The organism is Acinetobacter sp. YH12255, from assembly GCF_013417355.1.
Classification (GTDB): Bacteria; Pseudomonadota; Gammaproteobacteria; order Pseudomonadales; family Moraxellaceae; genus Acinetobacter; species Acinetobacter pseudolwoffii.
This window is the reverse complement of the sequence record NZ_VPEC01000008.1, coordinates 1-57671: the sequence shown is the minus strand read 5'-3', so window position 1 is coordinate 57671 and position 57671 is coordinate 1. Positions and strand designations below refer to the sequence as shown.

The 57671-nt window shown below is 43.1% G+C and carries 54 protein-coding genes and 1 pseudogene (1 of these 55 running past the window's edge); 27 read left to right on the top strand and 28 right to left on the bottom strand.

The window, feature by feature from the left end; all coding sequences use genetic code 11:
• Positions 1-327 carry the 3' portion of a 2-polyprenyl-3-methyl-6-methoxy-1,4-benzoquinone monooxygenase gene (coq7, locus tag FTV30_RS05200; RefSeq protein ID WP_100355338.1) on the top strand. It extends 309 nt beyond the left edge of the window, so the window shows 327 of its 636 coding nt (coding positions 310-636); its start codon lies beyond the left edge, outside the window; its stop codon occupies positions 325-327.
• 142 nt (positions 328-469) lie between these two features.
• Here the strand turns inward: coq7 and FTV30_RS05195 are convergent, their stop codons facing one another.
• Complete coding sequence (locus tag FTV30_RS05195) at positions 470-1171, bottom strand: DUF1003 domain-containing protein (protein ID WP_005097208.1); 702 nt, start codon at positions 1169-1171, stop codon at positions 470-472.
• A 277-nt stretch (positions 1172-1448) separates the two neighbouring features.
• Here FTV30_RS05195 and FTV30_RS05190 point away from each other — a divergent pair, with 277 nt between their 5' ends.
• Positions 1449-2150 carry a VIT family protein gene (locus FTV30_RS05190; protein ID WP_005097209.1) on the top strand — a complete coding sequence of 234 codons (702 nt, stop codon included), beginning with the start codon at positions 1449-1451 and terminating at the stop codon, positions 2148-2150.
• 597 nt (positions 2151-2747) lie between these two features.
• Here the strand turns inward: FTV30_RS05190 and FTV30_RS05185 are convergent.
• From FTV30_RS05185 to FTV30_RS05170, 4 genes are all read right to left on the bottom strand, one after another.
• Positions 2748-3185, bottom strand: a complete 438-nt coding sequence (locus tag FTV30_RS05185) for a 2-amino-4-hydroxy-6-hydroxymethyldihydropteridine diphosphokinase (protein WP_005170538.1) — start codon at positions 3183-3185, stop codon at positions 2748-2750.
• The gene (folB, locus tag FTV30_RS05180; RefSeq protein ID WP_074383219.1) at positions 3142-3522 is read right to left on the bottom strand and encodes a dihydroneopterin aldolase; all 381 of its coding nucleotides are present in this window, start codon (positions 3520-3522) and stop codon (positions 3142-3144) included. Before folB ends, FTV30_RS05185 begins: the two co-directional genes overlap by 44 nt.
• A 169-nt stretch (positions 3523-3691) precedes the next feature.
• On the bottom strand, positions 3692-4990 hold the full coding sequence (locus FTV30_RS05175; protein WP_180001144.1) for an AarF/ABC1/UbiB kinase family protein: 1299 nt from the start codon (positions 4988-4990) through the stop codon (positions 3692-3694).
• Between the two features lie 58 nt (positions 4991-5048).
• Positions 5049-5819: a HesA/MoeB/ThiF family protein gene (locus FTV30_RS05170; RefSeq protein WP_034608477.1), complete on the bottom strand. Its 771-nt coding sequence runs from the start codon at positions 5817-5819 to the stop codon at positions 5049-5051.
• A 510-nt stretch (positions 5820-6329) separates the two neighbouring features.
• On the opposite strand from FTV30_RS05170, the gene FTV30_RS05165 reads away from it, so the two are divergent.
• Together FTV30_RS05165 and FTV30_RS05160 are read left to right on the top strand one after the other, a co-directional pair.
• A complete protein-coding gene (locus tag FTV30_RS05165; protein ID WP_005096218.1) occupies positions 6330-7199 on the top strand; it encodes an IS982 family transposase in 870 nt (289 codons plus the stop codon).
• A gap of 82 nt (positions 7200-7281) precedes the next feature.
• Positions 7282-7818: a pyridoxamine 5'-phosphate oxidase family protein gene (locus FTV30_RS05160; RefSeq protein ID WP_180001143.1), complete on the top strand. Its 537-nt coding sequence runs from the start codon at positions 7282-7284 to the stop codon at positions 7816-7818.
• 243 nt (positions 7819-8061) lie between these two features.
• Here the strand turns inward: FTV30_RS05160 and FTV30_RS05155 are convergent, their stop codons facing one another.
• From FTV30_RS05155 to FTV30_RS05145, 3 genes are all read right to left on the bottom strand, one after another.
• Positions 8062-9708: an AMP-binding protein gene (locus tag FTV30_RS05155; protein ID WP_180001142.1), complete on the bottom strand. Its 1647-nt coding sequence runs from the start codon at positions 9706-9708 to the stop codon at positions 8062-8064.
• A 267-nt stretch (positions 9709-9975) separates the two neighbouring features.
• Positions 9976-11112: an acyl-CoA dehydrogenase family protein gene (locus tag FTV30_RS05150; protein ID WP_100355343.1), complete on the bottom strand. Its 1137-nt coding sequence runs from the start codon at positions 11110-11112 to the stop codon at positions 9976-9978.
• Positions 11113-11359: 247 nt separating this feature from the next.
• Complete coding sequence (locus FTV30_RS05145) at positions 11360-12130, bottom strand: 3-hydroxyacyl-CoA dehydrogenase (RefSeq protein WP_005097220.1); 771 nt, start codon at positions 12128-12130, stop codon at positions 11360-11362.
• 137 nt (positions 12131-12267) lie between these two features.
• On the opposite strand from FTV30_RS05145, the gene FTV30_RS05140 reads away from it, so the two are divergent.
• A complete protein-coding gene (locus tag FTV30_RS05140; RefSeq protein WP_180001141.1) occupies positions 12268-13290 on the top strand; it encodes an AraC family transcriptional regulator in 1023 nt (340 codons plus the stop codon).
• Positions 13291-13517: 227 nt separating this feature from the next.
• The gene (locus tag FTV30_RS05135; RefSeq protein ID WP_005170516.1) at positions 13518-13871 is read left to right on the top strand and encodes a hypothetical protein; all 354 of its coding nucleotides are present in this window, start codon (positions 13518-13520) and stop codon (positions 13869-13871) included.
• A gap of 173 nt (positions 13872-14044) precedes the next feature.
• Here FTV30_RS05135 and prmC read toward each other — a convergent pair whose 3' ends face one another.
• Both prmC and prfA read right to left on the bottom strand, forming a co-directional pair.
• Entirely contained in the window at positions 14045-14863 is an 819-nt protein-coding gene (gene prmC, locus FTV30_RS05130; protein WP_005097223.1) for a peptide chain release factor N(5)-glutamine methyltransferase, read from the bottom strand.
• A complete protein-coding gene (gene prfA / locus FTV30_RS05125) occupies positions 14863-15951 on the bottom strand; it encodes a peptide chain release factor 1 (protein WP_180001140.1) in 1089 nt (362 codons plus the stop codon). The genes prmC and prfA overlap by 1 nt, the downstream gene beginning before the upstream one ends.
• 346 nt (positions 15952-16297) lie before the next feature.
• Between prfA and FTV30_RS05120 the strand changes: the two genes are divergently transcribed.
• The 4 genes from FTV30_RS05120 (at position 16298) to FTV30_RS05105 (ending at position 19436) form a co-directional block, all read left to right on the top strand.
• Positions 16298-16729, top strand: coding sequence for a glycine zipper 2TM domain-containing protein (locus tag FTV30_RS05120; RefSeq protein WP_005097225.1), 432 nt, complete (start codon positions 16298-16300; stop codon positions 16727-16729).
• A gap of 233 nt (positions 16730-16962) precedes the next feature.
• Complete coding sequence (locus FTV30_RS05115) at positions 16963-17415, top strand: hypothetical protein (protein ID WP_005097226.1); 453 nt, start codon at positions 16963-16965, stop codon at positions 17413-17415.
• A gap of 155 nt (positions 17416-17570) precedes the next feature.
• Complete coding sequence (locus FTV30_RS05110) at positions 17571-18575, top strand: LLM class flavin-dependent oxidoreductase (protein WP_100355348.1); 1005 nt, start codon at positions 17571-17573, stop codon at positions 18573-18575.
• Positions 18576-18872: 297 nt separating this feature from the next.
• A complete protein-coding gene (locus FTV30_RS05105) occupies positions 18873-19436 on the top strand; it encodes a hypothetical protein (protein WP_005097230.1) in 564 nt (187 codons plus the stop codon).
• A 233-nt stretch (positions 19437-19669) separates the two neighbouring features.
• On the opposite strand, the gene FTV30_RS05100 is transcribed toward FTV30_RS05105, so the two are convergent.
• A complete protein-coding gene (locus FTV30_RS05100; protein WP_180001139.1) occupies positions 19670-20506 on the bottom strand; it encodes a pyruvate, water dikinase regulatory protein in 837 nt (278 codons plus the stop codon).
• Between the two features lie 154 nt (positions 20507-20660).
• On the opposite strand from FTV30_RS05100, the gene ppsA reads away from it, so the two are divergent.
• The 12 genes from ppsA to alr all read left to right on the top strand — a co-directional run bounded on the left by ppsA (position 20661) and on the right by alr (position 33761).
• Complete coding sequence (gene ppsA / locus FTV30_RS05095) at positions 20661-23039, top strand: phosphoenolpyruvate synthase (RefSeq protein WP_005097232.1); 2379 nt, start codon at positions 20661-20663, stop codon at positions 23037-23039.
• A 400-nt stretch (positions 23040-23439) separates the two neighbouring features.
• Positions 23440-24234, top strand: a complete 795-nt coding sequence (locus FTV30_RS05090) for an RDD family protein (RefSeq protein WP_180001138.1) — start codon at positions 23440-23442, stop codon at positions 24232-24234.
• Between the two features lie 300 nt (positions 24235-24534).
• On the top strand, positions 24535-25638 hold the full coding sequence (gene cyoA, locus FTV30_RS05085; RefSeq protein ID WP_005097235.1) for a ubiquinol oxidase subunit II: 1104 nt from the start codon (positions 24535-24537) through the stop codon (positions 25636-25638).
• A gap of 3 nt (positions 25639-25641) precedes the next feature.
• On the top strand, positions 25642-27630 hold the full coding sequence (cyoB, locus tag FTV30_RS05080) for a cytochrome o ubiquinol oxidase subunit I (protein WP_074383225.1): 1989 nt from the start codon (positions 25642-25644) through the stop codon (positions 27628-27630).
• A 4-nt stretch (positions 27631-27634) separates the two neighbouring features.
• Complete coding sequence (gene cyoC, locus FTV30_RS05075; RefSeq protein ID WP_005097238.1) at positions 27635-28252, top strand: cytochrome o ubiquinol oxidase subunit III; 618 nt, start codon at positions 27635-27637, stop codon at positions 28250-28252.
• Positions 28252-28578 (top strand): cytochrome o ubiquinol oxidase subunit IV, encoded by a 327-nt coding sequence (locus FTV30_RS05070; protein WP_005097239.1) that lies wholly within the window; start codon positions 28252-28254, stop codon positions 28576-28578. Before cyoC ends, FTV30_RS05070 begins: the two co-directional genes overlap by 1 nt.
• Before the next feature lie 10 nt (positions 28579-28588).
• On the top strand, positions 28589-29467 hold the full coding sequence (cyoE, locus tag FTV30_RS05065) for a heme o synthase (RefSeq protein WP_005097240.1): 879 nt from the start codon (positions 28589-28591) through the stop codon (positions 29465-29467).
• A 433-nt stretch (positions 29468-29900) separates the two neighbouring features.
• Positions 29901-30287 carry a 30S ribosomal protein S6 gene (gene rpsF / locus FTV30_RS05060; protein WP_004278789.1) on the top strand — a complete coding sequence of 129 codons (387 nt, stop codon included), beginning with the start codon at positions 29901-29903 and terminating at the stop codon, positions 30285-30287.
• A 12-nt stretch (positions 30288-30299) separates the two neighbouring features.
• Complete coding sequence (rpsR, locus tag FTV30_RS05055) at positions 30300-30527, top strand: 30S ribosomal protein S18 (protein WP_005097242.1); 228 nt, start codon at positions 30300-30302, stop codon at positions 30525-30527.
• Positions 30528-30536: 9 nt separating this feature from the next.
• The gene (rplI, locus tag FTV30_RS05050) at positions 30537-30983 is read left to right on the top strand and encodes a 50S ribosomal protein L9 (RefSeq protein ID WP_004645413.1); all 447 of its coding nucleotides are present in this window, start codon (positions 30537-30539) and stop codon (positions 30981-30983) included.
• 216 nt (positions 30984-31199) lie between these two features.
• Positions 31200-32642 carry a replicative DNA helicase gene (dnaB, locus tag FTV30_RS05045; RefSeq protein ID WP_180001137.1) on the top strand — a complete coding sequence of 481 codons (1443 nt, stop codon included), beginning with the start codon at positions 31200-31202 and terminating at the stop codon, positions 32640-32642.
• 48 nt (positions 32643-32690) lie between these two features.
• Positions 32691-33761, top strand: coding sequence for an alanine racemase (gene alr, locus FTV30_RS05040; RefSeq protein ID WP_100355351.1), 1071 nt, complete (start codon positions 32691-32693; stop codon positions 33759-33761).
• A 47-nt stretch (positions 33762-33808) separates the two neighbouring features.
• Here the strand turns inward: alr and FTV30_RS05035 are convergent, their stop codons facing one another.
• The 5 genes from FTV30_RS05035 to FTV30_RS05015 form a co-directional block, all read right to left on the bottom strand.
• Positions 33809-34240, bottom strand: a complete 432-nt coding sequence (locus FTV30_RS05035) for a BLUF domain-containing protein (RefSeq protein ID WP_100329597.1) — start codon at positions 34238-34240, stop codon at positions 33809-33811.
• A 78-nt stretch (positions 34241-34318) separates the two neighbouring features.
• Complete coding sequence (locus FTV30_RS05030) at positions 34319-35053, bottom strand: proteasome-type protease (RefSeq protein ID WP_180001136.1); 735 nt, start codon at positions 35051-35053, stop codon at positions 34319-34321.
• A 13-nt stretch (positions 35054-35066) separates the two neighbouring features.
• Positions 35067-35846 (bottom strand): transglutaminase family protein, encoded by a 780-nt coding sequence (locus FTV30_RS05025; RefSeq protein WP_074383227.1) that lies wholly within the window; start codon positions 35844-35846, stop codon positions 35067-35069.
• Positions 35843-36445, bottom strand: coding sequence for an alpha-E domain-containing protein (locus FTV30_RS05020; RefSeq protein ID WP_005097250.1), 603 nt, complete (start codon positions 36443-36445; stop codon positions 35843-35845). Before FTV30_RS05020 ends, FTV30_RS05025 begins: the two co-directional genes overlap by 4 nt.
• A 22-nt stretch (positions 36446-36467) precedes the next feature.
• Positions 36468-38027, bottom strand: a complete 1560-nt coding sequence (locus FTV30_RS05015) for a circularly permuted type 2 ATP-grasp protein (RefSeq protein ID WP_180001135.1) — start codon at positions 38025-38027, stop codon at positions 36468-36470.
• Between the two features lie 239 nt (positions 38028-38266).
• Between FTV30_RS05015 and FTV30_RS05010 the strand changes: the two genes are divergently transcribed.
• Together FTV30_RS05010 and FTV30_RS05005 are read left to right on the top strand one after the other, a co-directional pair.
• The gene (locus FTV30_RS05010; protein ID WP_005097252.1) at positions 38267-39274 is read left to right on the top strand and encodes a YafY family protein; all 1008 of its coding nucleotides are present in this window, start codon (positions 38267-38269) and stop codon (positions 39272-39274) included.
• 497 nt (positions 39275-39771) lie between these two features.
• A complete protein-coding gene (locus tag FTV30_RS05005) occupies positions 39772-41442 on the top strand; it encodes an FMN-binding glutamate synthase family protein (RefSeq protein WP_005097253.1) in 1671 nt (556 codons plus the stop codon).
• Positions 41443-41505: 63 nt separating this feature from the next.
• On the opposite strand, the gene FTV30_RS05000 is transcribed toward FTV30_RS05005, so the two are convergent.
• Genes FTV30_RS05000 through FTV30_RS04985 form a run of 4 tightly spaced genes read right to left on the bottom strand, consistent with a single transcriptional unit; the run spans position 41506 to position 45240 of the window.
• Positions 41506-42549, bottom strand: a complete 1044-nt coding sequence (locus tag FTV30_RS05000) for an alpha/beta hydrolase (protein WP_180001134.1) — start codon at positions 42547-42549, stop codon at positions 41506-41508.
• Positions 42549-43688: a YdcF family protein gene (locus FTV30_RS04995; RefSeq protein ID WP_180001133.1), complete on the bottom strand. Its 1140-nt coding sequence runs from the start codon at positions 43686-43688 to the stop codon at positions 42549-42551. Before FTV30_RS04995 ends, FTV30_RS05000 begins: the two co-directional genes overlap by 1 nt.
• A gap of 1 nt (position 43689) precedes the next feature.
• A complete protein-coding gene (murB, locus tag FTV30_RS04990; RefSeq protein WP_180001132.1) occupies positions 43690-44730 on the bottom strand; it encodes a UDP-N-acetylmuramate dehydrogenase in 1041 nt (346 codons plus the stop codon).
• Positions 44731-44733: 3 nt separating this feature from the next.
• Positions 44734-45240, bottom strand: a complete 507-nt coding sequence (locus FTV30_RS04985) for a low molecular weight protein-tyrosine-phosphatase (protein ID WP_180001131.1) — start codon at positions 45238-45240, stop codon at positions 44734-44736.
• A 120-nt stretch (positions 45241-45360) separates the two neighbouring features.
• On the opposite strand from FTV30_RS04985, the gene FTV30_RS04980 reads away from it, so the two are divergent.
• On the top strand, positions 45361-46521 hold the full coding sequence (locus FTV30_RS04980; protein ID WP_180001130.1) for an iron-containing alcohol dehydrogenase: 1161 nt from the start codon (positions 45361-45363) through the stop codon (positions 46519-46521).
• 44 nt (positions 46522-46565) lie between these two features.
• Positions 46566-47000 carry a thioesterase family protein gene (locus tag FTV30_RS04975; protein WP_005170474.1) on the top strand — a complete coding sequence of 145 codons (435 nt, stop codon included), beginning with the start codon at positions 46566-46568 and terminating at the stop codon, positions 46998-47000.
• A gap of 8 nt (positions 47001-47008) precedes the next feature.
• Here FTV30_RS04975 and dnaX read toward each other — a convergent pair whose 3' ends face one another.
• From dnaX to FTV30_RS04950, 5 genes are all read right to left on the bottom strand, one after another.
• Positions 47009-49126 (bottom strand): DNA polymerase III subunit gamma/tau, encoded by a 2118-nt coding sequence (dnaX, locus tag FTV30_RS04970; protein WP_005097263.1) that lies wholly within the window; start codon positions 49124-49126, stop codon positions 47009-47011.
• A gap of 133 nt (positions 49127-49259) precedes the next feature.
• Positions 49260-49703 carry a copper resistance protein NlpE N-terminal domain-containing protein gene (locus FTV30_RS04965; protein ID WP_034608473.1) on the bottom strand — a complete coding sequence of 148 codons (444 nt, stop codon included), beginning with the start codon at positions 49701-49703 and terminating at the stop codon, positions 49260-49262.
• 78 nt (positions 49704-49781) lie between these two features.
• On the bottom strand, positions 49782-51035 hold the full coding sequence (locus tag FTV30_RS04960) for a serine hydrolase domain-containing protein (protein WP_373683705.1): 1254 nt from the start codon (positions 51033-51035) through the stop codon (positions 49782-49784).
• 71 nt (positions 51036-51106) lie between these two features.
• Positions 51107-51961 carry a MaoC/PaaZ C-terminal domain-containing protein gene (locus FTV30_RS04955; protein WP_100535292.1) on the bottom strand — a complete coding sequence of 285 codons (855 nt, stop codon included), beginning with the start codon at positions 51959-51961 and terminating at the stop codon, positions 51107-51109.
• A 148-nt stretch (positions 51962-52109) separates the two neighbouring features.
• A complete protein-coding gene (locus tag FTV30_RS04950) occupies positions 52110-53501 on the bottom strand; it encodes a 3-oxoacyl-ACP reductase (protein WP_005097268.1) in 1392 nt (463 codons plus the stop codon).
• Between the two features lie 240 nt (positions 53502-53741).
• Here FTV30_RS04950 and FTV30_RS04945 point away from each other — a divergent pair, with 240 nt between their 5' ends.
• Positions 53742-55259, top strand: coding sequence for an acetyl-CoA C-acetyltransferase (locus FTV30_RS04945; protein ID WP_159516011.1), 1518 nt, complete (start codon positions 53742-53744; stop codon positions 55257-55259).
• Positions 55260-55316: 57 nt separating this feature from the next.
• Here the strand turns inward: FTV30_RS04945 and FTV30_RS04940 are convergent.
• The 3 genes and pseudogenes from FTV30_RS04940 to FTV30_RS04930 all read right to left on the bottom strand — a co-directional run.
• A pseudogene (locus FTV30_RS04940) lies at positions 55317-56135 on the bottom strand (hypothetical protein); the annotation flags it as partial.
• Positions 56136-56138: 3 nt separating this feature from the next.
• Positions 56139-57020 carry an IS982 family transposase gene (locus tag FTV30_RS04935; protein WP_159515998.1) on the bottom strand — a complete coding sequence of 294 codons (882 nt, stop codon included), beginning with the start codon at positions 57018-57020 and terminating at the stop codon, positions 56139-56141.
• Positions 57021-57075: 55 nt separating this feature from the next.
• The gene (locus FTV30_RS04930) at positions 57076-57432 is read right to left on the bottom strand and encodes a hypothetical protein (RefSeq protein ID WP_257221931.1); all 357 of its coding nucleotides are present in this window, start codon (positions 57430-57432) and stop codon (positions 57076-57078) included.
• Positions 57433-57671: the final 239 nt, after the last annotated feature.

Genomic DNA, 57671 nt, shown 5'->3' with positions numbered 1-57671 from the left:
CTGGATAGCCATACCAGTCTGCTCAATCCGGTCTGGTACGGCCTGTCCTTTGGTATGGGCGCGCTGGCCGGAATTGCCGGTGATAAATACAGTCTGGGTTTTGTCGCAGAAACTGAACGTCAGGTGAGCATGCATTTGCAGCATCATATCAGTCAGTTGCCGCCGCAAGATGAGCGTTCTCGGCGCATTCTGGAACAGATGAATGAAGATGAGCTGCATCATCGGGATACAGCGTTGAAGGCAGGCGGTGTAGATCTGCCTGCTCCGGTCAAAATCACCATGACAGCTATTTCCAAACTCATGACCAAGACCAGTTATTTTATTTAAAAAGATCGATCCGATCTCAGCCCACGCATTGTGGGCTTTTTATTACGCTTCAAATCTTGAGCGAGATAATAAACTCAAGGCATCTGGCGATCTTATTACTTATAAGCTCTATAAAATGATAGAGATTCTCCACAGCATCCTTTTAATCTTTTTTGCTCATTTCAGAAAGTAGGTCTAACTGGATTTCCTGGATTTGCGCCAACCGTTCCCATTGATGCAGCAGCAGATGATCTAATTTTTCATGTAAATGCTGAATTTCCAGTTCAGCTTTTAAGTTGATCTGATAATCATTTTGCGAACGTAAGCGGTCTTTTGCTTCCTGTCTGTTCTGGCTCATCATAATAATAGGTGCCTGAATCGCCGCAAGACAGGAAAGGATTAAATTCAATAGAATAAATGGATAAGGGTCTGCAGGCTGAGTCACCATCACCACAGTATTTATCGTAATCCATAGACCTAGAAAAATTGCAAAACAGATCAGAAAGACCCAGCTTCCACCAAAAGTTGCAACTTTATCGGCCAGCCTTTCACCCAAGGTCCACTTTTGCTCTAATTCCGTTTCCACATTTTTGGTGATCAGTTCATGCTGATGCATGCTATGAATCACTTCGACCTCAAGATCTGTGACCTCACCCTTTTCCAAACTTAATAATGAATGTACATACTGCATGCGATAGCGGGTTAGATCTGTCTGACAAATATAATCTTGCGGCGTCCAGACTGGAATATCCTTGCCAATCTCTTCAGTAATGACTTTTCTGACCGTTCCCATCGGAGTAAGATCTTTCAGAAGAAAGTGCTTGCCGCACACCAAACATTTATGGCTCTCATTTTTTTCTTTCATGATAATTCTCTTTTTAAACCAGCTCACTCAGCTATAATTTTTATATAATTGTTTTTATTAAATAAATTTGATCCCTTGGATATCAATTATATATCAAGTCCGTCTGGTCTTTTGAATAAATGAATTTCACCTCGGTTTTATTTTGGATTGATAAAATACTTAACCAAGCGCACTATGATCTGATCATTCAAGGTAATTTTCAGATCGATTCAATCCTACTATCTATACATGACTTAAATTTACTATAATCATAATGATAATAAAAAAGGGCTTCATTGTGCGCCATTCATACCATCTTGAAAAACATTATATCGAACGTGCGGGCTGGCTTCGTGCAGCTGTACTGGGGGCAAATGACGGGATTATTTCGGTCACCAGTCTGGTGGTGGGTATCGCAGCCAGTGGAGCATCCACTGAAATTTTATTGGTAACCTGTGTTGCCGGATTGATTTCTGGCGCCGCATCAATGGCAGCTGGTGAATATATTTCAGTAAAATCCCAGCAAGATATTGAAACCAATGATCTACTCATGGAAGAGCGCGAACTGCAACGCCATCCCACCCATGAATTAAATGAGCTCAAAACGATTTATATACAACGAGGTCTGGAACCCGCTTTGGCACAACAGGTCGCTGAACAGTTGACCGACCATAATGCCTTGGATGCCCATGCCCGGGATGAAATTGGTATTTCAGCACATACCTCGGCTCAGCCCTTTCTCGCTGCATTTTCTTCGGCTATGGCATTTACGGTAGGTTCATTATTTCCTTTAATTTCAATCATGATTCTACCGGAACACTATCTGGATAAAGGCGTCATGCTGATTGGCGTTTTAAGTTTGGGGATGATGGGTGCACTGGCGAGCTATGCCGGTGGAGTGAGCGTCTGGAGAGGTGCAGTTCGGGTGATGCTGTGGGGAATTATCGCCATGTTATTCAGTGCGTGGATCGGATCATTATTTAATGTGTCTGTTGCCTAAATATGGGTTTATTTTTTAGTTAAATACAGAATAGGATTGAGCGGTTCTTCTATTAACATCACTGAAAAATGTTTTTTCGAAAAACTAACGGCTCTAACAAAACTTGAGTTTATTTTAATTTACGTTCAGTTTTAATTTAGACGCTTAAACCTTAAGATCTATGTCTGAGAGGTATTGTTATGGAAACTACGATCATTCTTGCCATCTTGGCGATCATTATCGTATTGCTGATCATTTTTTATAACAAGAAAAAGTGAAATAGCGATGATTCATTTCTTGCTACTTTGAGGTTTTTTATCGAGCTTAAAATAAATTCCAGAGCTTTAAATCAATCAAATATTAATTCCCTGTCGGAAAACCATGAAATCCCCATTGGATCACATAAAGGATCCCAAGGATTAAAATCACCGAAACCACAATTTCCAATATTTTCATTTTTAAATGATTCCTAAACTCCACCTGAGCCATCTTATCTGAATTTTTCTTTTCATATAAAAACAAAAAACTGCATCATAAAAAAGCCTGATATTGCTTGATCAGGCTGGTTAATTATTCTTACTGGATAAATTGTATTAGCAGAAAATCATGTGATTCGATTTAAATCAACTGTTCAACTCTTGGGAAACAATGTAACTCATGCTCGAATACAGGGTCTTGCCAGATATCAAACATGGGAACTTTTACATCCAAAGCCAGGGGCAATTTTTTTTCATTAAACTGCATATCTCGAAGATCTGATCCCCAGGCAATCAGATCTACATCCAGGGTAATTTGATGCGATGGACGTGTCCGCCCTGATGCCTGTTCCAGCTGTTTGAGCAGCTCAATAATTTCTGCACTCGACACCGAACTTTTTAATAGACATGCCGCATTCCAGTAGTCAGCTCCAATGCCATCCCGGCAAGGAATCCTATAAATGGGAGAGAACTGGACTTCTCCCCATTCAGAAATACCTTGCTGTGCAGCTTGAAAATGTTGCTGAGGATGACAATTACTCGCTAATGCTAGAGCGAAAATCGTTTCGGTGGCGTTCAAGACGTATCCCTACAGAATTGGCTTGCGCGATAATGGCAGGCTTACGGATCGTAATATTAATCGATTCAATTGCTGTAAAGGTAGTAAAAAGTGCATTCAGCACTAACTTTGCTGCATGTTCAATCAATTCAGGCTGAGCTTCTTGAATGACCTTGGCTGAAATCTCACAAATTTCTGCATAATTCAGCGTATCTGCAAGTGCATCTGAATTTGATGCCTGTTCTAAATCGGTTTGAATGGTCAAATCCAGCATTAAAGGCTGAATAATTTGACGCTCCCAGTTAAAGCAGCCCACGACTGTTTCAACCTTTAAACCTTCAATAATAATGGCGTCCATTGGATTGCTCGAGAATATGATATTTACAACTAATCCCCCTAAATCCCTCTTTTATAAAGAGGAACTTTTATCACTTATACTTTATCAAGCAGTGAAACACTCCTCCCTGAGCTATTTTAAAGCGCTGCTTTAAAATTTGCGCAAGGAAGGGAGGTCGGGAGGGATTAAATTAATGCTTTAACAGCAGATTCGGATCCATGCTCTGCACCATTTGCAAACGCTGATCGGCATAGATATCGGTATACGGCGCCAGAATTCGCATGAAACGGTCGAAATACAACATTTGCTTGAACAGCAAGGCAAAGTCACGCGGGAACCGAATCCCATGACGTTCACCCACAGCCACCATATCCATCATGATATCGTTCAGGTCAGCAGGATTTGAAGTGAGCAGTTCCTGTGGATCTGCCATCAATACACCACTAAATAAACGTTCCAGATCAGCAGCCAAGACTTTGGTATCAATCTGCACAGCGGTCATGCCCATTTTCAGCATGTTTTGCGCCATCAGCTCATAATTGGTATGTTGCAATGAATCCATAAATGCCATACATGCCGTCCATACCTCAGGCTTGAGCTGACCGACAATACCGAAATCAATAAAACCGACACGGCCATCTTCGAGCAGCATCAGGTTGCCTGCATGCAAATCGGCATGAAAACTGTTACACATCATCAGGCTGCCAAACCAGGTGTTCATTGCGGTAATGAGTACTTGAGATGGATCTTTGGATACTTTTTTGACCACTTCAAAATCGGTCAATGGCACACCATACAAGCGTTGCATGGTCAGCACACGACGGGTCGAATACTGATGATAAACCTTAGGTGCAGTCGCTGCCTTATTATTGGTGATATTCAGATAATTGACAAAATCATCCAGATTCTGTGCTTCTTCGATAAAATCAACTTCACGTACCATCCGGGTTTTGATTTCATCAACAATATCGGCCAGCGAAGCGAATTTGACTTTGGGCACGGCTTTTTCCAGCACTTTGGTCGCCCAGTGCAGTACATTTAAATCGGTGTATAAAATGGTTTCCACACCCGGTTTTTGTACCTTAATCACGACATCTTTGCCAGACACCAGCTTGGCCGCATGCACCTGTGCAATAGACGCAGAGGCCAATGGCGTTTCATCAATCGAGGCAAAGATCTCATCCAGATTACGCCCTTCAAATTCAGAGGCCAACACTTGCTGGATATAACTGAACGGCAAGCGTGGAGTCTGATCCAGACAGCCCTGAAATTCTTCTACATATTCACGCGGAAATAGAGACGGCGTACTGGCAATAAACTGCCCCAGCTTGATATAAGTTGAACCCAGAGATTCAAAAGTCTCCCGCATGAGTTTGGCATTGCTTGGCTTTTCAGTAGCATATTTAAAGCCCGCCTTTGCCGCAACGACCGCTGTTTCTCCCATGCGGGCAACTGAACGTATTCCATCTAACCAGATATTGTTTTTCATAATGTCTTAGGAAAAATTAATTACATGCAGTGTAGCAAAAAAATATTAATTTGCAGGCTTATCTTGCCTGACAGATCGGACAATCTGTATCTTTTTCGAAAGCGAGAATCCGCTGCTTAAAACTCAATCCATCCCATAACAGCAGTTTTTGTCTGAGTGGCATCAATCCCAAACCCAGATATAACAAGGCATGATGGGCTTGCAAGCTGGCCATCACGTTAGGCGTGGTCGCCAGTACTCCGGAATCTGCACAGCGCAGACTTTCATCGGCCTGATTCTCGGGTGGGAACAGGCAGGCATAGCAGGCCGAATCCCCTTCGAGCATAAAAAGTTGCCCTTGCAGGCCAATCGCCGAGGCACTCAACAAAGGTACATTCAGTTCTACACAGCGCTGATTAACCAGATAACGTGTCGCAAACTGGTCGCAACCATCCAGCACCAAGTCCTGATGCCGAATCACACTGACTGCATTTTCAGCCGTTAAGGCCTGATTAATATATTCAACCTGTACGTTTGGATTAATTTGGCCCAGTCGTTTCGCCAGAATTTCTGCTTTGTAAAGTCCAAGATCCTGCGGTGTAAATGCAAGTTGTCGCTGTAAATTGCTCATCTCGATCGTATCTGGATCGATTAGGGTAATTTTTCCTACACCGGCACGTGCCAAAAGTTCTGCCAGTGCACAGCCAATTCCACCACAACCAACAATGCAGACATTAGAAAATTTTAACCGTTCTTGAGCGTCAATATCCCAGTCATCTAAGAGAATCTGACGGCTATACAAATGTAATTCAGCATCGGTGAGTTCGAATTCTGGGGATATGGCATCCATATTAAATGTAGACAACGTCTTTCCTTGTTTCGAAAATTTTTAACAATGATCGCAAAATTGGCTTTACTGATGTTTCTAAAGGCTAAAAATCTTTGGAAGATCAATTTCACAGTCAATTCACAGCACATCAATAAATGGTTTGGCCATCGCTGAGCCAAATAGCATATCAGCTAAACGCTCGGTATCAAGCTGCAGCCACTAGAGCTTGGCATGATTTTTTTGAATCACCTCAATTAAACAGTTCCGGCAAATGGCTCTCCAGTTTATAAAAGGCGTCAGACCTGCTGTTATTAAAATCTTTGCTATTAAATTACCCTGTACATTAAGTTGCCTTGTTTAGCGATTCTGTAGTCTCTGCCTGCATTTGCGTATAAAAATGTATGAGTTCAGTGAGACCTCAGGCATCTGTCTCTAAATATACCCGAATCGCGGATAAGAAATTGACTTGAAAAATAAGAGGACTAGAGCCATCAGTTGAGTTACCACACCAAACTCACAACTCTCGTCCTGATGTTCAATAGTACCGAATTATTCTGCGTAATTGATGATTTTTTTCTTAAATTTGAATCAACTTATTGGGAGTTTCTCAAACAAAACCGTGGTTCCTTAAGAATCAGAACTGCTCAACTTACAATTTCAGAAATCTGCTTTATTGCCATTTGGTACAAATGCTCTCATTTCAATAATTTCAAAGCCTTTTTCAGCTGGTTAAAAGAAGATAAAAGCCATTTATTTAAGTACTTGCCTTGCTATCAAAGGATGATTCATCTGATCAATATGCATGAATTAGCTCTACACGCTTTACATGTGGCACTGATGAAAGGCCAAGGTACACAATATTTATGGATTGATTCAACAACTCTGCCAGTTTGTAAAAATCAACGTATTCAGCGTCATAAATCATTAATCCAAATTGCATCACGTGGTAGAAGCTCAATGGGCTGGTTTTATGGCTGTAAATTACATATTGCAATGAATCAATTTGGTGAAATTGCCTGTTCTGCTTTATCGAATGGACATGTTGCTGACATAAAAATGGTTGAGCAATTGGTTGCTGGTATAGAAGCAAAACTTTACGGGGATCGGGGCTACATCAGCCAAGAATTAAAAATTAGATTGAAAGATCAAGGTATTGATTTAATTACTTATCATCGGAAGAATATGCAGGCTATTCAACTCTGTGCATCAGATGAATATCACCTAAGACAACGCAATAAAATAGAAACATTATTCAGCTTATTGAAGGGGCAATACAATTTAGTGACGAGTAAAGCACGTAGTCTTCATGGATTTCTGAGTGGAATTTACGCCTCACTATGTGCATATCAATTAACCCATCGAAATAAGCCAACAATTCAAATTAAGGAATCATCGGCTTAAGCAGGATTCGGGTTAAATATGATTAATCTGAAAATACCAAGCAATCTTTTCAAGTTTTCATAAAATCGTATGGAGAACATACATGACCGAGCATAACAATACTCAACATGATAATCGTGAAAAATTATGGGAATTGATCAAGGATGTCCGTTACACCATGATCAGCCATTTAACTGACACCCATGAAATCCATTCCCAGCCAATGACCATGCTGAACTCCGAACAGATGAATGAACGTCAAAATTTATATTTCATCCTGCGTAATACCAATGATCTGGTCAAAGCAGCAGAAACAGGCCGTGGTCAAATTGGATTGTCTTTTGCAAAACCATCAGATGGTATTTATGTGTCGATTAGTGCACATGCTCAGATCAGTACTGACCGCATCTTGATTGAGCAATTATGGAATCCCTGGGCTGAAAACTGGTTTGAAGGCAAGGATGATCCGACTGTACGGGTATTGATTGCTGAAGCGGTCAGCGCTGAATACTGGAATGTGACCGACAATAAAGTCACCCAGCTCTTTAAAGCTTTAACTTTAAAAGGTGGCGTTACCGGTGAAGCGGGTGAGCCACATGCGGAACACCAAAAAGTAAATTTACAAACCAATATTTGGTAATGGATACATTTAGCCTCTTAAGACTAAGAGGCTAAATTTTTGATATATTTAATCTTAAACCTTGTCGTAATTTCAATGTAATTACATCAACAATGTATTTCGCTTAATTTAATTCGTACTTTTGAAAATAAAATCTTGTAAAAATCAGTCCTATCTCTAATTTAAAATTTAACTAGAAAATGCTGTATTTTGTCAAAAAACCACAGGCTGCCATGGCAGCCTTTTAGCACTCAATCAAAAAAACTAACTGACTCGCTTCATTTCTTGAAGTTTGGCAATTTCCTGCTGTTTGAGTAAATTTCGCTGAATTTTTCCACTCGATGTTTTAGGTAAACACTCGACAAATTCAATCTCTTTTGGGTAGGCATGCTTGGATAGGCGTGAACGCACATAGCTTTGCAGCTTCAGCATGAGTTCTTCAGTGGCTGGATAGACTGGTTTAAGTACCACAAAGGCTTTTACAATTTCTGTTCGTTCTGGATCTGGTTTACCAACGACTGCAGATTCAAGCACTTCTTCACATTCCAGCAAGGTACTTTCTACATCAAAAGGCCCCACCCGATAGCCTGAGGTTGTAATGACATCATCCGCACGTCCAATAAAATCAATACCGCCATATTCATTCAGTTTTACAGTGTCACCGGTTAAATAATACTGCCCGACAAAAGACTTTCGATTATGACCGGCATAGCCTTTAAACCACATCAAGGGTGAAGCCGAACAGTCAATTGCCAAGATTCCAATCCCGCCTTTTTCGACTTCCTGATGTTTTGGGTTCAATACCGCAAAGCGATGCCCCGGAATCGCAAATCCAGCTGAACCCACTTTTTTATGATGCTCCAAGCCATGATGATTGGCGATCACCATACCGAGTTCAGTCTGTCCATATTGATCATAAATATTCACATTTAAATCATGATTGAACCACTGGATCACTTCAGGCGTAAGCGGTTCACCTGCACTACTGACCACACGCAAATGCGAACTGATGCCTGCATCAAATTTTTCTTTAAAGCCAAAGAACATCCGGAATGCAGTTGGCGAGCCAGTCAGGTTACTGACTTTATATTTCTCAATGATATGTACAGCATTATCGACGCTAAATCCACGTTCATCCATAATGATGCTATGACCTAAACTGAGCGGGCCCGCAATGCCATAATATAGTCCATAGGCCCAACCTGGGTCGGCCAGATTCCAGAAGGAATCTTCTTCTCGCAGATCTACGGCGTGCAGCATATAGCCTTTAAAGGCCAACAACGCTTTTAAAGGTACAGGAACCGATTTTGCCAAGCCTGTGGTGCCTGAAGTAAACATCATCAGAAAAATATCATTAAATTGGCCACTCACTGGCTCAAACTCTTCTGACTGCTGCTTTAACTCGGTCCAAAAGTCAGCATCCGGATAATGATCTGCCACTGCCTGATGTACGGTCAGAATATTTGGAATATTCAGATCATGCAGTTTCAAGCGCTGCTCTTGATCGGTGACAATCAGTTGAGTAGCGGCTGTACTCATACGATGCTCAATTGCTTTACTTTCAAAGGCAGTGAACAAAGGCTGATAGATAGCACCGATCCGCCAGGTGGCCAAAATAGTAATTAAGAGTGCAGGTGTTCTTGGCAGTAGTCCAGCTATACAATCTCCTGCTTTTAAACCCAGAGAATGCATATAATTGGCCAGCTGTCCTGAAGCAGTTGCCAATTGTTCAAATGTCCACTGCTCTGTTTGACCATTTTTGCCTTCCCAGATCAGTGCGGTTCGGTTTTGGCCAAGGTAACGTCCACAACATTCAGTATAGGCATTGATGGACTCTGCATTTCCAGCCAGATGTTCCTGAACCATATTTTCAAAATTGAAATCAACATATGCTTGTTCTAGTGTCTTCATGACGACAACCTCTATCCTGTTGTATTTTTCAGGCGACCTTGCCTGAGTGTGTCCACTTATCGTTGTTGTTCCTGCTGATTCCATCAGCATAGTTTCTTCACATCTAATTCATGCCTGATGACTAAGACATGAATCATGCTGCTTTATTTATCTTCTGCGTACTGTCTGTCTTTAGCTAATCAGGGTTGCTTGATCCTGGCAATTTCCATATCCATCAACCGAAATGCCAGATTTGAATATCGACCAAAATCTATTTTTTAATCAAAATCAACGTTGACAGACTTCACGCGCAATCACCAAACGTTGAATATCCGATGCACCTTCATAAATTTGGCTCACGCGCACATCACGGTAAATACGCTCTACTGGAAAATCAGAGACATAACCGTAGCCACCATGAATCTGAATCGCATCGGAACAGACCCGTTCTGCAATGGTTGATGCAAACAGTTTTGCCATTGAGGCTTCTTTTAAGCAGGCTAAACCAGCATCTTTTAAAGTTGCCGCATGCAAGGTCAGCTGACGTGCCGCTTCAATTTGTGTCGCCATATCTGCCAGCCTGAAAGCCACTGCCTGATGCTGCACAATTTCTACACCAAAGGCTTTACGTTCATTGGCATATTCCACCGCTGCATCCAGCGCAGCCCGAGCCATCCCGACTGATTGTGCTGCAATACCAATACGACCAGATTCAAGATTGGACAAGGCAATTTTGTAGCCTTCACCTTCCTGACCCAGCAGGTTTTCCACCGGAATCCGGCAGTTATCCAGAACAATCGTCGCGGTATCGGAACAATGCTGACCCATTTTCTCCTCTAGGCGTGACACGATATAACCCGGTGCATCGGTCGGTACCAGAAAACATGAAATGCCTTTTTTCCCTGCCAATTTATCTGTCACAGCAAAGACTAATGCGATCTGTGCATGTTTGCCCGTGGTAATAAACTGCTTGGTGCCATTAAGTACCCATTCATCGCCATCACGTTCGGCCCTACATTCTAAAGAACTGGCATCTGAACCGGCCTGAGGTTCTGTCAAGCAGAAACAACCCAGCCATTCACCGGTGGCCAGTTTAGTTAAATACTGCTGTTTCTGTGCTTCGGTGCCATAACGCTGGGTAATCCCACAAGGCAAAGAATTCTGCACACTGATAATAGTCGAAATTGCCCCATCTCCTGCGGCAATTTCCTCAAGTGCCAAAACCAGAGAAACATAATCCAGACCTGCACCGCCCCATTCTTCAGCAACGGTCATACCCAGTGCGCCAAGCTCACCCAGTTCTTTGAGTTCTTGTGCAGGAAATTGTGCTGTTTTATCGCGTAAGGCCGCTGTTGGTTTCAGTTTCTGCTGCGAATAATTGCGCATCATGTCCTGAATCATTTTTTGTTCATCATTTAAAATCATTGAACTTCCCTTTCTATATCTATTTTATTTACTTCAAGCTTTTTACTATTGAGATCGTTGGAACGTCAGTTAAGGCGGCATGGATGTCGCCTGCGAAACTGAGATACAGGGATGTATCTTCAGTTTCGCAAAGGATTTTTGTTTCTTTTGATCCTTCAAAAGAAAATGCATGCTTAAACAAAGTCATTTAAATTCAATGAGAAACTGGCAGCTGTGCAAATCATCATGTCCTATATAAATCGAAGACTTATTTAGGCTGCATGCGAATCGCGCCATCCAGACGAATCACTTCACCATTTAAATAGCTATTTTCAAAAATATGCCCCACCAGCTGGGCAAATTCCTGAGGTTTAGCCAAACGTGATGGGAATGGCACCATTTGTCCCAAAGCATCCTGAACATTTTGCGGCATACCTTTTAGCATCGGGGTTTCCATAATGCCCGGGGCGATGGTCATCACTCGAATGGCTTCACGTGCCAGTTCACGAGCCAAAGGTAAAGTCATCGCCACCACTGCACCTTTGGAAGCAGCATAAGCGGTCTGGCCAATTTGACCATCATAAGCGGCGACCGAAGCGGTATTTACAATCACGCCACGCTCTTCTTCACCAGATTGCAGTTCATATTTTGCAATTAACGCCGCTGCATGACGTAGCATATTAAATGTGCCATTCACGTTAATATTCAGCACTTTTTGGAACATCGCCAATTCATGAATACCGTTACGCCCCAGCACTTTGGCAGAAGGTGCAATACCTGCGCAGTTGATCAAACCATTCAGTTGAGCATACGCATTTTCGACATGTGCAAAGAACGTTTCTACGGCCTGCTCATCGGTGACATCTAGCTGTACAAATTCAGCCTGCTCACCCAGTTGTTGCTGTAATGCCTCACCCTGCTCTTGATTCATATCGACCAGAATCACTTTGGCACCGTGTGCAACCAGATGCGTGGCTGTCGCTGCACCCAAACCCGATGCTCCCCCGGTAATCACAACGACTTTTCCCTGAATTTTCATATTTCTTCCCTGATAATTTTCTATTTGAGATACGACTTAATATGCAGAGTAAACAGAGTTTTTATTCTGTACAATTTCCAAATATTGCATCTTGCCTGAGGTATTTGGACAATAAAAATGAGGATGTCACACTGAACATGCATAAGCCTGCACTGGAATATAGCAAAGGGACTATTTCGATCGACTTGGTCAAGGAAGCCTTGCTCGATGCCAAACGATTAGAATTTGATATCTCTACTATTCTGAAAAAAGCCAATATTCCAGCCGAAGTACTCAATGCACCTCAAGCGCGCGTGTCGGTAAGCCAGTTTGCCCAATTATGGACAGTGCTTGCAGACAGCATGAATGACGAATTTTTTGGCATGGACAGTCATGCCATGCGCCGTGGCAGCTTTAAATTGCTTTCAAAAATGCTTATGCAGGCAGATACACTGGAAAAGGCGCTACAACACATTTTGCAATTTCTCAACTTGATTCTGGACGATCTGCAAAGCACGCTTCTCGTTGAGGAACACTATGCCTATATCGTGATTTATGATTTAAAATCTACAAAACGCATGTTTAGTTATGCGACCTATCTGATGCTGATTCATACCTTGATCTGCTGGTTAAGTGGACAACGGATTTTGCTGAATCAGATTCAATTAAAATGTCCTGCACCACTCGATGATTTTGATTATAAAGTCCGTTTTTGTGAACAGATTGAATATCAGGCCAATGAAAACTATGTGCAGTTTGATGCAAGCTATCTGCAACTGCCGATTAAGCAGGATGCTCAATCCTGGTATCAGTTTATTCAACAAACGCCTCACAATTTATTGGTGCGTTTTAAAAATCCTTATGCACTCAGCACCCAGATTCGCAGACAGCTTCTGCAAGTTTCACCGTCAGAATGGCTAGAACTGAATGATCTTGCCTCAAAAATGAATATGTCCGAGGCGACCATGCAACGGCGTTTAAAAAGCGAAGGGGTCAGCTACCAGCAATTAAAAAATGAAATACGCCGGGATACCGCAATCGAATTATTGACGCGTACTGAGCAAAGCTTGCAAGACATCAGTGACCAGCTCAACTTCCAGGAATCCAGCGCCTTTCATCGTGCCTTTAAGAAATGGACTGGAGTCAGTCCGGGAGCTTATCGTCAAAATAATATTAGATAATTTATATAAATTGATACTTAAAAAATATTAATAAAATTTTATTGAAACTTAAGTTCATATTTTTACTGTGATTATAAATTTCAAGCCCTGCAGCATATATTAGCAGGACTACACAGTCATCCAGAAAGCTTTGCAATTCGCCTGAGAATAGATTATTTTTCACTCAATTTATAGCACTTTGCTATTAGCTGTACTCCCAAATTTTCTCCTAAGTTGAAGGTATTTTCATGTTAAAGATGACTGATGTTCTTGAACAGAATCTTGTTCAAAACTTCGCCAATGCTTTAGTTCATTCAGCTGATCAAATCTCTGAACAGCTTAATCAAGCTATTTTAAGTGCCTCTGACTCAGCGCTTAAAGATGTTGTGGTTCAGTTCTTTAACCGTGTTGATGCAACTGAAACTGCGGCAGCCTTAGAAATTCCGGCAGATCGCATTGTCGCCCTGCAACAAGGTATTGCGCTCAAAGATGAACAATACTTGGCAGATACCGTGAAAGTTGTAGCGCTTTGTCTGGCAATGGAAACCGGTGGCTTAGATCAAGTCGAAGTCTATGACTGCCTGCAAGACTATCCGATGTAATTCTTTTAAAGAATTTAACAAAAGTGATGCTCTGGCATCACTTTTTTCTTTATAGGATAGTAATAGAATGTCATTAAAAATACTGGATATTTCAGATGTTAATCTAAGAATTTAAAAAACCAAAAAAAAAAGCGACCAAATCGGTCGCTCTTTTCATAAAGAAGGATTAAAAATTAATGCGGCCACTGACCCAAAGTCACCCGATCATTACCGCCATAATCTTTTACGGTACGGACCTTTTTATAACCGGCCTGCTTAAATAGATGCTGCACGGCATCAGCCTGATCATAACCATGCTCAAGCACCACCCAGCCATTGACGGTTAAATGCTTTTTGGCCTGAATAATAATGTCTTCCAAATCAGCCAAGCCCTTTTTATCCGCAACCAGTGCACGTTGCGGCTCGGTCGCCAGATGCTGCATATGTGCATCATCCGGATCGATATACGGCGGATTTGAAGCAATCACATCAAAGAACTGACGGCCAAATGGTTTCAACCACGAACCCAGAACGAATTCTACATTCTCAATATCATGTTGTTCTGCATTATATTTGGCTACTTCAAGCGTAGGCGCATAAATATCTGATGCAACAATCACCCATTCAGGACGCTCCGATGCAAGCGATAAGGCAATTGCACCTGTGCCTGTACCCAAATCCACCACACGGGCATCTTCAGGCAAATCTAACTTTAACACGGTTTCAACCAGCACTTCAGTATCAGGACGCGGCACCAACGTATCTTTGCTGACTTTCAGATCCAAAGTCCAGAATGGTTGTGAACCGGTGACATAAGCCAAAGGTTCACCGGCAGCAATTCGTGCCAGACCATCCTTATAAGCTTGTTCCTGCTCAGGCGTCAATTCCTGATCTTTTTTCATCAACAGATCAAATGAATCAATCTTGGTGATGTGTTCCAGCAACCAGGCATTTTCCTGACGCTCATAACTTTCAGCTTCACCGCGTAAAGCCAGCGCTTGTAAAATATTCATTATCCACCATTCTGCTGTGCAAGCATGGCCAACTGATCGGCCTGATATTCGCGATGCAGGCTGTCCAGCAATTCGGTCAAATCACCTTCCATGACCGCATCCAGCTTGTATAAAGTCAGGTTAATGCGGTGGTCGGTCATACGACCTTGAGGGTAATTATAGGTACGAATACGTTCTGAACGATCCCCTGAACCAACCAGATCACGACGCATTTCAGAGGTTGCAGCATCGGCAGCAGCCCGTTTGGCATTTTCTAAACGAGACACCAAAAGTGCCATCGCTTTGGCTTTGTTTTTGTGTTGCGAACGTTCATCCTGACACTCCACTACCGTGCCTGTCGGTAAATGGGTAATACGTACCGCAGAATCAGTTTTGTTAATATGCTGACCACCAGCACCTGAGGCACGGTAAGTATCAATCCGCAAATCCGAGGAATTGATTTCTACCGAAGTATCGACATCGACTTCCGGTAAGATCGCAACGGTACAAGCAGACGTATGTACACGACCTTGCGATTCGGTTGCTGGCACACGTTGTACACGATGCGCACCACTCTCAAACTTCAAGCGACCATATACACCGTCACCATTGATCAGGCAAATCACTTCTTTATAACCGCCGTGTTCACCTTCATTTTCTGACAGGATTTCAATACGCCAGCCTTGATTTTCTGCATATTTACTATACATGCGATACAGATCGCCCGAGAAAATCGCTGCTTCATCGCCGCCGGTTCCGGCACGAATTTCCAGATAAGCAGAGTTGGCATCATTTGGATCTTTTGGAATCATCAGAATATTCAGGTCTGATTCAAGCGCTTCAATCAAAGCTTTATTTTCTTTGATTTCCTCTTGTGCCATTTCCTTAAAGTCCGGGTCCGACAACATGGCCTGAGCTGTTTCAATATCTTCTTCAGCCTGTCTGTACTTGCTCCAAACGCTGGTGATTTCTGCCAGGTCATTATGCTCACGCGACAGCTGACGAAAACGTTTATTGTCTGAAATTACTTCTATATCAGCCAATAATGCTGTCAGCTCTTCGTGGCGGTCAGAGAGTTGGTCTAATCGTAAACGTAACGATTCTTTCATTTTTTAAAAAATCTCAAAACATAGGCTGCAACTAAAAACCGATTTAGCACAGCGAAATCAAAAAATTGCGCCTAGTTTAACGATTCTGGCTTCTAATGAACATCATTATTGAGTAAGTCCACGCCGCTATCATTCTCTCTCGGCAGCATTTGTTAACAAATAAGATTAAAAATAGTGGAATTGCCTTTTTTATAATCGATCTTATGCTTATTTCTTGCAGATTTTACAATTCATCAAATAAAGCAGTAAATTATGGAGAAACATCTTCATATTATTCTGGGCATGATTTGTTACATTTTCCACATCGAAATAAATACAGTCCTGTTAATGGACACGGAGTGATGACATGAAACTCAACGCACTTTTAATGAGTACAGTTTTAGCTGCTGGTTCAATGATGGCGGTAAATGCACATGCAGACAGTACAGCACGTGTTGCAGCAGCAAGTGCCTTAGGTAGTGTTGCAGGTACAGCCCTAGGTAAAAACATGGGCGGCAATACTGGCGCTACACTTGGCGCAGCCTTAGGTGGTGCAGGCGGCGCAGCAGTGGCAAGTAGCAAAAAGAACCGTACTGAATCTGCAATCGGTGGTGCTTTGGGTGGCGGTGCAGGTTATACCGTAGGTAAAAACATGGGCGGCAGCAATGGCGGTTATATCGGTTCAGCCTTGGGTGCTGCCGGTGGTGCTGCATTAGGTAACAAGATTTCCAAAGACAAAACTGCAGAAAAAGCCAAATCACGCCACTACAAGAAAAAACGTCATTACCGTTATAACTGATCAATGCGTTAGACCTCAGACATTCGTCATTAAGAGCACCTTCGGGTGCTTTTTTTATGCTTTTCAAACACAGTCAAATTCATGTAATACATAAAATTATTCACTCAAAATCATGAATAAATTAAGGAGATAAAAATCACAATTCGTCAACACGGCCTTCATGCTGTTTGACGCTTGCTAGATTAAATTGATCTTATCAACAAATACAGCTAGATATACGAAAAGGTGTACTCATGAACTATAAATCTCTAATGATCGCTGTTGTAGCAACCTCAGCCATGGGTATGACAGCAGCCAATGCCGGTAATACCACCAATACAGCTTTAGCTTCAGCACTTGGTGGTGTGGTTGGTGCAGCCGTGGGTAATAAAATGGGTGGTACAACCGGTGCAACCATCGGTTCTGCGATTGGTGGTGGTGCTGGTGCAGCTGTTGCGGCAAACAAACGTGACCGTAATGGTGCGATTATCGGTGGTGCCCTCGGTGGAGGTGCGGGTTATGCAGTCGGCCGAAACATGGCGGGTACCAATGGCGGTTATATCGGTGCAGCACTAGGTTCTGCGGGTGGTTCAGCACTGGGTAAAAAAGTCAGTGAGGATCGCCGTTATGATGACCGCTATGACCGTCGCTACAGTTCAAAAAACTACCGCACGAATGACTATCGTTACAACAACCGTCGTCGTTAAGGCTGCACTCTCTAAGCTTCCCTCCTTAAATAAGCATCTTCGGATGCTTATTTTTTTGCCTGTTATTTTCGTTTACACTTATATCGATTTTTTTCGATATACAAATACAATGCAAAGTCGTATGCTTTTAGTCATGTCTATTTAAGAGTAATACGATGCGTACACTTAACGATACCCGGTTCTCTATCCTCGAACTGGTTCCTGTTCGTGACGATAAGACTATTCAATTCGCGCTGAACCACGCGCTGGAGCTTGCCCAGGCAGCAGAACAACTAGGTTATAGCCGAATGTGGCTGGCAGAACATCACAATATGGATGGCATTGCCAGTTCAGCCACAGCCGTTCTTTTAGGCTATTTACTGGCGAACACCAAAAGCTTAACTTTAGGCTCAGGCGGGATTATGCTCCCGAATCATGCGCCGCTGGTGGTGGCTGAGCAATTCGGAACTTTAGCGACCTTATATCCAGATCGTGTTGAACTCGGTCTGGGCCGTGCTCCTGGAACTGACCAGATGACCATGCGTGCCCTGCGCCGTGGCCGTCAGGAAACTGAAGATCAGTTCCCGCAAGATATTCTGGAAATTTTGCAATATTTTAAAGATCCAGAGCCGAATCAGCGTATTGTTGCGACTCCCGGTCAAAGCACGCATGTTCCGGTCTGGCTACTCGGATCGAGTCTGTTCAGTGCACAACTTGCAGCAAAACTTGGCCTGCCTTATTCTTTTGCTTCACATTTTGCCCCGCGTATGCTCGGTCAGGCGATTCAGCTGTATCGTGAAAACTTCGAGCCTTCCGAATATCTGGAACGTCCTTATGTCTCAATGGGTGTCCCAACCTGTGTGGCAGATAGCGATGAAGAAGCAGAATACCTCGCGACCAGTGCCTATCAGCGGGTTTTGTCATTGATTCGTGGTCAGACCTTAAAACTGAAAGCGCCGATAGATTCAATGGACGGTCTATGGTCACCTGCCGAGAAAATGTCGGTTGATAATTTCTTTGCCATGGCACAGGTCGGCTCCAAAGAAACTGTGAAAGCTGGGCTGGAATCACTTTTAGCCAGATATGATGTTGATGAGTTTATCTTCACTTGTGACATCTATGACACTGACAAGCGTCTGCATAACTTTGAGCTGTTGATGCAGCTTAAAAACGGGCAATAAATGAAAGCGACATCTACCTATTCTCAGCAATGGGTAGATGTTGTATAACTTTCAAATAAAATAGCAACAACCTGTTTAACGCCTTCATCCAAACTTTTTCTATTCATTCTTCTCTCTTACTTAACACCACCGCTTTTTAATCATATTTATCTCCCCTGACTTAGAAAAAAATAAGCCGCTGTATTTCTGTCAAATAGATGACTGTCTAAGTTAAATTTTCTCCTTTACCCTGCTTCTGGTTTTTGTTTATATCTAGGACAAAGAAAATCAATTATTAAATAAATTCAAGGAAGTCTAATGGCCACCAAGCAAGATCTACACGCTGGCATTTTTGAAAATCATCCCGAACATTTCCAGCTGTTTACCGGAATAAATATCGCTTCTTCCGAGCTTATGAAACTGGATTATTCAAACAAAGATATTGCAATTATTGGCACAGACCAGTTTACCGTTACCCAGCTGGATAAAATTAGTCAACATGCCGGTTCGGTGAAAGTTTTTCAGATTAATCCTGCTTTTGTGCTGCCAGGGTCAGACCGCATTCTGCAACGCATTATTAATCATCCTTTAATTGGAAAAAATCGCCGTCTATTTAACAACCGGATTAAGAGTCTGCTTTCCCTCAGATTTCTGGAAAATCAGGTACAAAACCTGTGGCTAAGACGCCAGTTAATGCCAAATCTTGCATCTTCTCCTAACACCTATCTCAAGTCAGATCATTATTATGCCGCGCTACAGCGGGAAAATTGTCAGCTGATTACCTGGCCAATCCTAAAAATTACTGAAAACAGTATTTGCTGTATCAATGGAGATCAGCATCAGGTCGATATTATTATTCATACTTATTTAGCAGAAGAATAAGCTACGTTGGCAACTCAACATGAAAAATTGATGAAATCTAGAACTCTACACCCAGGATTAATAGTGTACTTATTCAACAAATTGATTAAATAACGCTCTTTTGTATTTTTAATTATGATACTTGATATTTTTTAAATTTATAAAAATCATATATTATTTCTATAAATAAGCACTTATTGGTATTTTTTAGCTATAAAACAGAGCCAAATCAAAGTTTGGCTCTGTTTGGCTTTTTAGCCAATTCGACGTTTTAAACCCGTCATTTGCAAGACACGTGTCGAGATTTCTTCAATCGACATTTCAGAGACATTCAGGTACTTGATTCCTTCCGAAATGTAGATTCCTTCAATGGCACGCAGCTCCATCTGGCACTGGCTAAAGCTGGCATAACGACTATTGGCCTTACGTTCAGTGCGAATCGCGACGAGACGGTCTGCATCAATCATCAGACCAAACAGCTTGTTTTTATGCGGACGCAGTACCGCTGGCAAGCGATTATCGTCCAGATCTTCTTCTGTTAGTGGATAGTTGGCCACCCGAATACCAAATTGCAAAGACAAATAAATAGAGGTAGGTGTTTTACCCGAACGCGACACCCCAATCAGAATCAGATCGGCTTTATCATAATGACGCGTACGCGCGCCATCATCATTGTCCAAGGCAAAATGTACCGCATCGATACGGGCTTTATAGGAGGCAGTATCAGTCACCGCATGGGTTTGACCGACTAAAGTTGTAGGCAACACCTGCAACTCATCCGACAACTTACTGATAAGCCCTTCAAATACATCAAGATTTATGGCATTTGCGGTATTAATAATCTCCCGCACATAAGGGTCGACTAAAGTATCAAAAACCAGTGGTTTTTCACCGTCTTGCAGAGCACGCGCATTGATCTCTGCAACCACACTGGTTGCGGCTTCTTCAGAGCTAATATAAGGGATAATATGAATGTCAAACTTTACATTTGGAAACTGCGCTAATAGTGAGTGTCCAAGCGTTTCAGCGGTAATTGCCGTGCCATCCGAGATAAAGAAAACACTACGCTGAATTTGTTTACCTTCTGACATTAAAATTCTCCTCCACCATTTGTCTTAGTGCTATATAATCTTTATAGTAAACCGATCTTACATGACTGTCGCTTAGTAAAATCAAAAACCTAGATGATTTGCTATACTCTCATGCCAAGATAGTGATTAATACTGCAAAAGTGGAGTAACAACTTTGGAAGCGCGCGTAATTGGTCTGGAAAAATTAGGGAAGCACGACGTTGAACTCGTGGGTGGGAAAAACTCATCCTTGGGCGAAATGATCAGCCACTTATCCAATGCTGGTGTATCGGTGCCAGGTGGCTTTGCAACTACAGCTGAAGCATATCGTGAATTTCTCGAGCAAAGTGGCCTAAACGCTAAAATTAATGCAGAGCTTGCAGCACTAAATGTGGATGATGTGAATGCTCTTGCTGAAACCGGTGCAAAAATCCGCCAATGGATTGTGGATACTCCACTTACCTCTGAATTAGAACAAGAAGTTCGTACAGCATTTGCAGAACTTTCTAACGGCAACCCTGATATCGCGGTTGCCGTTCGTTCATCAGCGACAGCAGAAGATTTACCAGATGCTTCTTTTGCTGGACAGCAAGAAACTTTCTTGAATATTCGCGGTATTGATAACGTGCTTATCGCGATCAAAGAAGTTTTTGCATCTTTATATAATGACCGCGCAATTTCTTATCGTGTCCATCAAAACTTCGCGCATGACGTGGTTGCCCTTTCAGCAGGAATCCAACGTATGGTTCGCTCTGAAACGGGTGCTGCAGGTGTGATGTTTACCCTGGACACTGAATCAGGCTTCCGTGATGCAGTGTTTATTACCGCGTCTTATGGTTTGGGTGAAATGGTCGTTCAAGGTGCAGTCAACCCTGACGAATTCTATATTTCTAAACCGCTGTTAAATGCAGGCCGACACGCGATTTTACGCCGCAACTTGGGTTCTAAACACCAGAAGATGATTTATGGTGAAGAAGCTTCTGCAGGTAAATCAGTGGTTGTCGTAGATGTAGAAAAAGCTGAGCGTCAACAGTTCGCTCTAAACGACCAAGAACTCCAAGAACTTGCCAAACAAGCGCTGATCATTGAAAACCACTACGGTTCTCCAATGGACATCGAGTGGGCAAAAGATGGCGATGATGGAAAAATCTACATCGTTCAGGCACGCCCTGAAACAGTAAAAAGCCGTGAAAATGTCGGCACCATGGAGCGCTATCTCCTCAAACAACGTGGTACTGTGATCTGTGAAGGTCGCTCAATCGGTCAACGTATCGGTTCTGGTAAAGTCCGTATCGTGACTTCAATCAAAGAAATGGACAAAGTACAAGACGGTGACGTGCTGGTATCTGACATGACTGACCCGGATTGGGAACCAGTGATGAAACGTGCTGCTGCGATTATTACCAACCGTGGTGGTCGTACCTGTCATGCTGCAATCATTGCACGTGAACTTGGTGTTCCTGCGATTGTAGGCTGTGGTAATGCCACTGAAGTACTGGTTGACGGTCAGGAAGTGACTGTGTCTTGCGCTGAAGGTGATACGGGCTTCATCTATGAAGGTGCGCTGGATTTCGAAATCCAAACCAACTCGATCGAATCAATGCCTGCTCTTCCGTTCAAAGTCATGATGAACGTCGGTAACCCGGATCGTGCATTCGACTTCGCGCAAATTCCAAACGAAGGGATTGGTCTTGCACGTTTAGAATTCATCATCAACCGTATGATCGGTGTGCATCCTAAAGCATTGTTGAATATTGACAGCTTGCCACGTGAAACACGTGCTGCTGTGATGGCGCGTACTGCTGGTTATGCTTCTCCAATCGAGTTCTATGTAGAAAAACTGGTTGAAGGTATCTCTACTCTTGCTGCTGCATTTGCAGATAAACCAGTGATCGTGCGTATGTCTGACTTTAAGTCAAATGAATACGCAAACTTGATCGGCGGTAAGTTGTACGAGCCAGAAGAAGAGAACCCGATGCTGGGCTTCCGTGGTGCAAGCCGCTACGTGTCTGACAACTTCCGTGACTGCTTCGAGCTTGAATGCCGTGCATTGAAAAAAGTTCGTGATGAAATGGGCTTAACCAACGTACAGATCATGATTCCATTTGTGCGTACTGTGGCTGAAGCAAAACGTGTGATCGAGTTATTGGAATTGAACGGTCTTAAACGTGGTGAAAATGGTCTTAAAGTGATCATGATGTGTGAATTACCAACCAACGCATTGTTGGCCGATCAATTCCTTGAACACTTCGATGGTTTCTCTATCGGTTCAAACGACCTGACCCAGCTAACGCTTGGTCTAGACCGTGACTCTGGTATCGTATCGCACTTGTTCGACGAACGTGACCCTGCTGTAAAAGCGCTTCTTGCTCTTGCAATCCAGGCATGTCACCGTGCAGGCAAATACGTGGGTATTTGTGGTCAAGGTCCTTCAGACCATCCTGATCTTGCGAAATGGCTCATGGAACAAGGCATTGAGTCTGTATCTTTAAACCCGGATTCAGTCCTGGATACCTGGTTCTTCCTAGCTAAAGAAAAAGTGGCAACTGCATAATAGATTTTAAATAAAAAAAGACCCTTTCGCAGGGTCTTTTTTTTATGGGATGAATATTCTTTTATATTTCAAAATGCTCTTCTAAAAGTTTTAAAAATATAAGTTTTTGTATTTTGTTTCTCCACATTCAAATTGTAATGACAAACAAATGCCAACAGTAAAATCATTTTTAAAGGGCAATAATTAAAGCGAATCGGATATGTTGAATGATGCACTCAAACCACCCGATCCTTGTTACACTGTTTTTGATTTGAAGCATTTTCTTCATAAATAGGATTGAAAATACTCAATTTATCTATAATCTTAACGATAAGATGGTGTTTGTTTTCAAAATAGAATTCAATACAATCTTAATTCAACCTATTATCAGTTCAAATTTATATATTGAGATTCAGTCTATATGCAGATTTACTTGGCACGAAACAATCAACAAGCTGGTCCATATACGCTCGAGCAATTAAATCAAATGCTTGCCAATCAGCAAGTCATGCTAACTGATTTGGCATGGCATCAAGGCATGGCAGAGTGGAAAGCTTTAGGTGAGCTTACCCAGGGAAAATCGGTATATCAACCTGAGGGTTATGTCGCACCAACCGCAACACCTGACACGCCTTTCCAGAACAACCCGCCTATAACAGTGTCTGGTACGCAACCACGCACCCAAGCAACTACGCAAAAAAATACACTTGCCAGTATTCCCAGCCGTATTCTGGCCAAAATTGTAGACGTGTTACTCTGGTTACCAGCGACTTTTATTCTGACTGGATTCTTCACCCCTGAACAGGAAGTCCGCTTTGCAGAATTGAACCAAGAGTTCATGAATGTGATACTCAACAGTGATGCTGATCCTACCATGGCGCAGCAACTGCAAACCCAGATGTTTGAGATGTTTTCTCAACAAGCCTGGATTGCAACTGCGGTCTATTTACTGATCATGCTGGTGATTCAAGCCTACCTTATTGCCAAATCTGGGCAAAGTATTGGCAAAAAAATGACGAAAATCAAAATTGTAGATGCTGAATCTGGTGAGAAAATTAGCTTATTACGTGCCTTCACCATTCGTAGCGTATTCTTTATATTTCTGAATATCATCTTCATGCCCTTGAGTTTAATGATTGACTGGGCCTTCGGATTGGGTAAAAAACGTCAGACCCTACACGATAAACTGGCAAAAACTCAAGTGGTAAAACAATAATTTTGAATCACTTAAAATGGGATGATATTCATCCCATTCTTTCTTACATAACTTTGAAATTGAAATAAAATTCCTATAAATATTCCTAAATCCCGAGCAACAAAATCGGTTTTTATTACAGGCATTTAAAGCGGCTTTAGATATAGCTTAGTTCGTCAATCTCAGGCATAATGCCCTACAACGTAGCGGTGTATTATGATTAATAGGATGTTTTGTAAAAATCAGCCTTTTTCGTCATGTGCACTTTAATCGCTATCCCATATTAAATTAGGGAATGGGACTCTTCACCGAGGTTGTAAAATGAGACAAACGATTTTAGCTGTATTGTCTTTATCTGCGATGACTGCACTCTTGACCGGGTGTGGTGGTGATATGGTACTTCTGAACTCTAAAGGTCCAGTTGCAGCAGGTCAAAGTAACCTGATGATGACTGCGATTTACTTAATGCTGTTGGTGGTTATTCCATCAATCATCATGGCATTATGGTTCGGTTGGAAATATCGTGCATCGAATAAAGACGCAGACTATAAACCTACATGGACACACTCTACTGCGATTGAAATTGTGGTATGGGGTATTCCTGTCATTATTATTGGTATTTTAGCTTGGTTAACTTGGTGGGGTTCCCACAAGTATGACCCATACCGTCCAATTGAAGCAGATAAAGCACCATTAACTGTTCAAGTTATTGCTGAACAATTTAAATGGATCTTCATCTATCCTGAGCAAAACATTGCAACAATTAACGAATTGCGTTTCCCAGAGAAAACTCCGGTAAGTCTTCGTATCACGTCTAACTTCACGATGAACTCTTTCTTCATCCCGGCGTTAAGTGGTCAGATTTATGCAATGGCAGGCATGCAAACTCACCTTAACTTCTTAGCTGATGAAACGAGTCCAGCTGAAGGTTATCGTGGTTTCTCTTCAAACTATTCAGGCTATGGCTTCTCACAAATGCGCTTCCGTGCACATTCTGTGACTGATGCTCAATTCGCTGAATGGGTTGCTGCAGTTCAATCAGGTAATGGTACTTCAGTAAATCCTGTTGCAGTTCAAAAAACTGTTTTAGACCAAGCTGAATTTGCGACCTTACGTGACGGCAACCGTTCACAAAAACAAATTGATGCAATGGTTCGTAATGCAAGAACAGATTTAGAGAAACGACTTGCTGAAACTGCACAAGCAGAAGGCCCATATAAGACTCAGCCACATCCTGTGACTTATTATTCTTCTGTCGAGTCTGGTTTGTTTGAATCTGTGATTCACAACTATATGAGTAACTACCACGGTGCTGATCATACAGCTCCTGTAGAAGCTGCAGCGACTGATGCTGTTGCTCAGGAAGCATCTGCTTCTGAAGCTCATGTAGCAGGTGAACATGCGACTGCTTCTCAAGGAGAATAAGACATGAGCTTCTTAGGTAAGTTAGGTCCAGATGCAATTCCTTACGATCCAATCGTATTGGCAACTGTTGCAATGATGATCTTGGGTGCTATCGCAGTTGTTGCTGGTATTACCTACTTCAAAAAATGGGGCTACTTGTGGAACGAATGGTTCACATCTGTAGACCATAAAAAAATTGGTATCATGTATATCTTCGTATCTGTGATCATGCTGGTGCGTGGTTTCGCCGATGCGATCATGATGCGTCTTCAGCAGTTCCTTGCAAAAGGTGGCGGCGAAGGTTATTTACACCCTGAGCATTACGACCAGATCTTTACCGCGCATGGCGTGATCATGATCTTCTTCGTGGCAATGGGTCTTGTAGTTGGTTTAATGAACATCTCTGTGCCGCTTCAAATCGGTGCACGTGACGTTGCATTCCCATTATTGAACTCACTCAGCTTCTGGTTATTTGCCGGCGCTGCGGGTCTGATGATGGTTTCACTTGCGTTAGGTGAATTCGCTGCAACAGGCTGGATGGCATACCCTCCACTGTCAGGTATCGAATATTCTCCAGGCGTAGGTATGGACTACTACATCTGGGCACTGCAAATTTCAGGTCTAGGTACGCTATTAACGGGTGTTAACTTCTTTGTTACCATCATCAAAATGCGTGCGCCTGGCATGAAACTCATGGAAATGCCAATCTTTACCTGGACATCTTTATGTACAGCAGTATTGATTATTGCGGCTTTCCCGGTGTTGACTGCAACAATTGCAATGCTAACGCTTGACCGTTACTTCGATTTCCACTTCTTTACAAATGACCTGGGTGGTAGCCCAATGTTGTATGTAAACCTGATTTGGACTTGGGGTCACCCAGAAGTGTATATCTTGGTATTACCAGCATTTGGTATTTACTCAGAAGTTGTTGCGACTTACTCGCGCAAAGCATTGTTCGGTTACAAATCCATGGTGTATGCAACAGTAGCAATCACAGTATTGTCATTCGTTGTATGGGTTCACCACTTCTTTACTATGGGTGCAGGTGCCAACGTTAACGCGTTCTTCGGTATCATGACCATGATTATTGCGATTCCTACAGGTGTGAAGATCTTCTCTTGGTTGTTCACCATGTACAAGGGTCGTATTGTTTACACTACCCCAATGCTATGGACACTTGGCTTCCTTGTGACTTTCGGTATCGGTGGTTTAACAGGTGTATTGATGGCGGTTCCACCAGCGGACTTCCTGGTACACAACTCTTTATTCCTGATCGCTCACTTCCATAACGTAATTATTGGTGGTGTAGTATTTGCGATGTTCGCAGGTATCATCTTCTACTGGCCGAAAATGTTCGGTTGGAGACTGAATGAAACTTGGGGTAAAGCAGCATTCTGGTTCTGGTTCTTCGGTTTCTACTTTGCATTCATGCCACTTTATATCCTTGGTTTCATGGGTATGACTCGTCGTCTGAATACATTTGACAACCCAGATTGGGACCCATATGTAAATATCGCGATGTTCGGTTCAGTTCTTGTTGCACTTGGTATCGTATGTTTCGTTATGCAAATCGTGGTTGGTTTCTTACAACGTGACCAACGTCTAGATTTGACTGGCGACCCATGGGATGGCCGTACGCTTGAATGGTCGACATCTTCTCCTGCTCCGTTCTATAACTTTGCTCATCTTCCAAAGATCAATGGTATTGATACTTTCTGGGTTGAGAAAGAAAATGGTGTTGCATATGCAAAACCAACGAAGTATGAAGATATCCATATGCCAACGAATCGTGCTGCTGGTTTCGTTATCGCGATGTTCATCACTGTAATGGGCTTCGGTTTAATCTGGCACATCTGGTGGTTAGTAGTTGTTACGTTCATTGCTTCTATCATTAGCTTCATCGTGTCTTCTTTCACCAAGAAAGTGGATTACTATGTTCCTGCTGCTGAAGTTGAGCGTATTGAAAACGAACGCTATGCGATTCTTGAAAAACACTTGAAGAAGGACTAAGACAATGGCTGAAGTACTTCATCACGATAACCACGGACACGATGAGCATCATCACGATGATACTGACATCACCGTCTTTGGTTTCTGGACTTACTTGATGAGTGACCTTGTCCTGTTCGGTACACTCTTCATTGCGTTCGCTGTTTTAAGTAGCCACATTCCTGTGGGTACTCCAAGTGCGAGAGACCTGTTTGGCGACTCTTTAGGTTTCGTTCTGACTGAAACCTTCGCTCTCTTGATCTCTTCTGTAACCTTTGGTTTTGCAGTTCTTGCTGCATACAAAAAAGACGTTGCAAAAGTACTGACTTGGTTAGCGATTACTTGGGTATTCGGTGCTATCTTCATCGGCATGGAACTATATGAGTTCAATCACTTAGTTCATGCGGGTCACGGTCCAAGCACAAGTGCGTTCTTATCTGCGTTCTTTACCTTGGTAGGTACGCACGGTATTCACGTAACTTCTGGTCTGGTCTGGATGATCGTGTTAATGGTTCAAATCAAGAAATATGGTTTGACTCTTGCAAACACGCGTCGTCTAGCTTGCCTAAGCTTGTTCTGGCACTTCCTTGACATCGTTTGGATCTGTGTATTCAGCGTAGTTTACTTGATGGGAGTTCTGTAATGAGTCACGATCACAACTCAGCTGGTGCATCACACGGTAACGTTAAGCAATATACAATTGGCTTCGTACTTTCTGTCATCCTTACCGTAATTCCATTCGGTATGGTGATGGCAGGCGGTTTTGAACGCGGTATCTTGATTGCAGTAATTGCGATTACTGCGGTTGCTCAGATTCTTGTGCAGTTAATTTACTTCCTGCATATGAACTCTTCTTCAGAGCAACGCTGGAACGTGATTGCGTTCGTGTATACCATCTTAACCATCGCTATTCTTTTAGTAGGTTCTGTATGGATCATGAATTACCTACACTACAACATGATGATCTAAACTGGTCGTCATGTTGAAAAAGTATTTATTCCTGACTAAGCCAGGAATTCTCTTCGGTAACTTTGTTACCACTTTGGGTGGCTACTTCGTAGCCACTCAAGGTTCTGTAGATTTCCTTCTCCTGCTTATTACCCTTCTCGGTACTACGCTTGTCGTAGCATCAGGATGTGTGGTCAACAACGTGATTGACCAGGACATCGACCAAAAAATGCAGCGCACACAAAATCGTGCTCTGGTCATCAAAACCATCTCTGAACCTGTTGCCCTGGCTTTTGCTCTGGTCTTAGGCCTCATTGGTTTTAGCATTTTATGGTTCTGGGTAAATGCGTACGCTTTTCTTTTCGCGGTGATTGGTTTTGTTGTATATGTTGGTTTCTACAGCCTATGGACAAAACGAACCACAATTCATCAAACTGTAGTCGGCAGTATTTCTGGTGCAGCTCCGCCTGTCATTGGTTATACCGCTGTGGCCAATCAATTTGACCTGGGTGCATTACTGATCTTTTTAGGTTATGCGTTGTGGCAAATGCCTCACTCATGGGCAATTGCGGTTTACCGCTTTGATGATTACAAAAATGCAGGCATTCCCATTTTGCCTGTGGCGCGCTCGATTCATCGTACCAAGATCGAATCACTTTTGTATGTGGTGTTATTCACCCTGACCATGAATGCATTATTTGTATATGGCTATGCCAATTGGTTGTATGCAGTCATTTTAAATCTATTGTGCATTTACTGGTTGTATATCGGTGTCATTGGATTTAAAGCTGAAAATGATCAGCTTTGGGCAAAGAAATATTTTCTGTTCTCTGTCATCCTGATTACCGTGATCAGTATTGTATTTAGCTTTACTTCAACTGCGCCATCTACACAGATAGTGTTTTTTTAAAAAGATAGAGAGTTCGCCTCTATCTTTTTTTATTTTGATTTTATCCCCCCACTCCGAGCATCTGTTTGCAGAATCAAAATTTCAGCTTTAAGCGCTCGTCCCCTCCTTTCTTATCTTCTGTGAAATTCACTCATTTTTGTTTTAGAGTCACATTCATAGGTTTAGGCCAATTCCTGCCTAGAAAGAGTCGGTTGATATGATCAACAGTATATTTAATAAATTTAAGCAGTTTAAGCCTGATTAAAAATATAACGATTTTTTGATAAGAGAATCTGGCAATAGATATAATTTCACAAAAATGGCTTATCTGGTTGAAATTATCCTCGAAAATCTCTACAATTCACCCTTCGCAAACACTGCGACACAACCTTGGTTGTGACTCCTTGCTTCAATTTACTTAAATTGGGGCTGTCCAAACCGTAAGGAGCTGACAATGCGTCATTACGAAATCGTACTTTTAGTACACCCTGATCAAAGCGATCAAGTCGTTGGTATGGTAGAACGCTACCTAACTCACATCAAAGAAGCTGAAGGTCAAATCCACCGTCTTGAAGACTGGGGCCGTCGTCAATTGGCTTACCCAATCAACAAGATCCACAAAGCTCACTACATTCTTATGAATGTTGAGTGTGGTCAGACTACTCTTGATGAGCTTGAAGAATTGTTCCGTTATAACGATGCAATCATTCGTAGCCTTATCATCCGTCGTGAAAACGCAATCACTGAAGAGTCACTATTGGCGAAAAGTGCTGAAGAAAAACGTGCGCGTAAAGCTCAACGTGAAGAAGCACAACACGCTCAAGACTCTGCTGAAGCTTAAGGAGAACATAACATGGCACGTTTTTACCGTCGTCGCAAGTTCTGCCGCTTTACAGCTGAGAACGTTACGTACATCGACTACAAAGATATCGACACTTTAAAACAGTACATCACTGAAAATGGCAAGATTGTTCCTAGCCGTATTACAGGTACTAAAGCTCGTTACCAACGTCAATTGGCGCTAGCTATTAAACAAGCTCGCTTCTTGTCTTTGATCCCTTACACTGACAATCATAAGTGAGGTTGAGCTGTGGATATTATCTTATTACAACGCATTAAAAACCTAGGTAAACTAGGCGATAAAGTATCAGTTAAAGCTGGTTATGGCCGTAACTTCCTTATCCCACAAGGTATGGCAGTTGCTGCAACAGAATCAAACACTGCTGCTTTTGAAGCTCGTCGTGCTGAACTTGAGAAAGCTGAAGCTGATGTTTTAGCTGCTGCTCAAGCACGTGCTGACCAATTGAACGAAGTAAATATCGTAATCACTGCGAAAGCTGGTGACGAAGGTAAACTATTCGGTTCTATCGGTACTCGTGACATCGCTGACGCGTTGACAAATGCTGGTCTAGAAGTAGACCGTGCAGAAGTACGTCTTCCAAATGGCGCACTTCGTCACACTGGCGAATTTAACATCGCAATCCAATTGCACCATGATGTTACTGCAGAAGTTCTGGTTACTATCGTAGCTGAGTAATTTCTCGCCTCAAAAAGAGCATGCGAAAGCATGCTCTTTTTTTATCTATAAAAAAATGACAGGTATCTCCTGCTTAAAAATTATTTTATTACCCATACAAATGAAAATTTACCCTTCGCATTTGATTTCAGAACGCGTATGATTTCATGTCGTAATGAATAAAAGCTATTCATCTCCGATAATGTTTAACCATTGTATTTAAAATCAGGGATTTATATGTCACAGGCGAATGCCAGCAAAAAGCCGACCAGCGCTAATATCGAAATCAGTACTGAGAACAGCAATCTCAAGGAATTTCGTACTCCACCGCACAATTTAGCGATTGAACAAGCCGTACTTGCTGCATTAATGACCGTTGCCGAATCTTTTGAACAGGTCGGTGATGTGCTGACTGAAAATGATTTTTATGCGACCCGACATAAATATATTTTCCGCGCCATTGATCAACTCTCTAAAGAAAACTCACCTTATGATGCGGTACTGGTGCATGACTGGCTGATCAAGCAGAATTTACTGGATGCGATTGGCGGTGAAGAATATCTGATGCAGCTCATGGCAGACTCGCCATCGAGTTTCTACAACCTGGAAACCTATGCAGGCAAAATTAAAGAATTCTCGACCCTGCGCAACATGATTAAAGTCAGCTCTGAAATTTTACAAAATGCCTATGACACCAAAGGCCGTACCGTCAGTGAAATTTTGGACTTGGCTGAAACCAATATTTTCTCGATTGCAGAACAGCATAATAATAATGCCAAGGCGCAAGGGCCTAAACCGATTAACTCTGTCGTTGCCGATGTTTTTGATAAATTGAATGAATTATCACAAATGGAAGGTAGCATTACCGGTCTAACCACAGGTTTTGTGGAACTGGATAATAAAACCTCAGGCATGCAATCCGGCGACCTGATTATTGTCGCGGCGCGTCCGTCCATGGGTAAAACCACCTTTGCCATGAACCTGGTCGAAAGCGTTTTATTTAATAACAACCTGCCGGCGCTGGTCTATTCCATGGAGATGCCAGCGGATTCGATTGCCATGCGTTTGATTTCATCGTTTGGCCGTGTGCATCAGGGGCATTTACGTGCCGGTAAAATGGACAGTGATGAATGGTCTAAAGTGACCAGTACCATTGTGCATTTACAGGAAAAAAACCTGTATATCGATGATTCCTCTGCCCTGCCACCAACTGAATTACGTTCCCGTGCCCGTCGTATTGCCAAAATGCATGGTGGCAAACTCGGCTGTATCATGGTCGATTATCTTCAGTTGATGAAAGTACCCGGTATGGGCGACAACCGTGTCGGCGAGATCTCGGAAATTTCACGAAGTTTAAAAGCCTTAGCCAAAGAAATGCAGTGCCCTGTGATTGCACTTTCCCAGTTAAACCGCGCCCTGGAAAACCGCCCCAATAAACGCCCGGTGATGTCCGATTTACGTGAATCCGGTGCAATCGAGCAGGATGCCGATTTGATCATGTTCATTTACCGCGACGAGGTTTATAACAAGGAATCAAAGGAAGCCGGCACTGCTGAAATTATTATTGGTAAGCAGCGTAACGGCCCGATTGGTACGGTACGTCTGGCTTTCGAAGGTCAATATACCCGTTTTAGTAATCTCTCACCTGAGTTTTATGCTCAGTATGATGATGAAGAGTAAACAAGCTCAATCATCAGATTTCCATCGTCCCTCCAGGAGTAATTTAGGGTGCGCCAAGCTACCGTTTATATTGACAGTGCAGCACTGCAATATAATTTAAACCGTGTCAAACAACTTGCCCCAACCGCTAAAATCGTCAGTATGGTCAAAGCCAATGCTTACGGACATGGAGTTAAAGACTGCCTGGCAGCCTTAAGTGCAAGCGATGCTTTTGGTGTCGCATGCTTACAAGAAGCCCTGGAAATTCGTGAACTGGGTTATCAACAGCCGATCACGCTCATCGAAGGTGTTTTTGTTGCAGACGAAATGCCAATCGTGATTGATCAGAATATTGAAGTGATTGTGCATCAGCAGGCACAGGTCGATTGGCTCTTGGCACATAAAGATGCTTATATCGCCAAAGACCTGAAAGTCTGGGTCAAGCTGAATAGCGGGATGAACCGTCTTGGCTTTAAAATTGATGTAATCAAAGACGTGATCAATCAACTCAAAGCTGAAGGTTTTACTTGTGTTTTGGCGATGCATTTTGCCAATGCCGATGCTGATCACCCGCTGAATGATGAACAAATCCGTCAATTCTTAGAAATTAAAAATGACTGTGCACCATTGATGGGTTCATGCTGTAACTCAGCAGCCATTTATAAATATCCAGAATTGCATTTTGATTTTGTCCGTCCCGGGATCATGCTTTATGGCGCGACTCCATTTGCAGATCGTGATGTGCATGATCTGGATTTAAAACCAGTCATGACCTTTACTGCCGAAGTGATTGCGCTCAACCATATCAAGGCAGGTGAGCATGTCGGTTATGGTTCAACATTTACAGCTGAGCAAGACATGACACTTGCGATTGTTTCAATTGGCTATGGTGATGGCTACCCTCGTGCTTTCCCGAAACAGAACTATGTGGCGATTAATGGCCAGCAAACGCGTGTCATTGGTCGTGTAGCAATGGATATGATCGCGATTGATGTAACTGCGATGCAGGTAAAACCTGGTACTCAAGTCGAACTTTGGGGGAATACCCGTTTGGTCGATGATGTTGCTGAAGCCAATGGCACCATTGGTTATGAACTGTTATGCAGACTCAGTCATCGTCCGCTACGTAAAGTTATTTGAGTTGATCCTCAGAGCCAAAAAAGTCCAGTAGAAGTTGGGCTTTTTATTTAAGCTGATTTTTGTTCTTCAGCCTGCTCTAAACTCAATTGCTCTAATAAAGCATCGACATGATGTTGCTGAAAGGCAAAAGGATTAAAGTCATTAAATCCCATGTCCTGACAGAATTGCTGGATTTGACTGCGTTTAGAAATATACTTCATCGACCAGTCGGGGAAACTCGGATATTCGATTTCCTTGGTCTCAAACAATTTAATATCATGATGGCGAGGATCTTTATTGAGTCTCTCGAGCAGCAGACTTTTTAAGGTTAAACACTCACCTTCCAGACATTGAAAAAAATAACCATCGGCAAAATACAGCACGCCTGTGACTTGATAGCGATGATTAAAATCACGTGCTTCTTTCAGGATATTGGTCAGATCTTCAAGCAAATCAACTTTAGAAGACGTACTTTTACTGGCGTAACAAAATTGGTACATGCGCTAACTTATCTATTTTTATTATGCTGGTGCACAGAAGTTCATACTGTACGCGAAAAAACTGAACCAGAATACCTTTTACAGAAAATATTCATTCGATGGAACAGGTAGCGCTGCCAGTCCTTTTTTCAAGGTGTCTGACCATTGCCGGCTGATCGACGTGAAATATTCATCATCTTCGGCAATACGTTTACCCCTCGGCATCATTAAACTGTCTTTTTTATACACCAGCACATCGAGTGGCATACCGACCGATACATTGGAACGTAAGGTCGATGCAAATGAAATGAGCGAACAACGCAGAGCTTCATCCAGCGGCATATCATAAGTCAAGGCGCGATCCAATATCGGCTTGCCATATTTACTCTCGCCAATCTGGAAATACGGCGTATCCCGCGTGGCACAGATAAAATTTCCTTGCGGATACACATGATAGAGCTGCATATCCTGATCTTTAAGTTGCCCCCCGACCAGCAGATTGCAATAGTAATTGCTTTGTTCCGAAATATCGCTCGTAACATTCGCAATCACTTTTTTCAGCATACTTCCAACCAGCTCAGCGACATCAAACATGGTGTGCAGACTCAAGATATTGGGTTCCTGCTTCAGTTCGAGCTGATTTTTGATACGCCCAATTACGGCTTGTGTTGTGGCCAGATTTCCGGAGGCCTGTATGACGATCATACGCTCCCCAGGAATACCAAAGGTATACAGTTTGCGAAAGACAGAAATATGATCTACTCCGGCATTGGTCCGTGTATCACTAATAAAAAGCATACCTTGCTCTAAACGTAGCGCACAACAATACGTCATTCTTTTGTCCTTATTAACATCCTAGTACCTGAACAATGGAATGCATGGATTCCACTCCGCCCTTCTCCCTCACACCGCGTACCGGTGCTACATCCCAATAATCCCGCCCAATGGCCACATAAATATGCGAGCTTGGACTAAACAGCAGATTACTCACATCAAAACAATACCATGTCTGCTCTACAAACACCTCTGCCCAGGCATGACTGGCCAGATGTGAAGCATTTTGTGCATATAAATAGCCAGAAACATAACGGGCAGCTAAGCCCAGATATTTACACATGGCAATGAAAATATGACTATGATCCTGACAGACCCCCTGACGTGCTTCAAAGGCATCTATGGCAGAGCCTTGCACTGAGGTGCTATTGGAAATATAAGGGACATGTTCTAGCAAGGCCTGTGCCAGTTCAATCAGACGTTGACGGCTTAATGCAGGGACATGAGCTTGTGCAAAATCTTTCATTGCTGCATTACATTGCGTTGATTCGGTTGGCTGTAAAAAAATATTGGGATTGATTGAATCATTCAGTCCAGTCTGATGCGCGGGATTCAGCTCGACAATCCCTTGCGCCATGATCGTTAAGGAATAATAAGGTTCACGCTGGTTACAGGTCATCCACAGATTATGAAAGGCATCTTTTCGGATTTCTTTATTCCCCGGTACACTAATATCCCAGGAATGCACCCGTTGATGCGCATTGCTCGAAGGCATCATTTTGATGTACTGAATACTGTTCCTCACCTCAGCTGTATACATATAATGCGTTTGGTGATTCACCATCAATTTCATACATCTGCCTCAAACAGTTGATGGATATGGTCGCTAAACTGATAGAACTGAATCCGGTTCGGTTCTGTACGCAACTGTTCCCAGTATTGCTCCAGGTCACCCCAGCCCATTTCCACTAGAATTCTGACTACATCATCGATCTTGCACAGTGTCGTACTGGTTTCTTCACCGAGTCGTAACTGATGATCGAGCTGTTCGACACATTGTCCCAGGCTAAAGAACAGAAAAATATCGGCAGATTCAGCTTCCAGAATATCTTCACATTCAGTCACCACTTCACAAATATAACCAGCATTTTTGTCTGCAGTTTTGATCAGTTTCATTAGTTCTGCATAGCCTGATGCAGACAATACTCCGCGTAGTTCCTGAATATTATCTTTAGCCACTTTAAACTGCTGGCTAAAAGATGCGGTCTGAGTTGAATCTAGTACCAATTCATTTAAGGAACTGGCATCAAAAGCGGGTAAACAAAAAGCATGGGCATAGGCCACAGCTGCTTCGTCTTCTAAAAATGGAAAGCGCGCACATAAAAAATGAGTGCGAGATAAATAACGCCCTAACCAAAAAATATGTTGTGCATTGCTATTCAGCAAAACCATGACATTTTCCTTCTTTGGAATATTATGAATGTAAATTGTCGACTACCCAGGTATCTTTAATACCGCCACCCTGTGATGAATTCACCACCAGTGAACCGGGCTGCATCGCTACACGTGTCAAGCCACCCTGCACAATTTCAGTACGGTAAGGCGAGCTTAAGACAAATGGGCGCAAGTCAATATGACGTTCAGCAATACCAAAATTGGTCAAAGTCGGACTAACCGATAAGTCCAAAGTTGGCTGCGCAATATACAAATGCGGCGCAGCTAAAATTTTCTCCCTGAAAAATTCAATTTGCTGTTTCGAAGCCTGTGGCCCAATCAGCATGCCATAACCACCCGAACCCTGAGCTTCTTTTACCACCAGCTGGTCCAGATGGGCCAACACATAGCTTAAATCTTGCTGATTACGACATTGATACGTCGGAACATTTTTTAGTATTGGCTGTTCACCCAAATAAAAATGAATCATTTTATCGACATATGGATAAATCGATTTGTCATCTGCGACACCTGTACCCGGTGCGTTGGCAATCAGGACATTATTTTGTAAATAAGCTGACATTAAGCCAGGTACACCCAGGGTACTCTCCGGTTTAAAGCATAATGGATCGAGATAAGCATCATCGACCCGTCTATAAATAACATCGACTCTTTGGCGACCACGTATAGTTTTTACATAAACCTTCGAGTCATCAACAAAAAGATCACGTGATGTTACCAATGGTACATTCATTTCTCTTGCGAGAAAGGCGTGCTCATAGTAAGCACTATTAAAACGCCCTGGCGTCAGCACTACGACAAAGGGTTTGTCGACATGGGCATTTTCGATCAGGATTTCTTTTAAAAGCTGGGGGTATTGCTCAATTCCAGCAATCTTGGACTGTTCAAATATTTTCGGCATCAGCTTTTGGCTAATCTTACGGCATTCCAGCATATAAGAGACACCCGATGGCGTTCTAAGATTGTCCTCCAAGACATAAAATTTGCCCTTGGAATCACGTATTACATCAATGCCACTAATCTGGCTATAAATCCTGCCTTTCAGGCTATGTTGATACATATGCGGCTGATAAGCCTCATGCGTCAAAATCTGGAGTTCAGGAATGATATTGGCTTTTAAAATATCCTGTTGATGATAAATGTCATGTAAAAACAGATTCAGTGCGCGCACGCGTTGTGCCGACCCCAGAGCCACCATATTCCACTGTTTGCGGTCAATCACTCGTGGAATGATATCGAAAGGAATGCTTCGCTCTACCCCCTCTTTATCTTCGTAAACCGTAAAGCTAATGCCATGATGTAAAAAATGTTCTTTTGCCACCTGATTCAGAGCATTCAATTCATCCAGCGTGTGTTGGGATAACCATTCTTCCAGTCTTTGACTTGCCTGACTGGACATGACTTGCTCATCCTGCATTTCATTAAAGAATTTTGAAGACAACTGTTGAAATAAAAGTTGTGGATTTGCTGTAGTCGATACCGTTGCTGTTTTAGCCTCTATAAAATTTTTCCCAAGATTTTGGGAACTAAAATTATCAATTTTTTCAATTACATTTGTATCCCGATTTCCTTTAAGCATACAAACCTCGTCTTATCATCTATTATAATTAAATCAAAGCAATATCCATGCCATTGAACCTATATTGCAACTACTATTAATCTAATAAATGCACCCTGAACTCAATGCCATTTCTTACCAAGTTGTTTTTAGTTTGTAGGACAATTGTTGCGCAGAAAGACTTGCGAAAAAATGAGAGTTTTTTTATTGTGTTAGTCTAAGCCTAAATCCCATCCTCTTTATCGCCAGCAAAATAAATTATGTCAGCACAAGAAAAAGAAACCTCGAATAGCCTGTATCGCCAATGGCAAATCTTGTCGCGTCTTTCTACCGGCAAATGGATGGGAACACGTGAATTACAGGAAATCTTGAATCGCGAAGGAATTGATATCAGCCTGCGTACCATTCAGCGTGACCTGAACCAGATTGCGCAGCGCTTTCCAATCGAAAGCAGCAAGACCACACCACAAGGCTGGCGTTGGCGCTCAGATGCACCGCTGCAAAGCTTGCCGCATATGACCAGCTCACAGGCGGTCACCTTTATGATGGTCGAAGAACATTTAAAACATTTGCTGCCACCGAGCCTGATCGAAGAAATGAATCCCTGGTTTGATCTGGCACGCCGCAGTCTGTCCTCGCAAAACAATGTCCGCCAATGGATTAATCGGGTACGGATTGTGCCAGCCACCCAACCGCTCATTCCACCGTTCGTGGATAAGACTGCACAGCAGGCGGTATATGAAGGCTTGTTGCAGGACAAACAGCTGGAATGTGTCTATCAGGGCCGCGGTCACAACAGCGAAGAAAAGACTTATATCCTCAATCCACTGGCTTTGGTGCAAAAAGGCTCCATCATTTATCTGGTCTGTACCCGTCATGACAAATCTGATATTCAGACCTTTGCCCTGCACCGTTTTAAATCGGCAGTAGTTCTCAATTCACGTGCCCTGCATCCGGTGAATTTTGATATTGATGACTATATCGATTCTGGTGCATTGGGCTTCCGGGTGGATTTCAATCACCCTACTGAAAATGTCATGCTAAAACTGAGCATGTCGGAATCGGATGCACATTATTTTGAGGAAAGTCAGCTCAGTAAAGATCAGAAGATTGAAAAACTGGACAATGGTATGTCGCTGATTAGTGCAACGGTTCCTTTTACTTCACAACTGGTGTGGTGGCTGCGCAGCTTTGGTAAAAAGATTAAACATATTGAACCCAGTATGGTGTCCAATGCAGTTAGCCAGATGGATGAGGAAAACCCTTAACCAAATGGATTTCATTCAGCTTTAATAATTCCAGAATAAAAAAATCCCCAGATTGGGGATTGGAGAATTATGCTTGTATTTTTATGATTGTTCTGGTGGTCTACCGCTGTACCAACCTGCTTTTCTCTAATACCCCGAAATGCAGATTGGATGAAACCTCAATATTTAAACAGAACTGAGACATGAGCAAGCCAGTTCGGCATTATTAAAGCGAATGGATTTTTTTGTCATGGTTTATAACTCCTGTATGGGTGATAAATCGACTATAAAAGCATTCACTCTGCCTGTGAAATAAATAGAATATATGTGCTTTGCATATTTTTTCTATAGGAATTTTTCCGCAAAATTTATCTGCAATTGCTACTGATTGATTGCCTGTCTGGGTATGATTTTTGGCAAGTTTATAAAATTGAATAACAATTCTATGCTTGCATAAGATACCTGGCTCTGCACATCATAAAGCCCTATAGAAGTAGAAATAGGGACTTAATTTTACAATGGCTAACCCTGCTCAATTAGTACGGCACAAGCTGCTCAATACTTTCTTTTCTCGCCATTCAGTCTGGTTTGCCTGCATTCTGATTGCAGTGATTTTTACCACATTCCATATCGGTTATTCGCCGCGTTATATCTATTATTTTATGCCGCAAACTTTGGTGAATACCCTGTGGATTCTGAGTATACTCCTGAGCCTGTTGGGTTTGTATGATGTACTGCAAAACAAGCATTCTATTCTGAAAAACTACCCCATCATGGGACATTTCCGCTTTATCTTCGAAGAATTTCGTCCGGAGATTCGTCAATATTTTATTGAAGCCGACCGCGATGCACTGCCCTTTTCCCGTATGCAACGTAGTCTGGTGTACCAGCGGGCGAAAAATGAAAATTCAGATAAACCTTTCGGTTCAATTCTCAATGTCTATGAAGACAATTATAGATTTGTCAGTCACTCTTTGACGCCATGTAAGGTGGCCGATCCACAAACTTTCCGTATCCTGATCGGCAATGAGCAATGTACACAGCCCTTCTCTGCTTCCATTTTAAATATTTCAGCCATGAGCTTTGGCAGTATGAGTGCCAATGCAATCCGTGCGCTGAATCTCGGCGCTCAAAAAGGTGATTTTTTCCATGATACCGGTGAAGGCAGTATCAGCCCCTATCATCTTGAATATGGGGGCGATCTGGTCTGGGAAATTGGCAGTGGTTATTTTGGCTGCCGTACCTTAGATGGACAGTTTGATCCGGAACGCTTTGCGGCACAAGCCAAATTACCGCAAGTAAAAATGATTGAAATCAAGTTATCACAAGGGGCTAAACCCGGACATGGCGGTATTTTACCTAAAAGCAAGATCTCGGAAGAAATTGCCCAAATCCGGGGCATCAGCCGTGAACATGATTGCGTATCACCCTCTAGTCATCCCGCCTTTAGCACCCCGATTGAAATGATGAATTTCATCCAACGATTACGTGAACTTTCCAACGGAAAACCGGTCGGATTCAAGCTATGTCTGGGGCAGCCCTGGCAGTTTATGAGTATGGTCAAAGCCATGCTGCACACCCAGATTTATCCCGATTTCATCGTCGTCGATGGCTCTGAAGGTGGAACGGGCGCTGCACCCATTGAGTTAATCGACTTTGTCGGTGCACCCCTAAGAGAAGGTTTACTATTTGTGCATAATACCCTTGTTGGTGCAGGTTTAAGAGATAAAATCAAAATTGGTGCAAGTGGTAAAATTATTAGTGCATTTGATATTGCCAGCACGCTCGCGATTGGGGCAGATTGGGTGAATTCGGCACGTGGTTTTATGTTTGCCGTCGGCTGTATTCAGGCTCAAAGCTGTCATACCAACCAGTGTCCTGTCGGTGTCACCACACAGGATAAAGATCGTCAAAAGGCCTTACATGTGCCCACCAAAGCAGAGCGCGTATTTCATTATCATAAAAACACCTTACACGCCTTGTCTGAACTGATTGCTTCTGCAGGCCTGAAACACCCTTCGGCGATTAAGGCACATCACTTGGCACAACGTGTGAATAATCACGAAATAAAGAACTTTGCGCAGATTCATTTTTGGTTGAAAGAGGGAGAATTATTATCCTGTGAAAATAAGGATGAGGAGAACTTCTACTTCCGGATGTGGAACCTGGCTAAACTGGATAAATTTTAACTCAATACAGTTAAATTAGAAAAGGCGTTTAATCAAACGCCTTTTTTCACATTGAATTGTAGATCAATAATAGGTTTTACTGCCCTGTGCATGTAGAAAGGCAGGAATCAAGCCGGTCAATGCAGCACGAATATCCGCGCGTTCATTGATCAGTTGATGCGAACCTTCTTCCAGCATCAGTAAGGTCTGGAGACGGAATTTACGTCGGATAAATTCGATATTATAGCGCCAGTCTACGGTCTGATCCTGTGCACCCTGTGCCAGCCAGACCGGAATACGACAGGCCGGACGCGCTTCCATTTCCAGCATCCAGCGTGACATCGCCAAAATCCAGTCCATACCCATCATTCGCGGTTGTAATGGATCTTTAAGCCGGATAAAACGCAAAAACTCCGGATTATGGTTATTGCGTCTGAAATGTCGGGGAACTTCACGTTTGATTCGGCTAATAATGCCCAATCCGACCGAATTATGCCACCAAGCAGTTTTGGCGGGACGAATCAATGGTGATAATAGCAAGACCCGCTCAACAAAAGGATTTTCGCGACGTTCCGCAAACTCCAGTAAATGGTGCATCCAGATCGCACCGCCGGTACTTTGCCCGATGCCAACCCAAGGTTTGGGTAATTGTGAAGCATGTTGCACATAACGATGTACGGCATGCAAAACCTGCTGATAATGATCAAAATTCTGAATGCTGGCAGGTGAACCATCACTCAGGCCATGTCCGGGCAGGTCATAGGTCAATACGCTAAAACCCTGTTCCAAAAGCTCTTTGACAATAGGCTGATAAATGCCGCTATGTTCCAGATAACCATGTAGCAGAAAAGCAGTTCCCTGAATCTTGTCAAAGCGGGTATTTTCCAGATTCGGTTCAAACACCTGTACATGCAACCTGAATAAAGGCATCTGTACATAGCCCTGCCAGTGTTTACAAACCAGTAAATCAAAACCATAAAGCTTGCGATAGGACTGCAGCTCAATCGGCGGTTCATCACTACGATTCAGGTTTAAAGGTGGCAAGAGTTGAGGCGTAACATCCCGACTCGGAATGGGTAAATCCAGCTGTTTCAGAATGGTAGGATTTAAAAATGGGATATCAGACATTATGGCACCTCCCGACAGTCACTGGATCCAAACCACATATCGCGCATGGTCGCCAACATTTCATAATTGGCACGACGACTGTGATCATAATTTTGTGCACTTGGACGCCATCGTGTCAATGACGTTGGCATCGGCGCTTCTACCGGAATGGTTTGTATGCCATTTAACGCAAATAAACGGCGGGTACGCGGCATATGATAACGATCCGTAATCAGAATCACTGTAGGCGCTCCACCTTTCTTTTGTAATAATAATGAACTGAAACGGGTATTTTCACAGGTGTTCATGCTGCGATCTTCCAGTAATTTGGCATCGACACCATGATTTTTTAACCAGCGCTGCATATACGGCGCTTCGACCCCACTCAGAACAATCGGCAACTGATAATGTTTCTCTACTGCCAGCGTAGTTTCCAGACGTAGTCGCGTATAGTTATTTACGATGATCTCTTTGCCTTGGTCATCTAGGGTTAAGCCACCACCCAATACCACAATGGCATAAGGTTGGGAGCTATTCGCCGGTTTAGCCTGCTGTTGCTCTTGTAGTAAAGCCAAGTCCTGCTGGATTTCCTCTCCATCGGTTTCCTGTACCGAACTGGCTTCACCCTGCTCAAGTGGATGTGTCGTCAGAAACTCCATATATTGCTCAATGCGTTCCTTGTTTTCACTCCTATCCCACTCCAGTAATTCCCGGACATTCGCTGCCGGATCGACTGGTTCTGCATCTTCCTGTGAGGGCAATAACGGTACCTGGGCAGATGGACTTTGCTCTAATTTTTGATCTTGCTGCTCGCGCTGAAAGTCTTCAATCACCTTCTGTAGCGCTTTATAACGCGCCTGAATCAGAAGCAGATTAGCCGAGTTATTTTGCTGAATATCCTGTTCCATGACCTTTAAATATGCCTGTCGGGCAATCCACAAGTCAGACCCAGGTTCCAGATTTTCATGTTCGCTGAGTGCAGCCATTTTCTGGCTTTGAGCCGCAACTTCATTGAGTTCTACTGATGCAAAGTGATTTAAACCCTTTACGATGATTTTTGAGTAAAAAGGCGTATAAATAAACACCAGCAGACAGCCGCATAGTACAAACAGTCCAGTGACAATTTGTAGAAAACGTACCATCCAATGGGTGTTCTTCATGTTATTCCTCTTCCTGATGAGAGCGGATCAGACCATTTTTATCGAACAATACAGGTTCAGGTTCCAGCATCAGCTGGAATTTATCCCAAACCGCTTGCTGTACCGCACGATAAGTTTTACGTACATCGGTGAGAGAGGCTTGACCATAATTCACCAAGACCAATGCCTGTTTATGAAACATGCCGACAGGGCCCAACTGTTTGCCTTTCCAGCCAGCCTGATCAATTAACCAGCCTGCTGCAAGTTTAACTTGCGCATTGGCTTGGTGGTAATGGGGTAAATTCGGGAAAGATGCAGCAATCTGGTCAAAGACCACCTGATCAACCACAGGATTTTTAAAGAAGCTGCCCACGTTAGGGAATTCTTGCGGATCAGGCAATTTACTCTGGCGAATCTGGATGACCTGTTGTTGCAGGTTTTCTGCTGTGAGTTGATCACCAACCGCAGTCTTCAGATCACCGTAATTCAGTTTCAAATCTGGCTGTTTAAGCAAGCTAAAAGTCACATGGGTAATCACATAACGATTTGGATCATCTTTAAAAATACTATGCCGATAGGCAAACTGGCAATCGGCTGCCTGAATCGAAGCAAAATGTTTCAGCTGACGGTCATAGACCTCGACGGAATCAATAAACTCGCCGACTTCAACGCCATAGGCGCCAATATTCTGTACTGGCGAAGCACCGACACGTCCAGGAATCAGAGCCAGATTTTGTAAACCATACAGACCTTGTGCGGTAGTCCAGAGCACGAAGTCATGCCAGCCTTGACCACCGCCTACACGTAAGCGCTGCGTCTGATCATCAGCATCCAGTATTTCAATGCCATGAATATCCATATGCAGAACCAGGGCATCAATCTGCTCCGGCAACAACATATTGCTGCCGCCTGACAGGATCAGCACATTGAGTTGCTGCTGTTCCGCAAAATCCAGTGCAGCCATCAGATCAGTGGTGGACTGAATATGGGCATAGTATGCAGCAACTGCTTCTAAATTTAAGGTATTAAAAGGTTTAAGTTGAACCTGGGTTTGAATCTGCATTGCTTAAACCTTGTTTAAATTCTGTTTAAAAATCTCAATCCAGGCCTGGCTGCTGGACTCACACTGATCAAGCACCCGCTCAAAGCCATCCGCTTCGCCATAATAGGGATCGGGTAAAGCCTGTTTCGGATAGATCTGGTCATGCTCACTCATCAGTGCCACGCGTGCACGTACATGACCAAACTGAGTTTCTGCCAGACCCTGTATGTTCTGGATATTGGATAAATTCTCCAGATCCATCGCCAGAATCAGATCATAATCAATAAAATCATGCGGAGTCAGCTGACGTGCGCGAAGCGTTGACAGATCATAGCCACGTTTCAGTGCATGCTGCTGGCTACGCAGGTCTGGGGCCTTGCCCGGATGATAATTACTGGTTCCAGCAGAATCGACCACGATATTCAGTTGCTGTTCATCACAATAATGTCTGAGTACCACTTCTGCCGTGGGAGAACGGCAAATATTCCCCAAACAAACACATAACACCTTGTATGGCGTTCTGGATGACATAAACAACCTCAGAGCTACTTTATTTTAAGGATTCTTATGTTAAGTTATTTATATACTGATTCCTATCTTACAACCATAGAATAATCTCGTATTTGCAATAAAAAAATCAAGGATATCGCCATGAATCGTTTTCAGTTTCAAACCGTCCCCAATATCATTGCCGGACTAGGCACGATTCAGGAATTGTTTAAAATCCTAAAAAATGGCCGTTATCAACGTCTTCTACTGGTGACTGACCCGGGTATGCTGAAGCAGCAATTACATCTGCCGATTCTGGATATTATTGAATCTGCCGGTCTGGATTATGTGATTTACTCAGATGTTCAGGCTGACCCGCCCGATAACGTAGTGCTTGAAGCAGCAGCTTTTGCAAAGCAGGAAAAGATTGATGTGGTGCTAGGCTTTGGTGGTGGCAGCTCGATGGATGTGGCCAAGCTGATTGCGATTTTGGCGCATCCTGAGCAGCATCAGACGCTTTCCTATCTGTATGGCGTCGATAATGCCACCGGGCCACGTTTAGCTCTAATTCTGGTTCCCACCACAGCCGGAACGGGCTCCGAAGTCACACCAATTTCGATTGTTACTACAGGTGAAACCACCAAAAGCGGCATTGTCGCGCCTATTCTCTATGCCGATATTGCTATTCTGGATGCGACTTTCACTCGGAATTTGCCGGCACAGATTACCGCTGCCACCGGAATCGATGCCATGGTACATGCCATTGAAGCCTATACCTCAAAACACAAGAAAAATCCTTATTCGGATATGCTGGCCAAACAGGCTTTAAGATTGCTGAATGCCAATCTGCCGCACGTACTGCAAGACGGATATGATTTAGATGCGCGTCAAAATATGCTGGTCGGTTCCATGCTGGCTGGACAAGCCTTTGCCAACGCACCGGTCGCTGCCGTACATGCGCTGGCTTATCCACTCGGTGGGCATTTTCATCTGTCGCATGGACATAGCAATGCTTTGGTGCTGACCGAAGTCTTAAAATTTAATGCACCTGTAGCCAAACAGCTCTATGCCGAATTGATGACCTGGTTAGATCCCCACAGTAAAGGTTGTCATGATGGACTGACCGATCTGTTTATTGATCATTTTAATAATCATCTGATACAGAGCGGCTTAACCTTAAAATTAAAGCAGTTAAATGTACCAGAACAGATGTTGATGGTTATGGCAGAAGATGCCATGCAACAAAGCCGGCTGTTGCAGAACAATCCACGCGAACTCAAGTTGGATGACGCTTACCAGATTTACCAGGCGATTTATGCCTAAATCTATTTCCACACTAAGCCTTGTCTAGCTGAGAGCGAATCCTGATGAAAGCCACGATCAAACAACGCGAACACTATGCCTTTTTCTTGCCCATTCAGACCCGCTGGGCAGACAATGACCTGTATGGCCACGTCAACAATGTGACTTATTACAGTTATTTTGACACCGCAGCCAATGCCCTGCTGATTCAGGAAGCGGCCTTTGATCCGAAATACTCTCCGATGATTGGGCTGGTGGTCAGCTCCAACTGCCAGTTTAATCAGGAACTGTCTTATCCGGAAATTATTGAAGTGGGCGTGGCCATTGAAAGCATGGGAAATTCATCACTGAGCTACGATCTGGCCATTTTTAAACGCAATTCGGATACAGCTGCAGCTCAGGGTAATTTTGTTCATGTATTTGTCGATCGTGAGACACGAAAAAGCACCCCGATTTCAGCCGAAATGCGGGATGCCTTATCTCGATTTGTTGTGCCTTAAAATCCAGTCTATTTCAGCTGAATATTTTGCAATTCACCATCGAACTGCTGCAACAGGTCACGTACCGCAGGTTCAGCCTGTAACAGCTCTTCAGCGCGTTTAAAGGCACGAGCCTTCCGCTGATGCTGCATGGTATAGGGTGTTAGCTGGTCCACACTTTCAAATTTCACCTGGAAATGAGTTTGCGGCCACTGCTGTTGTAAAGCAGCTTCCAGAGTATGTTGCAGTTGTGTCAAAAGTTGCTGGTATTGCTCAGGGATATGAAAAACGGATTGGCCATTAATCTGTCCGCTCATGACACCATACTGTGCCAGTTCCTGCACTGCTGGAGAAAGCTGGCTGTTACGGAACCAGTATTCCCATTTTTCGACGCTCCACTCACCCTCTAACATTTGCTCAGGGATTTTTAAAATATCCTGTGGCATCAGATTCTGCGTATTTAAATCTTGGGAAATGTCATCCGGTAGCGCAGTCTGAATCGGAGCGACTTCTTCAATCACAGGCTGAGCAATCGTTTCCTGTGAAAGTTCCAATTCCGGTGAGGCAAGACTAAATTCCTCATCAGCAGATATTTCTTGTGCTGCTTCGACATGAGTAACAGCATCTACAGGAATAAACTCTTCAAGCAGGAAATCATCCGAGCTGCTGCTTGTCGCCGGTGCTTCTACGCTACTCTCGATTTCATCAAAACCAAACAGGCCTTTGTCGTCATTTGGATCAAAAACGATCTGATCACTAGACTGTACTTCCTCAATCGCTGTCTGAATTACTCCCTGTTGAACAGGCTCAGGTGCATGATCATTAGTGGACTTTTCTTCATGGAGAAAATCATCTGAAGATGGTTCAGGCATTGATGGCGTATAAGCTTCCTCATCCGTCTCATCGTCCAGAGAGAAATCATCGAAGGTCGGTTCCGCTTCAAATGTTTTTGCTGTGACTGTTTCAGACTGCAATTGTGTCTGAATGGGCTGTTGTAGACGTGTAGGAGAAGCTGCTATTGGTTGAGTTGCGGCTTCATGAACGACTGGAACCTCGCTTGGCTGTAAGGGACGGAATGCCAATAAGCGTAGCACCGTCATCTCAAAACCTTGTTCCTGAGTCACCGCCAACTGTAAATCAGCGCGTCCTTTACATGCGACTTGATAATACAGTTGCAAATCCTGCGCCGAAATCAAACCGGATAATTGCATAATCTTTTGATTGATTTCAGCACTATATTTCAGACTTAAATCTGGCAGATATTGTAATAAAGCCAGTTCATGCAAAGTCGAAATTAACTGATCTAAAACCAGTGACACATCCAAAGCCTGCTGACGGAATTGCAGCAACAACTGACTGACCTGTGCTTTCTGGTTCTGGTGAATCGCCAGAATCAGATCATAAATAATGGTCCGGTCAATCAAGCCCAGCATGTCTTTGACATCCTGATGCTGAATCGCACCCTGACCATAGGCAATCGCCTGATCGGTCAGAGACAAGGCATCACGCAAAGAACCTTGAGCAGATTCGGCAATTTGCCAGATGGCATCCTGATCCGACTGAATACTTTCTTGGCCTAAAATCTGGGCCAGATGCTCGGTAATTTCATCAACAGCCAATGGGCGCAAAGTAAACTGCAAACAGCGTGAAATTACTGTAATTGGCAGCTTTTGTGGGTCGGTCGTAGCAAACAGGAACTTGACGTGCGCAGGTGGCTCTTCCAGAGTCTTTAATAAAGCATTGAAAGAATGCGTGGACAGCATGTGCACTTCATCAATCAGGTAAACTTTAAAACGACCTTGAGTCGGTGCATAAGGCACATTGTCGAGCAGCTCGCGAGTATCTTCAACCTTGGTGCGTGAGGCCGCATCGATTTCGATCAAATCGATAAAGCGTCCTTCGTTGACGGCGCTACAAGTCGCACAGACTTCACACGGTGTCGAGGTGATACCGGTCTCACAGTTCAAGCACTTCGCCAAAATACGTGCAATCGTGGTTTTTCCGACACCACGCGTTCCTGTAAACAAATAGGCATGGTGCAAACGGCCACGTTCGAGCGCGCTGGTTAAAGCACGTGAAACATGGTTTTGCCCCACCAATTCATTAAAATTACGAGGACGGTATTTTCGCGCAAGTACTTGATACATGTATGCTCCTTTTTACAGGTCTAAGCATACTGTTTTTTTAGTAAATAGTGAAATGAATGCCGGTTTATAAACAATAAAAATCCCTTGATCAAAATCATTGAAAAAGGGATATAAAACATATATTTTCTTAAAATCAGACCGATTCAAACAGGATAAAGTCACTTTGCATCTGGTAGCGTTTGCCTGTTTGATCTTCACGAATTTCCAGAACCTGCTTTTTCAGATCCACATAAACCAGATTGCGGGTATCGACATTCAGCAGTTCAATCTTTTGTTGCGTATCATCCTGAAAACGAATCGGCCCAGTAATGGTTTCAATCGGGTTATGCCCACTCAAGCTTTCACGTGATAACGTAAAAGTCCGATCATCATGCAAGCTCAAAGCAACAGCCATACCCGGACAATCGTCACAACTTGAAAAACATCCCATACAGGGTGTGGTGCCCTGATAATTCCCGACCCAGGCAGGAATCTGAGCTTTAGCCTCAATAGCAGTATTTGCCGTCGATTGGTTTTGATCCTGGCAGCCAAACAAGGCACTGCTTGCGACCAGAGGAATCATCAGCACTTTTTTCATCACTTCATACCACAGACTGGGAGTCACGCCAAAATAACATATTTTAAGGACTTTACTAAACTCCCCAATCAGGGATATTTAGCGCCAACCTTTACGTCCAGTCAGGACGGCATCAGCACAGCGTAAGGTTTCCTGTGTCAAACCCCACAGACGATAATCTCCGGTCAATGAACCTGTCGGGAAATTATGGGTATAGGCAAAACTTAAATTGCGCTCAGGGTCACACCAGGCTCCCGAACCATTAAAGCCCATATGACCAAAACCTTGCGAAGCTTTACCTAAAGTAAGCACCCGATGATAACCCAATCGCCAGTGCATCGGCAAAGGCATGACTCGATCGCGTTTTTTGCATTGAATCTGACTGAGACGCTGAAAAACTTCAGGCGAGATCAATTGCTGTCCTTGCCATTCGCCGCGATTGGCCAGCATGGCATAAATTTTTGCCAGACTCTCTGCGGTAAATACTCCATTGGCGGATGGAATGATTGCTTGCAGGCCTTGCTCACTAAAGAAACTGAAATTCCTCATTCCTTTGGGAATCATCGCATCCTGAAAATCCTGCGGATCTTGTCCACTCCAAATCAAAGCCCGCTCCATCAGATTCGGTTTTCTTGATCCTGTTTTTTTCGCAGGCTGCGATTGAGACTTGGCTGCTTTAGCTTTAAAAATCGGCAGTGCTACCCGAGCTAATTCATTGGTCGGCACACTGAAATAAGCACCATTCAACATCAAAGGCTGAACCAGATATGCCTGCATCAGTTCAGTTAAAGTTTTAGCTGTCGCTTTTTCTAATGCACCACCGACCTGCCAGCCAAAGGTCAGCGGTTGATAGGCCGCATCTGTTGCAACTTGAAAACGTGGTTCAGCCGCGGCAATTCGGTCTAGCATCTGCGGCCAGTCGGCCATTTCAGTGGCGTCGGCAATGATATTACGGATATCAAACAATCCGCTTTGATGACTCAGCATATGCGCCAGAGTAATATTTTCTTTACCGTTTTGCGCAAATTCAGGCCAATATTCTGCAACAGGCTGGTCATAATCAACCAGGCCCTGACTGGCCAGAATATGTGCCAGTGTCGCCAGCACACCTTTGCCCGTCGAATAACACAGCGACATGGTATCGGTTTGCCAAGCCTCAGATTCCGATTTTTTCCCGGTATAAATATCGACGACTTTTTGTCCCTGAAAATAGACAACAAGTGCCGCACCACCCTGCTCTGTGCGAGCATGCTGTAGGCGACTAAACTGATGGGCAAGGTCACGGAAATTTTCATTTACCGTTCCTTGGTAATGGGCTGTATCCGCAAATAAATAATCTTTGAGTGGCTGCATCATTCTATCCATAGAATATTGATTTCTTAAAAACAAAAAAGCCTAAATCAGGTTCAGGCTTTTATCGTACTTTAAATTGCGGTCACAGTTCCTGTGACATGCGGCTTCTGATTTTTGCTATTACGAATCAGGATTTCCGTATCATTAGCTGCTTTCGCGGTTAAGAATTGCACTTTGGAAGGCAGATATAAGGGCAGTTTAAACCAGACATCTGCTTCATAGGCATCGGGCAATGCCAGGCTGGACAAAGCTTTAGCCTTGGTCCACATACCATGCGCAATCGCCTGTTTAAATCCGAATGCCTTAGCCATTAGGGCATGAATATGAATCAGGTTAAAGTCGCCGGATGTCATGGCATAACGGCGACCCGTATTTTCTAGAATTTCCCATTCAGCATTCAGCTCATAATCGGGTGTCTTGTTTTCGACGATTTTGGCTGCAGCTTTGCCTTTACTCTTTTGACGGGACAGATAAGTGGTCAAGGCTTCCACCACCACTTCATCACCGACTTTTACTGTGGTGATGAAATCAAACTGTACACCTTTATCATGCGGCTGCAATTCACCAAACTTGCAAGACAATGTGAGAGATTCATTGACTCCGATTTTACGATACTGTTTGACCTGATTGCGGATATGCACCAGACCGAGAACCGGAAAAGGAAAAGCTTCAGCCGTCATCATATGCATTTGCAGGCTTTGTGAAAGAACTGTTAGATAAATGGCTGGAATATAGCCATTATTTTTAAAACCACAAACTTCATTATAGGCTTTCAGATGCTTTTGATCGACCTTGAATGAATCCACCACATATTCAACTTGCGGTAGAACTTTTTCAGCTTTTGGCTTTTTTAAAATCAAGCCCTGAATCACTTTTGGATAGGCTAAATAAGGTTTTGGAAGTTGACTAAAATGGCGAGTATTCATACTGAACCTTTGGAATATTTATCTTTATGACGTCCTTCTTTTTAAAAGAAGGAAGAATATCTTTTTAAATAAATCCCTCCCAACCTCCCTTTAACAAAGGGAGGAGTAGTCCCCTCTTTTGCAAAGAGGGATTTAGGGGGATTCTAAATTAAGCCCCTAACAGGCTCTGACCACACACACGCACCACATTGCCATTCAAACCTGAAGAGGCAGTCGAGGCAAACATCGCAATCGCTTCTGCCACATCAACAGGATGACCACCCTGACTCATGGAATTCATACGGCGTCCAGCTTCACGGATGGCAAATGGAATTGCTGCTGTCATTTGCGTTTCAATAAAACCCGGTGCCACAGCATTAATGGTTATACCATTTTTTAATGTCGGTGCTGTGAATTTCACCACACCAATCACACCTGCTTTAGAGGCTGCATAGTTGGTTTGACCCAGATTACCTGCAATACCTGAAATAGAAGATACACAGATAATACGGCCATTTGCATTTAGACCATCGTTGCAGAGCAAGTAATCATTGACGCGTTCAATTGCTGACAGGTTGATGTTAATGACCAGATCCCAAAGCTCAGGCTTCATATTGGCCAAAGTCTTGTCGCGGGTAATCCCGGCATTATGCACGATAATATCCAGACCACCCTGCGCCGCTGCCGCCTGTTTGATTTTCTCACCCGCATCGGCTGCAGTAATGTCAATCGCTAGTGTAGAGCCGCCAATTTCACCAGCGACACGATCCAGATCTGCCTGCTGTTGTGGGACATCCAGACAAATCACATGTGCGCCATCACGTGCCAGCACATGAGCAATCGCCTCACCAATACCACGGCTTGCTCCAGTTACTACTGCCGTTTTTCCTGCCAGTGGCTTACTCCAGTCCAAGTCTACTTGTGCTGCTGCCGATACACGAATAACCTGACCAGACACATAGGCAGAGCGTGGAGAAATTGCAAAACGTAGCACAGACTCAAGATTGGCTTCGGCACCTGCATCGACATAAATCAGGTTGGCTGCAATACCCTTTTTAAATTCTTTGCCCACAGATTTGACAAAACCTTCGAGCGCACGTTGTGCAATGGCCTGACTCACAGATTTTGCAGATTCAGGTGTTGTGCCGATCACGACCACACGACCAGAACTTTGAATCTGACGCGCAATCGGATTAAAGAATTCATAAAGTGATTTCAACTGCTCTGAATTTTCAATACCAGAAGCATCAAAAATAACCACTTTAAACTTGGATTCTTTATCGCCAGTATTAAATGCATTCAGGTTCAGACCCGATTTCGCCGCTGCCTGTTGCAGTTCCGCATTATTGCCTGCATAGCTATTGGCATGAATATTTGCCAGCACCTGAGCAATAGAACCGGTCAATACACTCGCAGGTGCAGCACCGAATAACACAGCGCCTTTTACCACTGGCGTTGCAGACTCGAAACGGTCTAGGGAAATTGGGGATGGCAGGCCCAGATTTTTAATGACAAATTTACCAATAGGAGACTTTGCGAAATTTTGGTACTGATCAGTCATGTTTATTATCTCTCATACAAATTAATTTTTGATCGATCTAAAGTTATCCTTTAACTTCAATATAATGCCAGATACTTATATTGCAATAGATCTACCAGATTCTACCCAATCATACTTGAGATATCTGGCAGATGACTTGACCTGAGCGCAGTCTGCAATGTCATTGTAGTCAATACAGCATATACTCATCTATGCTAATGTAAGCCACAAGAAGACGATCAATTTGCTTGGAAAAGCCTTATGAGCAAAACAACTCAAGAAAATCCAGCAGTCGAGAATTCCGCATCTCCAGCTGTGTCAAAATCATCAACGCGTGCTAAGCGTAGCACTAAAAACACGGATACAGCCGCTGCTGCAGCTAAAAGTCCGGCTAAAACTCCGCGTACCCGTCGTACAGCGAGCAGTAGCAGTCAGACGACATCAACTCAAACAGATTCAGTTTCAAAAACACAGCCTTCTGTTCAACAGGATAATAATATGAGCCAAAACACAGTTCGCCGCGTTGCTATTCTTGGTGGCAACCGTATTCCATTTGCACGTTCGAATGGTGCCTATTTTACTGCCTCTAACTCGGACATGCTGACCGCAGCATTAAATGGTCTGGTAGAGCGCTTTAATCTGCAAGGTCAACGTGTCGGTGAAGTGGTTGCAGGTGCTGTCCTGAAGCATAGCCGTGACTTTAACCTGACTCGTGAATGTGTTCTGGATACGGCACTGGCACCAGAAACCCCAGCTTATGATATCCAGCAGGCGTGTGGTACGGGTTTACAAGCTGCATTTTTAGTGGCAAACAAGATTGCACTGGGCCAAATTGAAGTAGGAATCGCCGGTGGTGTAGATACCACCTCTGATGCGCCCATTGCATTGGGTGACGGCTTGCGTAAAGCGCTGCTTGAATTGAACATTGCCAAAACTGCCAAAGACCGTTTAAAAGCCTTGACCAAAATTAATGTCAAAGAATTGATGGACGCACCTAAAAATGGTGAGCCACGTACTGGCTTGTCTATGGGTGATCATCAGGCGATTACCACACTGGAATGGGGTATTTCCCGTGAAGCGCAAGATGAACTTGCTGCATCTTCACACCAGAAAATGGCAGCAGCTTATGAAGAAGGTTTCTTTGATGATCTGATCACGCCATTCCTGGGTTTAGAGCGTGACAATAACCTGCGTGCTGATTCTTCAGTCGAGAAACTGGCGAAGCTTAAACCTGCGTTTGGTAAGGGCGATGCGCGTACCATGACTGCGGGTAACTCTACCCCACTGACAGATGGTGCTTCTTGCGTTCTGCTAGCGTCTGAAGAATGGGCAAAAGCCAATGGTCATGAAGTTTTGGCTTATCTGACTTTTCAGGAAACTGCAGCAGTTGATTTTGTCGAGAAGAAAGAAGGTTTATTGATGGCACCTGCTTATGCTGTTCCTCGCATGCTGGAACGTGCGGGCCTAAAACTTCAGGACTTCGACTATTATGAAATTCATGAAGCATTTGCTTCTCAAGTGCTGTCTACTTTAAAGGCATGGGAAGATCCAGCATTCTGTAAAGAGCGTTTAGGTCTGGATGCGCCACTCGGTTCAATTGACCGTGTAAAACTGAACGTGAAAGGCTCATCACTTGCAGCCGGTCATCCCTTTGCAGCAACTGGTGGTCGTATTATTGCGACGGCAGCCAAACTGATTGCTCAAAAAGGTTCAGGTCGTGTACTGGTATCGATCTGTGCTGCCGGTGGTCAGGGTGTTACAGCGATTATTGAAAAATAAGCTGCTACCTTGATTCAAAAAAGCTCCTCGATTGAGGAGCTTTTTTATACCTTTTACCTACTGTATTGGCATTGGATTATTTTTAAAGTATTCGTCAACTTTATTCCAAGGTGCTGTTGATGCTACACCCCTCACAATGTTTTGATTAACCCCCTGGCACAGCGCTGCATCGGGAGTGAGGTGGAATGCGTTAACATTTGGATCCATATAAGGCAGTGAACCAGGACGGCGCTGGAAGTAGAAGTTCAACCAATCCACCATCGGCTCGAAGCCATGTGATGACATCGCCCATGCGCTATTATGTCCCCCCCAATGATGTCCGAATTCATGCGCAATAATACGAAAACCTGATAAACGATAGTGACCATAGAATAGCCAAGTATCGACACCCAGCACGGTACCGCCACCAAGACCACCACCCATATTGGTAATACCAAGATTAATCTCGTTACGATTTAAAATCTCTTTGTAGATACGAACATAGTCTTCAGGCATATAAATACCGTTTGGCCCATCGACTTGACCTGCATTACCAAAGAAATCATGGCCCATCACTGCTTTATGATTAAACCAGAGGTTTTCAAATTCAGGGGTACTGAGCATGTATGCTAAGTTCGTCATCATGATGACCCATTCACGCGCATAGACAGGCGTTACTCGACACCATTTGCCTGGTTCGTCATATTTACCAAAATAGATTTTCCATTTTGCCTGAATTTTATTGAGCTTTTTCACATGCTCGTCTGTTTCAGAAGTCACATGTAAATCGAAAATATCACTTGGTATCAGCGTGGTCTGACTTAAACCTGCCAACTGAATTGAACCACTGCCATCTGCAAGCGGGAAGCGGGATTGATCATTCAATTTAATACGCCAATCTCAACTTAAAATGAGTTTTTCGAGTTGAATTGGCGAATGGCCAAGCTTCTTATTCAAAACAACGCAGACGGTGTGTGACAGAATCTTTCTGATAAAGCGATGTGATAAATGCCATAAATCTTTTGCTCTTACTTTTTGGATATTAAAGCGATCTACCAACTGGCCAATGACGGTCTCAATTTTTCTTCTAGCCTTCATCAACACTCTCATTGATTCTTTAGGTCTGAGATCAAGCATATTCTTTCTAAATGGTGTCTGTAAATCAACATATTGAAATTTATAGTATTCGATTAAGCTTGGTCTTAAATAGCCTTTATCTGCTCCCAATAATCCATGAATGTGTGTTGTAATTTCTGGTGCAATATCACGCTCATCAACATTCGCCAGGGCAAAAGTGTAGCCTGTGACCATACCATCAAAATTAATCACGATATGTCCCTTAAAACCATAGTATTTTTCCTGTTGAGCTGCACAATAACTAAAGCCTGCATGTTCTTTGAAGTTTTTATGTCTTTTTGCTCGACTATAGCGACAGACAGGAATAGGAAATCCATCAATAAAATGAATATTATCCTGACCATAATATGTAGTTAAGCGAGCTATGATTTTCTGATTGATCTGCCATAAGTTTGCACAATGTTTACAAAAATTAGGATATGACCCCAGTTTTGGAAACCAAGCTAACCAGTTGTTTTTAAAATACATCCAGATACTTTTATCTGTATCCATTCCAAGGAATTCACCCACAATTTGCATTGTGATAATTTCAATATCGGTAAGAGCGGGTGGAAAGCCACGAGTTCTGAGTGGTTTATTAACAACAATTGGATATAGCTCATCTATAATTAAATAGACAAAGATGATAAATTCTTCAATGGACATAACTGTAATTTTATTTTCTTGGTCGAAATTAAAGTGAGGTTATGTCCTTCTCATTTCAATGACTTAAAAAGTTGAGATTGGCGTATTTAATATTAAATTTTGCAGTGGAAAATGGCGTAAGCTCATCTAAATCTGCAAGTATAACCCAATCATCTGAATGACGGATTTTGGCGCGAATTTGTAAATTTCGAACAGGAACAGCGCTATAACTTTTAAGCGTTAAAGCGTTGCTACTCAGCTCTGCCGATAAAATCCGATTCATATACACATGACGTTCAGCACTATTGGTCAGCGCCTCCCAAGATTCACCATCTTGCAATACAAGTGTTTGATTTTGTGCTTTAGATTCAGTCAACAATAATGCAGAACTCAGCTGTTTGGTCTTATTTTGCTGTAATGTGACCATTGGCAAGAGCTTAACCCTTTGATTAGACAAATGAATCAACTGTTGGCCATACACCGCAACATCACCTGCTCTTTCGATATGACTGCTTTCAGCTTGCCCTTTCAGGATATATTTTTTGGGTGGTGTTTCAAAAAGTATGCTGAAACAAAGCAGGTTGAATTTTGATAAAATAGAGAAATGCGAATAACTCTAGAAATCAAATGTCCAACCTGCCTCAGTGACAGTATAAAGAAAAATGGCATCAA

What these genes read in the sequence shown, in the direction of transcription:
- FTV30_RS05015 (WP_180001135.1), bottom strand. Translation starts at nt 38,027, where the DNA reads ATGCTTAAAGGAAATCGGGATACAAATGTAATTGAAAAAATTGATAAT.
- FTV30_RS04995 (WP_180001133.1), bottom strand. Translation starts at nt 43,688, where the DNA reads ATGAAGAACACCCATTGGATGGTACGTTTTCTACAAATTGTCACTGGA.
- FTV30_RS05105 (WP_005097230.1), top strand. Translation starts at nt 18,873, where the DNA reads ATGGCCACCAAGCAAGATCTACACGCTGGCATTTTTGAAAATCATCCC.
- FTV30_RS05155 (WP_180001142.1), bottom strand. Translation starts at nt 9,708, where the DNA reads ATGAAGACACTAGAACAAGCATATGTTGATTTCAATTTTGAAAATATG.
- FTV30_RS05140 (WP_180001141.1), top strand. Translation starts at nt 12,268, where the DNA reads ATGCATAAGCCTGCACTGGAATATAGCAAAGGGACTATTTCGATCGAC.
- FTV30_RS05120 (WP_005097225.1), top strand. Translation starts at nt 16,298, where the DNA reads ATGAAACTCAACGCACTTTTAATGAGTACAGTTTTAGCTGCTGGTTCA.
- FTV30_RS05115 (WP_005097226.1), top strand. Translation starts at nt 16,963, where the DNA reads ATGAACTATAAATCTCTAATGATCGCTGTTGTAGCAACCTCAGCCATG.
- FTV30_RS05090 (WP_180001138.1), top strand. Translation starts at nt 23,440, where the DNA reads ATGCAGATTTACTTGGCACGAAACAATCAACAAGCTGGTCCATATACG.
- FTV30_RS04950 (WP_005097268.1), bottom strand. Translation starts at nt 53,501, where the DNA reads ATGACTGATCAGTACCAAAATTTCGCAAAGTCTCCTATTGGTAAATTT.
- cyoE (WP_005097240.1), top strand. Translation starts at nt 28,589, where the DNA reads ATGTTGAAAAAGTATTTATTCCTGACTAAGCCAGGAATTCTCTTCGGT.
- FTV30_RS04960 (WP_373683705.1), bottom strand. Translation starts at nt 51,035, where the DNA reads ATGCAGCCACTCAAAGATTATTTATTTGCGGATACAGCCCATTACCAA.
- dnaX (WP_005097263.1), bottom strand. Translation starts at nt 49,126, where the DNA reads ATGTATCAAGTACTTGCGCGAAAATACCGTCCTCGTAATTTTAATGAA.
- FTV30_RS05160 (WP_180001143.1), top strand. Translation starts at nt 7,282, where the DNA reads ATGACCGAGCATAACAATACTCAACATGATAATCGTGAAAAATTATGG.
- FTV30_RS04985 (WP_180001131.1), bottom strand. Translation starts at nt 45,240, where the DNA reads ATGTCATCCAGAACGCCATACAAGGTGTTATGTGTTTGTTTGGGGAAT.
- FTV30_RS05000 (WP_180001134.1), bottom strand. Translation starts at nt 42,549, where the DNA reads ATGTCTGATATCCCATTTTTAAATCCTACCATTCTGAAACAGCTGGAT.
- FTV30_RS04935 (WP_159515998.1), bottom strand. Translation starts at nt 57,020, where the DNA reads ATGTCCATTGAAGAATTTATCATCTTTGTCTATTTAATTATAGATGAG.
- cyoC (WP_005097238.1), top strand. Translation starts at nt 27,635, where the DNA reads ATGGCTGAAGTACTTCATCACGATAACCACGGACACGATGAGCATCAT.
- FTV30_RS05030 (WP_180001136.1), bottom strand. Translation starts at nt 35,053, where the DNA reads ATGACGTATTGTTGTGCGCTACGTTTAGAGCAAGGTATGCTTTTTATT.
- prfA (WP_180001140.1), bottom strand. Translation starts at nt 15,951, where the DNA reads ATGAAAGAATCGTTACGTTTACGATTAGACCAACTCTCTGACCGCCAC.
- FTV30_RS04975 (WP_005170474.1), top strand. Translation starts at nt 46,566, where the DNA reads ATGAAAGCCACGATCAAACAACGCGAACACTATGCCTTTTTCTTGCCC.
- folB (WP_074383219.1), bottom strand. Translation starts at nt 3,522, where the DNA reads ATGGACGCCATTATTATTGAAGGTTTAAAGGTTGAAACAGTCGTGGGC.
- FTV30_RS05145 (WP_005097220.1), bottom strand. Translation starts at nt 12,130, where the DNA reads ATGAAAATTCAGGGAAAAGTCGTTGTGATTACCGGGGGAGCATCGGGT.
- FTV30_RS04980 (WP_180001130.1), top strand. Translation starts at nt 45,361, where the DNA reads ATGAATCGTTTTCAGTTTCAAACCGTCCCCAATATCATTGCCGGACTA.
- FTV30_RS05135 (WP_005170516.1), top strand. Translation starts at nt 13,518, where the DNA reads ATGTTAAAGATGACTGATGTTCTTGAACAGAATCTTGTTCAAAACTTC.
- FTV30_RS04945 (WP_159516011.1), top strand. Translation starts at nt 53,742, where the DNA reads ATGAGCAAAACAACTCAAGAAAATCCAGCAGTCGAGAATTCCGCATCT.
- rpsR (WP_005097242.1), top strand. Translation starts at nt 30,300, where the DNA reads ATGGCACGTTTTTACCGTCGTCGCAAGTTCTGCCGCTTTACAGCTGAG.
- FTV30_RS05070 (WP_005097239.1), top strand. Translation starts at nt 28,252, where the DNA reads ATGAGTCACGATCACAACTCAGCTGGTGCATCACACGGTAACGTTAAG.
- murB (WP_180001132.1), bottom strand. Translation starts at nt 44,730, where the DNA reads ATGCAGATTCAAACCCAGGTTCAACTTAAACCTTTTAATACCTTAAAT.
- FTV30_RS05100 (WP_180001139.1), bottom strand. Translation starts at nt 20,506, where the DNA reads ATGTCAGAAGGTAAACAAATTCAGCGTAGTGTTTTCTTTATCTCGGAT.
- cyoB (WP_074383225.1), top strand. Translation starts at nt 25,642, where the DNA reads ATGAGCTTCTTAGGTAAGTTAGGTCCAGATGCAATTCCTTACGATCCA.
- FTV30_RS05195 (WP_005097208.1), bottom strand. Translation starts at nt 1,171, where the DNA reads ATGAAAGAAAAAAATGAGAGCCATAAATGTTTGGTGTGCGGCAAGCAC.
- FTV30_RS04955 (WP_100535292.1), bottom strand. Translation starts at nt 51,961, where the DNA reads ATGAATACTCGCCATTTTAGTCAACTTCCAAAACCTTATTTAGCCTAT.
- FTV30_RS05175 (WP_180001144.1), bottom strand. Translation starts at nt 4,990, where the DNA reads ATGAAAAACAATATCTGGTTAGATGGAATACGTTCAGTTGCCCGCATG.
- FTV30_RS05010 (WP_005097252.1), top strand. Translation starts at nt 38,267, where the DNA reads ATGTCAGCACAAGAAAAAGAAACCTCGAATAGCCTGTATCGCCAATGG.
- FTV30_RS04965 (WP_034608473.1), bottom strand. Translation starts at nt 49,703, where the DNA reads ATGAAAAAAGTGCTGATGATTCCTCTGGTCGCAAGCAGTGCCTTGTTT.
- prmC (WP_005097223.1), bottom strand. Translation starts at nt 14,863, where the DNA reads ATGAATATTTTACAAGCGCTGGCTTTACGCGGTGAAGCTGAAAGTTAT.
- FTV30_RS05005 (WP_005097253.1), top strand. Translation starts at nt 39,772, where the DNA reads ATGGCTAACCCTGCTCAATTAGTACGGCACAAGCTGCTCAATACTTTC.
- FTV30_RS05020 (WP_005097250.1), bottom strand. Translation starts at nt 36,445, where the DNA reads ATGGTTTTGCTGAATAGCAATGCACAACATATTTTTTGGTTAGGGCGT.
- FTV30_RS05110 (WP_100355348.1), top strand. Translation starts at nt 17,571, where the DNA reads ATGCGTACACTTAACGATACCCGGTTCTCTATCCTCGAACTGGTTCCT.
- FTV30_RS05165 (WP_005096218.1), top strand. Translation starts at nt 6,330, where the DNA reads ATGTTCAATAGTACCGAATTATTCTGCGTAATTGATGATTTTTTTCTT.
- FTV30_RS05025 (WP_074383227.1), bottom strand. Translation starts at nt 35,846, where the DNA reads ATGAAATTGATGGTGAATCACCAAACGCATTATATGTATACAGCTGAG.
- FTV30_RS05035 (WP_100329597.1), bottom strand. Translation starts at nt 34,240, where the DNA reads ATGTACCAATTTTGTTACGCCAGTAAAAGTACGTCTTCTAAAGTTGAT.
- FTV30_RS05150 (WP_100355343.1), bottom strand. Translation starts at nt 11,112, where the DNA reads ATGATTTTAAATGATGAACAAAAAATGATTCAGGACATGATGCGCAAT.
- FTV30_RS05170 (WP_034608477.1), bottom strand. Translation starts at nt 5,819, where the DNA reads ATGGATGCCATATCCCCAGAATTCGAACTCACCGATGCTGAATTACAT.
- dnaB (WP_180001137.1), top strand. Translation starts at nt 31,200, where the DNA reads ATGTCACAGGCGAATGCCAGCAAAAAGCCGACCAGCGCTAATATCGAA.
- cyoA (WP_005097235.1), top strand. Translation starts at nt 24,535, where the DNA reads ATGAGACAAACGATTTTAGCTGTATTGTCTTTATCTGCGATGACTGCA.
- rpsF (WP_004278789.1), top strand. Translation starts at nt 29,901, where the DNA reads ATGCGTCATTACGAAATCGTACTTTTAGTACACCCTGATCAAAGCGAT.